The organism is Aliidiomarina celeris, assembly GCF_003316875.1.
Classification (GTDB): Bacteria; Pseudomonadota; Gammaproteobacteria; order Enterobacterales; family Alteromonadaceae; genus Aliidiomarina; species Aliidiomarina celeris.
This window is the reverse complement of sequence record NZ_QMIL01000002.1, coordinates 288,034-345,704: the sequence shown is the minus strand read 5'-3', so window position 1 is coordinate 345,704 and position 57,671 is coordinate 288,034. Positions and strand designations below refer to the sequence as shown.

56 protein-coding genes and 1 pseudogene (2 of these 57 only partly in view) are annotated in these 57,671 nt (G+C 48.4%); 25 read left to right on the top strand and 32 right to left on the bottom strand.

What is annotated here, in order from left to right:
- A protein-coding gene (gene ftsY, locus DQW12_RS05840; protein WP_232819898.1) for a signal recognition particle-docking protein FtsY crosses the window boundary here: on the bottom strand, positions 1-989 show its 5' portion. Its footprint begins 190 nt before the window's first position; only the first 989 of its 1,179 coding nucleotides appear in the window; its start codon is at positions 987-989; the stop codon falls past the left edge of the window.
- Between the two features lie 178 nt (positions 990-1,167).
- Between ftsY and rsmD the strand changes: the two genes are divergently transcribed.
- Complete coding sequence (rsmD, locus tag DQW12_RS05835; RefSeq protein WP_198683912.1) at positions 1,168-1,758, top strand: 16S rRNA (guanine(966)-N(2))-methyltransferase RsmD; 591 nt, start codon at positions 1,168-1,170, stop codon at positions 1,756-1,758.
- A gap of 16 nt (positions 1,759-1,774) precedes the next feature.
- Here rsmD and DQW12_RS05830 read toward each other — a convergent pair whose 3' ends face one another.
- Both DQW12_RS05830 and DQW12_RS05825 read right to left on the bottom strand, forming a co-directional pair.
- Entirely contained in the window at positions 1,775-2,371 is a 597-nt protein-coding gene (locus DQW12_RS05830) for a DUF416 family protein (protein ID WP_113906906.1), read from the bottom strand.
- Entirely contained in the window at positions 2,371-2,967 is a 597-nt protein-coding gene (locus DQW12_RS05825; RefSeq protein WP_113906905.1) for a YhgN family NAAT transporter, read from the bottom strand. Before DQW12_RS05825 ends, DQW12_RS05830 begins: the two co-directional genes overlap by 1 nt.
- Before the next feature lie 134 nt (positions 2,968-3,101).
- Between DQW12_RS05825 and DQW12_RS05820 the strand changes: the two genes are divergently transcribed.
- Together DQW12_RS05820 and DQW12_RS05815 are read left to right on the top strand one after the other, a co-directional pair.
- On the top strand, positions 3,102-4,088 hold the full coding sequence (locus DQW12_RS05820; protein ID WP_113906904.1) for a threonine ammonia-lyase: 987 nt from the start codon (positions 3,102-3,104) through the stop codon (positions 4,086-4,088).
- On the top strand, positions 4,078-5,175 hold the full coding sequence (locus DQW12_RS05815; protein ID WP_113906903.1) for an alanine racemase: 1,098 nt from the start codon (positions 4,078-4,080) through the stop codon (positions 5,173-5,175). Before DQW12_RS05820 ends, DQW12_RS05815 begins: the two co-directional genes overlap by 11 nt.
- Before the next feature lie 43 nt (positions 5,176-5,218).
- Here the strand turns inward: DQW12_RS05815 and DQW12_RS05810 are convergent, their stop codons facing one another.
- Genes DQW12_RS05810 through DQW12_RS05800 form a run of 3 tightly spaced genes read right to left on the bottom strand, consistent with a single transcriptional unit; the run spans position 5,219 to position 7,807 of the window.
- Positions 5,219-5,638 carry a VOC family protein gene (locus DQW12_RS05810; RefSeq protein ID WP_113906902.1) on the bottom strand — a complete coding sequence of 140 codons (420 nt, stop codon included), beginning with the start codon at positions 5,636-5,638 and terminating at the stop codon, positions 5,219-5,221.
- A gap of 16 nt (positions 5,639-5,654) precedes the next feature.
- Entirely contained in the window at positions 5,655-6,827 is a 1,173-nt protein-coding gene (locus DQW12_RS05805) for a trans-sulfuration enzyme family protein (protein WP_113906901.1), read from the bottom strand.
- Between the two features lie 11 nt (positions 6,828-6,838).
- A complete protein-coding gene (locus DQW12_RS05800; protein ID WP_113906900.1) occupies positions 6,839-7,807 on the bottom strand; it encodes a PLP-dependent cysteine synthase family protein in 969 nt (322 codons plus the stop codon).
- Positions 7,808-7,972: 165 nt separating this feature from the next.
- On the opposite strand from DQW12_RS05800, the gene DQW12_RS05795 reads away from it, so the two are divergent.
- Positions 7,973-8,599, top strand: coding sequence for a hypothetical protein (locus DQW12_RS05795; protein ID WP_232819897.1), 627 nt, complete (start codon positions 7,973-7,975; stop codon positions 8,597-8,599).
- Here DQW12_RS05795 and DQW12_RS05790 read toward each other — a convergent pair.
- Both DQW12_RS05790 and DQW12_RS05785 read right to left on the bottom strand, forming a co-directional pair.
- Positions 8,596-9,228, bottom strand: a complete 633-nt coding sequence (locus tag DQW12_RS05790; protein WP_113906899.1) for a hypothetical protein — start codon at positions 9,226-9,228, stop codon at positions 8,596-8,598. The two genes, DQW12_RS05795 and DQW12_RS05790, sit on opposite strands and share 4 nt — an antisense overlap.
- Before the next feature lie 242 nt (positions 9,229-9,470).
- Positions 9,471-11,027, bottom strand: a complete 1,557-nt coding sequence (locus DQW12_RS05785) for a YifB family Mg chelatase-like AAA ATPase (RefSeq protein WP_269800926.1) — start codon at positions 11,025-11,027, stop codon at positions 9,471-9,473.
- A gap of 390 nt (positions 11,028-11,417) precedes the next feature.
- On the opposite strand from DQW12_RS05785, the gene DQW12_RS05780 reads away from it, so the two are divergent.
- On the top strand, positions 11,418-12,164 hold the full coding sequence (locus DQW12_RS05780; RefSeq protein WP_113906898.1) for a hypothetical protein: 747 nt from the start codon (positions 11,418-11,420) through the stop codon (positions 12,162-12,164).
- Positions 12,165-12,402: 238 nt separating this feature from the next.
- On the opposite strand, the gene DQW12_RS05775 is transcribed toward DQW12_RS05780, so the two are convergent.
- The 3 genes from DQW12_RS05775 to DQW12_RS13455 are packed head-to-tail and all read right to left on the bottom strand — an operon-like array spanning position 12,403 to position 13,262.
- Positions 12,403-12,705 carry a helix-turn-helix domain-containing protein gene (locus DQW12_RS05775; RefSeq protein WP_113906897.1) on the bottom strand — a complete coding sequence of 101 codons (303 nt, stop codon included), beginning with the start codon at positions 12,703-12,705 and terminating at the stop codon, positions 12,403-12,405.
- A 5-nt stretch (positions 12,706-12,710) separates the two neighbouring features.
- Positions 12,711-13,061, bottom strand: a complete 351-nt coding sequence (locus DQW12_RS05770) for a type II toxin-antitoxin system RelE/ParE family toxin (protein ID WP_113906896.1) — start codon at positions 13,059-13,061, stop codon at positions 12,711-12,713.
- Positions 13,062-13,112: 51 nt separating this feature from the next.
- On the bottom strand, positions 13,113-13,262 hold the full coding sequence (locus tag DQW12_RS13455) for a hypothetical protein (RefSeq protein ID WP_157957859.1): 150 nt from the start codon (positions 13,260-13,262) through the stop codon (positions 13,113-13,115).
- 310 nt (positions 13,263-13,572) lie between these two features.
- Between DQW12_RS13455 and DQW12_RS05765 the strand changes: the two genes are divergently transcribed.
- The 11 genes and pseudogenes from DQW12_RS05765 (at position 13,573) to DQW12_RS05720 (ending at position 22,735) form a co-directional block, all read left to right on the top strand.
- Positions 13,573-13,926: a TonB family protein gene (locus DQW12_RS05765; protein ID WP_113906895.1), complete on the top strand. Its 354-nt coding sequence runs from the start codon at positions 13,573-13,575 to the stop codon at positions 13,924-13,926.
- Positions 13,913-14,278 carry a putative signal transducing protein gene (locus DQW12_RS05760; protein WP_157957858.1) on the top strand — a complete coding sequence of 122 codons (366 nt, stop codon included), beginning with the start codon at positions 13,913-13,915 and terminating at the stop codon, positions 14,276-14,278. The genes DQW12_RS05765 and DQW12_RS05760 overlap by 14 nt, the downstream gene beginning before the upstream one ends.
- 207 nt (positions 14,279-14,485) lie before the next feature.
- Entirely contained in the window at positions 14,486-15,715 is a 1,230-nt protein-coding gene (locus tag DQW12_RS05755; RefSeq protein ID WP_113906893.1) for an alginate export family protein, read from the top strand.
- A gap of 69 nt (positions 15,716-15,784) precedes the next feature.
- Positions 15,785-17,749: a proton-conducting transporter transmembrane domain-containing protein gene (locus tag DQW12_RS05750; protein ID WP_113906892.1), complete on the top strand. Its 1,965-nt coding sequence runs from the start codon at positions 15,785-15,787 to the stop codon at positions 17,747-17,749.
- Positions 17,750-17,751: 2 nt separating this feature from the next.
- A pseudogene (locus tag DQW12_RS13690) lies at positions 17,752-18,657 on the top strand (proton-conducting transporter transmembrane domain-containing protein); the annotation flags it as partial.
- Positions 18,658-18,682: 25 nt separating this feature from the next.
- Positions 18,683-19,273, top strand: coding sequence for a proton-conducting transporter transmembrane domain-containing protein (locus DQW12_RS13685; RefSeq protein WP_269800925.1), 591 nt, complete (start codon positions 18,683-18,685; stop codon positions 19,271-19,273).
- Complete coding sequence (locus tag DQW12_RS05740; protein WP_113906891.1) at positions 19,260-19,769, top strand: Na+/H+ antiporter subunit E; 510 nt, start codon at positions 19,260-19,262, stop codon at positions 19,767-19,769. Before DQW12_RS13685 ends, DQW12_RS05740 begins: the two co-directional genes overlap by 14 nt.
- Entirely contained in the window at positions 19,763-20,032 is a 270-nt protein-coding gene (locus DQW12_RS05735; RefSeq protein WP_113906890.1) for a K+/H+ antiporter subunit F, read from the top strand. Before DQW12_RS05740 ends, DQW12_RS05735 begins: the two co-directional genes overlap by 7 nt.
- A 6-nt stretch (positions 20,033-20,038) precedes the next feature.
- Positions 20,039-20,365, top strand: a complete 327-nt coding sequence (locus DQW12_RS05730) for a Na+/H+ antiporter subunit G (protein WP_113906889.1) — start codon at positions 20,039-20,041, stop codon at positions 20,363-20,365.
- Between the two features lie 146 nt (positions 20,366-20,511).
- On the top strand, positions 20,512-22,101 hold the full coding sequence (locus DQW12_RS05725) for a thiamine pyrophosphate-binding protein (protein WP_113906888.1): 1,590 nt from the start codon (positions 20,512-20,514) through the stop codon (positions 22,099-22,101).
- Between the two features lie 67 nt (positions 22,102-22,168).
- Positions 22,169-22,735 (top strand): YIP1 family protein, encoded by a 567-nt coding sequence (locus DQW12_RS05720; RefSeq protein WP_113906887.1) that lies wholly within the window; start codon positions 22,169-22,171, stop codon positions 22,733-22,735.
- Here the strand turns inward: DQW12_RS05720 and ytfE are convergent, their stop codons facing one another.
- Positions 22,736-23,398, bottom strand: a complete 663-nt coding sequence (ytfE, locus tag DQW12_RS05715; RefSeq protein WP_113906886.1) for an iron-sulfur cluster repair protein YtfE — start codon at positions 23,396-23,398, stop codon at positions 22,736-22,738.
- A gap of 175 nt (positions 23,399-23,573) precedes the next feature.
- Here ytfE and norR point away from each other — a divergent pair, with 175 nt between their 5' ends.
- The gene (gene norR / locus DQW12_RS05710; protein WP_113906885.1) at positions 23,574-25,103 is read left to right on the top strand and encodes a nitric oxide reductase transcriptional regulator NorR; all 1,530 of its coding nucleotides are present in this window, start codon (positions 23,574-23,576) and stop codon (positions 25,101-25,103) included.
- Between the two features lie 10 nt (positions 25,104-25,113).
- On the top strand, positions 25,114-25,869 hold the full coding sequence (locus tag DQW12_RS05705) for a HesA/MoeB/ThiF family protein (RefSeq protein ID WP_113906884.1): 756 nt from the start codon (positions 25,114-25,116) through the stop codon (positions 25,867-25,869).
- A gap of 1 nt (position 25,870) precedes the next feature.
- On the opposite strand, the gene DQW12_RS05700 is transcribed toward DQW12_RS05705, so the two are convergent.
- The 5 genes from DQW12_RS05700 to ubiU all read right to left on the bottom strand — a co-directional run bounded on the left by DQW12_RS05700 (position 25,871) and on the right by ubiU (position 30,060).
- Positions 25,871-26,272 carry a putative zinc-binding protein gene (locus tag DQW12_RS05700; protein ID WP_113906883.1) on the bottom strand — a complete coding sequence of 134 codons (402 nt, stop codon included), beginning with the start codon at positions 26,270-26,272 and terminating at the stop codon, positions 25,871-25,873.
- 98 nt (positions 26,273-26,370) lie between these two features.
- Positions 26,371-27,549 (bottom strand): NnrS family protein, encoded by a 1,179-nt coding sequence (locus tag DQW12_RS05695; protein ID WP_113906882.1) that lies wholly within the window; start codon positions 27,547-27,549, stop codon positions 26,371-26,373.
- Positions 27,550-27,558: 9 nt separating this feature from the next.
- Positions 27,559-28,089, bottom strand: coding sequence for a molybdopterin adenylyltransferase (mog, locus tag DQW12_RS05690; RefSeq protein WP_113906881.1), 531 nt, complete (start codon positions 28,087-28,089; stop codon positions 27,559-27,561).
- A gap of 71 nt (positions 28,090-28,160) precedes the next feature.
- Positions 28,161-29,036 (bottom strand): U32 family peptidase, encoded by an 876-nt coding sequence (locus tag DQW12_RS05685; RefSeq protein WP_113906880.1) that lies wholly within the window; start codon positions 29,034-29,036, stop codon positions 28,161-28,163.
- A 31-nt stretch (positions 29,037-29,067) separates the two neighbouring features.
- Positions 29,068-30,060, bottom strand: coding sequence for a ubiquinone anaerobic biosynthesis protein UbiU (gene ubiU, locus DQW12_RS05680; RefSeq protein ID WP_113906879.1), 993 nt, complete (start codon positions 30,058-30,060; stop codon positions 29,068-29,070).
- Between the two features lie 72 nt (positions 30,061-30,132).
- Between ubiU and ubiT the strand changes: the two genes are divergently transcribed.
- Entirely contained in the window at positions 30,133-30,636 is a 504-nt protein-coding gene (gene ubiT, locus DQW12_RS05675) for a ubiquinone anaerobic biosynthesis accessory factor UbiT (protein WP_113906878.1), read from the top strand.
- Positions 30,637-30,680: 44 nt separating this feature from the next.
- Here the strand turns inward: ubiT and DQW12_RS05670 are convergent, their stop codons facing one another.
- The 7 genes from DQW12_RS05670 to DQW12_RS05640 form a co-directional block, all read right to left on the bottom strand.
- Positions 30,681-31,085: a ribonucleotide reductase subunit alpha gene (locus DQW12_RS05670; protein WP_113906877.1), complete on the bottom strand. Its 405-nt coding sequence runs from the start codon at positions 31,083-31,085 to the stop codon at positions 30,681-30,683.
- Between the two features lie 112 nt (positions 31,086-31,197).
- Entirely contained in the window at positions 31,198-33,003 is a 1,806-nt protein-coding gene (gene nrdD / locus DQW12_RS05665) for an anaerobic ribonucleoside-triphosphate reductase (protein WP_113906876.1), read from the bottom strand.
- Positions 32,984-33,475, bottom strand: a complete 492-nt coding sequence (nrdG, locus tag DQW12_RS05660; RefSeq protein WP_113906875.1) for an anaerobic ribonucleoside-triphosphate reductase activating protein — start codon at positions 33,473-33,475, stop codon at positions 32,984-32,986. Before nrdG ends, nrdD begins: the two co-directional genes overlap by 20 nt.
- 223 nt (positions 33,476-33,698) lie before the next feature.
- Positions 33,699-35,696, bottom strand: coding sequence for a methyl-accepting chemotaxis protein (locus DQW12_RS05655; protein WP_113906874.1), 1,998 nt, complete (start codon positions 35,694-35,696; stop codon positions 33,699-33,701).
- Between the two features lie 106 nt (positions 35,697-35,802).
- Positions 35,803-37,416, bottom strand: a complete 1,614-nt coding sequence (locus DQW12_RS05650) for an MFS transporter (RefSeq protein WP_113906873.1) — start codon at positions 37,414-37,416, stop codon at positions 35,803-35,805.
- 265 nt (positions 37,417-37,681) lie between these two features.
- Complete coding sequence (locus DQW12_RS05645) at positions 37,682-39,196, bottom strand: MFS transporter (RefSeq protein ID WP_113906872.1); 1,515 nt, start codon at positions 39,194-39,196, stop codon at positions 37,682-37,684.
- An 11-nt stretch (positions 39,197-39,207) separates the two neighbouring features.
- On the bottom strand, positions 39,208-40,473 hold the full coding sequence (locus DQW12_RS05640) for an MFS transporter (RefSeq protein WP_113906871.1): 1,266 nt from the start codon (positions 40,471-40,473) through the stop codon (positions 39,208-39,210).
- A 280-nt stretch (positions 40,474-40,753) separates the two neighbouring features.
- Here DQW12_RS05640 and DQW12_RS05635 point away from each other — a divergent pair, with 280 nt between their 5' ends.
- Entirely contained in the window at positions 40,754-42,232 is a 1,479-nt protein-coding gene (locus DQW12_RS05635) for a NarK family nitrate/nitrite MFS transporter (protein ID WP_113906870.1), read from the top strand.
- A gap of 9 nt (positions 42,233-42,241) precedes the next feature.
- Entirely contained in the window at positions 42,242-43,984 is a 1,743-nt protein-coding gene (locus tag DQW12_RS05630; protein WP_113906869.1) for a bifunctional protein-serine/threonine kinase/phosphatase, read from the top strand.
- Between the two features lie 55 nt (positions 43,985-44,039).
- On the opposite strand, the gene DQW12_RS05625 is transcribed toward DQW12_RS05630, so the two are convergent.
- The 5 genes from DQW12_RS05625 to DQW12_RS05605 form a co-directional block, all read right to left on the bottom strand.
- Entirely contained in the window at positions 44,040-44,807 is a 768-nt protein-coding gene (locus tag DQW12_RS05625; RefSeq protein WP_113906868.1) for a peptidylprolyl isomerase, read from the bottom strand.
- Between the two features lie 100 nt (positions 44,808-44,907).
- Entirely contained in the window at positions 44,908-45,603 is a 696-nt protein-coding gene (gene narI / locus DQW12_RS05620) for a respiratory nitrate reductase subunit gamma (RefSeq protein ID WP_113906867.1), read from the bottom strand.
- A gap of 2 nt (positions 45,604-45,605) precedes the next feature.
- Positions 45,606-46,343, bottom strand: a complete 738-nt coding sequence (narJ, locus tag DQW12_RS05615; RefSeq protein ID WP_113906866.1) for a nitrate reductase molybdenum cofactor assembly chaperone — start codon at positions 46,341-46,343, stop codon at positions 45,606-45,608.
- A 12-nt stretch (positions 46,344-46,355) separates the two neighbouring features.
- Positions 46,356-47,888, bottom strand: coding sequence for a nitrate reductase subunit beta (gene narH / locus DQW12_RS05610; RefSeq protein ID WP_113906865.1), 1,533 nt, complete (start codon positions 47,886-47,888; stop codon positions 46,356-46,358).
- A 19-nt stretch (positions 47,889-47,907) separates the two neighbouring features.
- Positions 47,908-51,630 carry a nitrate reductase subunit alpha gene (locus DQW12_RS05605; protein WP_113907227.1) on the bottom strand — a complete coding sequence of 1,241 codons (3,723 nt, stop codon included), beginning with the start codon at positions 51,628-51,630 and terminating at the stop codon, positions 47,908-47,910.
- Positions 51,631-51,950: 320 nt separating this feature from the next.
- On the opposite strand from DQW12_RS05605, the gene DQW12_RS05600 reads away from it, so the two are divergent.
- The 3 genes from DQW12_RS05600 (at position 51,951) to moeA (ending at position 55,896) form a co-directional block, all read left to right on the top strand.
- Positions 51,951-53,777 carry an ATP-binding protein gene (locus DQW12_RS05600; protein WP_198683911.1) on the top strand — a complete coding sequence of 609 codons (1,827 nt, stop codon included), beginning with the start codon at positions 51,951-51,953 and terminating at the stop codon, positions 53,775-53,777.
- A gap of 237 nt (positions 53,778-54,014) precedes the next feature.
- Positions 54,015-54,656: a two-component system response regulator NarL gene (gene narL / locus DQW12_RS05595; protein ID WP_113906864.1), complete on the top strand. Its 642-nt coding sequence runs from the start codon at positions 54,015-54,017 to the stop codon at positions 54,654-54,656.
- A 1-nt stretch (position 54,657) separates the two neighbouring features.
- Positions 54,658-55,896 carry a molybdopterin molybdotransferase MoeA gene (gene moeA, locus DQW12_RS05590; RefSeq protein WP_232819896.1) on the top strand — a complete coding sequence of 413 codons (1,239 nt, stop codon included), beginning with the start codon at positions 54,658-54,660 and terminating at the stop codon, positions 55,894-55,896.
- 87 nt (positions 55,897-55,983) lie between these two features.
- On the opposite strand, the gene DQW12_RS05585 is transcribed toward moeA, so the two are convergent.
- Positions 55,984-56,355: a YbaN family protein gene (locus tag DQW12_RS05585; protein WP_113906863.1), complete on the bottom strand. Its 372-nt coding sequence runs from the start codon at positions 56,353-56,355 to the stop codon at positions 55,984-55,986.
- A gap of 12 nt (positions 56,356-56,367) precedes the next feature.
- On the bottom strand, positions 56,368-56,589 hold the full coding sequence (locus tag DQW12_RS05580) for a hypothetical protein (RefSeq protein ID WP_113906862.1): 222 nt from the start codon (positions 56,587-56,589) through the stop codon (positions 56,368-56,370).
- 82 nt (positions 56,590-56,671) lie between these two features.
- On the opposite strand from DQW12_RS05580, the gene DQW12_RS05575 reads away from it, so the two are divergent.
- The gene (locus DQW12_RS05575) at positions 56,672-57,106 is read left to right on the top strand and encodes an RrF2 family transcriptional regulator (protein WP_113906861.1); all 435 of its coding nucleotides are present in this window, start codon (positions 56,672-56,674) and stop codon (positions 57,104-57,106) included.
- 27 nt (positions 57,107-57,133) lie between these two features.
- Here the strand turns inward: DQW12_RS05575 and DQW12_RS05570 are convergent, their stop codons facing one another.
- Positions 57,134-57,671, bottom strand: the 3' portion of a protein-coding gene (locus DQW12_RS05570; RefSeq protein WP_113906860.1) for a molybdenum ABC transporter ATP-binding protein. 500 nt of this gene lie beyond the right edge of the window; only the last 538 of its 1,038 coding nucleotides appear in the window; its start codon lies beyond the right edge, outside the window; its stop codon occupies positions 57,134-57,136.

The following is a 57,671-nucleotide window of genomic DNA, read 5'->3' as shown; positions in this document are numbered from 1 at the left end:
GAAAGCTGCACTGCCTCGTTAAATATTTTCGCTTGGCTTATGGCATTCTGCCCTGTGCCGGCGTCGAGGGTCAACATCACTTCATGCGGCATATTTTCGTCGAGCTTTTTCATTACCCGAACAATCTTTTTCAACTCTTCCATAAGGTTGGCTTTGTTCTGCAATCGACCCGCCGTATCTGCAATAAGCACATCAACGCCACGCGATTTCGCCGCCGCAACTGCGTCGTAAATTACCGACGCACTATCGGCTCCTGTATGCTGCGCAATAACGGGGATGTTGTTACGTTCCCCCCAAACCTGTAATTGCTCTACGGCGGCAGCGCGGAATGTGTCTCCCGCGGCTAACATGACCGACTTGCCTTCCGCTTTAAATTGACGCGCTAACTTACCAATGGTAGTGGTTTTGCCCACCCCATTCACACCGACCATTAGAATAACAAAGGGCCCACTGTGGTTTTCCGGGATCGACAAAGGCACGCTCACCGGCGCCAATAATTGAGTCATTTCTTGCTTTAAACGTTCATAAAGTGCCTCGGCGTCTTGAAGGTCTTTGCGCGAGGCATGTTCGGTTAATTCGGTAATAATACGCGACGTAGTTTCCACCCCTACATCGGCCATTAACAGCTGCGTTTCAAGATCTTCGAAAAGCTCGTCATCAATCTTTTTGCCGCGAAATAAAGAGCTAAGCCCAGTACCCAAGTTACCCGACGTTTTTTTGAGTCCTTCGCGTAAACGCTGCAGCCACGACTTTCGTTCCGGCCGTTTGGCTGTATTCGCCGCTGACTCGGCTTTCGCTGTGGCACAATCGTCTACCGCCGACGGCAGCGATGGCTCTGGCGTATTCTGTTGCGTGCTTTCTTCTTGGGCGCTCTCTTCTGGGCTACTTACTTCTGGGCTGCTTTCGTCTTGGGCGCGCTCTTCAACAGGCGTTTGCTCCGTGGTGGTCGAATTGTTGCGTTTATTACGCTTAAAAATACTTGAAAACAATGAGCCACTCTCCACGTTTTAAGGTTTAGAAATAAAAACAGGTTAAATAGTACCACTTACCGACCAGCACGGAAACGCAGCCCGTTACTTTTTCCTTAGCGGGCTCTGTGCTTCTCCTGTCCTCACAAAGTGCGTTAAACTAAGTCTCTTGGTTGTTTGATCTAGAGGACAAGGTGCCATGCGGCAAAGCCGAACTAAAAAGAAGATGCAAAGCCAAGCGGGGCACATTCGCGTTATAGGTGGCCAATGGCGTGGGCGAAAGTTACCGGTGCTTGACCTAGAGGGTTTACGCCCCACCACCGATAGGCTTAAAGAAACCGTGTTCAATTGGTTGCAGTTTGAGCTGCCTAACGCCAATGTGCTCGACGTATTTGCGGGTACAGGAAGTTTAGGTATTGAAGCACTTTCACGCGGTGCGGCACGCGCCCAATTTCTTGAGCAGGCACCCGCCGCCGCAGCGCAACTGCGCGACAACCTCACACGGCTTGCGGCAGACACGGCGCACGTCGAGGTGACTGACGCCCTTGTTTGGTTACAAAAACCGGCTACTGCCGTTCACCCATACAACGTGGTTTTTCTTGACCCACCCTTTGCAAAAGCACTGCTTCAACCGAGTATCGACCACTTACCGCCTTGGTTAGCGCCAAATGCTTGGATTTACATCGAAACGGAGCGCAACGCCAACTACCAAGTACCCAACAACTGGCATTTACACCGAGAAAAACAAACAAACCAAGTGAGTGCGCGGCTTTTTCAGGTGTTGGCCTAACCTTGCTACTACACGGTTAATCGGCACTTAAACCGAGGTTTGAGTGACCTTCGTCACGGGCAATACGCCGCACGTCGCGCACCAACTCTTTCGTTACCTTGCTTTGCGACTCCAAGAATTCCAGCATGGCCTCTTGTGTCGCTAATTCGTACGCCATTAAGTCGTGCGCCTCAATACGATTTAACCGCTCTCCAGCATCGTCGATATTGGCAAACTCACCCAATTCCAGAAAGTGCGACACACTGCCTTGCGATATTTTAGCCACGTCTAACAAGGGCGCTGTTTCTCGGTCTGCAATGCCTTGCACTAGGCTACTAATGGCAGTGCATGCCGCAATTGCTGGAAAAACGCCCAACACATCATGTTCGGCAGGATCTGGCGTTACCGCTTCGAGTTTTTCTTGCCAACGCTCCCAGTCACTTCCTTTGCCAACACTGAGTTTGTCCCACACAGCATTCAGTACCCCACGCAGTACCTTGCTTTCACCCACGGAAAAATGCTCCGCAAATAGCTCATAGTTCGGTAGTAAGCGCTCACATAGGTAGGCAGCCATAACCGCCTGTAGGCCTGCGTCGAGTGCGCGAATACGTTGAAAAAGCGTTTTGCGCGCCATTACACAACTCCTAATTCAACGTATTTCATAATGCCGTCGAGGAACATTTGCACCGAAATCATAATAAGGATCATCCCCATTAAGCGTTCAATTGCGTTCAAACCGCGCTGCCCTAGTGCGCGCAAGAAAACACTACTGAACATAAGTACGGTAGACGAAATTACCCACGCCGCCACTGCGGCAATTGTCCAGTCGACCATACGGTCTGGCGCTTGGTTTGCCAATAGAATTAAAGACGCTAAGAGCGACGGGCCGGAAATCAGTGGAATAGCCAAAGGCACAATAAAAGGCTCTTCACCGGCCGGCAAGCCCAGTACACCGCCGGGCTGAGGGAATATCATACGGAGCGCGATAATAAACAAAATAATACCGCCCGCAATGCCCACAGCTTCTTGTTTTAAACCTAAGCTAGAAAGCAGGCTACTGCCCAAAAACAGAAATATAAGCATGAAAATGAGTGCAAATATTAGCTCCCGCGCTAACACCACTTTACGCCGTTTGGGCTCAACATGACGTAATACAGAGATAAAAATCGGCAAATTTCCGAGCGGGTTCATAATAAGCAGCAAGGTAATTGAGGCCGTCCAAATATCCATTCGTGTTTCCTTTAGTAGGCTGGGTTAAGTAGAGTGGGTTAACTAGCGTAATTATAGCCACATAGTGTACTCTTTCACGAACAAAGCAACCAGCGAATTCAAGGCTGCTTTTTCGATCCTGGAGGTTCGTATTTATGACCGCGTGGCAACAAGTTGCAGGCCAACACGCACTCAATCTCGACACCATACAAAAAGCCGACAAACAAATAGCACCTTACAGCGTGCATACCCCGGTTTTACAAAGCGACGCGCTGAACAAACACTGTGGCGCATCGCTCTGGTTTAAGTGTGAAAACTTGCAACGCACCGGTGCTTTTAAGTTTCGTGGCGCTTGTTATGCGCTACTACAACTCACTGAGCGGGAGCGCGAAGCGGGTGTATTTACAGTGTCGTCGGGCAACCATGGTGCAGCGCTCGCCTGTGCGGGGCAAATGCTAGGCATTGCCGTGCACGTTGGTGTGCCTCGAACAGCACCGCAAATTAAAAAGCAGAACATAGCCCAGTATGGCGCGCGTATAACCGAATTAGAGCCAGGCATGGCCGCGCGAGAAGCCTTTACGGCAGAGCAACAAACAACCAGCTTAGCCATGTTTATTCCGCCCTACGACCACCCTTGGATTATTGCGGGGCAAGGCACGGCGGCTCTGGAGCTGATTAAACACCAACCCAATCTCGACTGCTTAATTGCGCCGGTTGGCGGCGGTGGCTTGCTGTCTGGAACCTGCATGGTAGGTCAAAGCCAAGAGTTGGCTGTGTATGGCGCAGAACCCGAAACCGTGAACGATGCATGGGAGAGCCTCCGCAACGGCAAGGTTGCACCTGCAAAAGGGCCACTGAGCATTTGTGACGGCTTACTCACGCAGCTTGGCGAACATACTTTTTCGATTATTCGCAGCCATGTACAAGACATTTTGCTGGTCAGCGAAGCTGAAATCATTTCGGCAATGGGCTTATTGTGGCAGCAACTTAAAATTATTGTAGAGCCCTCGTCGGCTACGGTTATGGCCGCTGTATTGAAATATCCAGGGCTATTTGAAGGGCGCAACGTCGGCCTTATTTTAAGCGGTGGAAATGTAGACATTTCACGCCTTGGCTTAAGGAGCTTATTTGATGAAGCTTAATTGGTCTACCCTAACGCGCCCTTCGGTTTTGGTTGATCGCAGTAAGGCGCAACGTAATATCAACACCATGCAAGCAAAGGCTGCGCAGGCTCGGGTTGCTTTGCGCCCACATTTTAAAACCCACCAGTCTATCGAAATTGGGCAATGGTTTGGTACGCCCGCACACACGCCAATTGCAGTGTCTTCTGTTACTATGGCACAGCAATTTGCTGAACACGGTTGGCGTAACATTCACATTGCTATTCCACTGAATCCACGCGAATTACCCGCGCTTAATAGTTTAGCCAGCTACTGTGAACTCACCCTCACCATAGAACATGAGGATACACTGGCAACGTTACAACGCTTGCGCCACCCGGTGCATGTGGTGGTAGAAATAGACACCGGCTACGGGCGCACTGGTTTGGACTGGCAACAACACCCACGCATTCGTTCGCTATTAAATGCTCTTGCCGCGATACCGCAAGTTCATCAGCGTGGTGTAATGGTACACAGTGGCCACAGTTACGGCGCAGAAGGCGAAGCCGGTATTCAACGCGTACATAACGAAAGCTCCGCGCGGCTTATGGAACTACTGCAAATGTTGCCCAAGCCTGAGGCGGCCGATGAACAACGCGGTTTTCGTGTTTCTGTGGGCGACACCCCAACCTGCAGCCGCATGAGCTCTTTTCCCGGTGCGACGGAAATACGCCCCGGCAACTATGTGTTTTATGACCTACAACAAAAATATATTGGCGCTTGTGAATGGAGCGATATTGCTCTGGCCGTGGCCTGCCCGGTGATCGCTCGGTACCCTGAACGCAATGAAGTGGTGGTGCACGGCGGTGCCGTGCATTTCAGTAAAGACGCGGTTGAAACCCCAGAGGGGCGCATTTTCGGCCAAGTGATGCACCGCACCGAGCACGGTTGGGGAGCGCCATTGGGCGAAGCTCAGGTAATAGGGCTTTCGCAAGAGCATGGCAAAATTCGCATGCCTGCCAGTATGGTGCGCAGCCTCAAACTCGGTGACTTACTGGTGATTGTGCCCGCTCATTCTTGCCTAACCATGGCCGCTATGGGCGACTTTACCGCGTTCGACTCGATGTAAAAAAAGCCCTGCACTGCAGGGCTTCATTTTTCGGCTCATTGATTTACGAAGCGAACAGCTGGCCTATGTCAGCAAAGGCTTTGAACTCGAGCGCATTGCCTGACTTATCGTAGAAGAACATGGTGGCTTGCTCTCCGGGTTGGCCTTTAAAACGAATGTAGGGTTCGATCACAAAGGCCACACCCGCCTCTTCCACTCGGTCCGCAAGTGCTTGCCAACTGTCCATGGTGAGCACCACTCCAAAATGCGGTAAGGGTACGCTGTGCCCATCAACCGCATTGTGCGCTGGAGGTAAGACTCGATCGGGAGCAACGTGCGTGACTAACTGGTGACCGAAAAAATTCCAGTCAATCCAGTGATCAGAAGACCTGCCTTGCTCGCAGCCGAGAATGTCGCCGTAAAACGCCCGCGCATTCTCAAGGTTGTCGACCGGAATAGCCAAGTGAAAAGGTTGAATGCTCATCGCTTCCCTTGTCCTATCACATCGCCGCTAAGGCTTGTTCAAGATCGGCAATAAGGTCGGCCGTGTCTTCAATACCTACGGAAATACGCACAAAGTTGTCGTGAATACCAAGCTTCTCACGGTTTTCCTTTGGAATAGACGCATGAGTCATAATGGCTGGGTGCTCAATTAAGCTTTCTACCCCGCCCAAACTCTCTGCCAGCGCAAAAATTTCCACAGCTTCAAGGAATTTACGCGCACTCTCTAAATCGCCTTCTAGGAAGATGGAAATCATGCCACCGAAACCCGACATCTGTTTTTTCGCGAGCTCATGTTGCGGATGACTGGCAAGCCCCGGATGAACCACTTTACGAACCCGCGGGTGCTGCTCCAGCCACTGGGCAATCTCGAGCGCGGCTTCATTATGTTGACGCATACGCAACGCAAGGGTTTTTACGCCACGCAAGGCTAAGTAGCTGTCGAACGGACCGGCAATTGCCCCCACCGCGTTCTGCAGGAAGGTCATTTGCTCAATCAACTCTTCGCGTTCACCCACCACCGCAATACCCCCTACCATGTCGGAGTGGCCGTTCAGGTATTTGGTCGCAGAGTGCATCACAATATCGGCACCGAGTTCCAGCGGACGTTGGTTGTATGGCGTGGCAAATGTGTTGTCGACGACAATAATCATGTCGTCACGATGGGCACGACCGAGTTTCACCAAGGCTTCAATGTCCACAAGCTTCAACATCGGATTACTGGGTGTTTCAATCCAGATCATGCGAGTTTTTTCGGTAAAAGAACTTTTTACTGAATCCAAATCGGCGAGGTCGACATAACTGAACTCAAGACCAGCTGAGCGCTCGCGCACCTTATCGAACAAGCGAAAGCTACCGCCATAGAGATCGTCCATAGCAACCACATGATCACCACTGTCGAGCAACTCAAGAATAGTTGAGGTTGCTGCCATACCCGAACCAAAGGCGTAGCCGTTGCGACCACCTTCAAGGTTTGCCACAGCACGCTCCCAGGCAAAACGCGTTGGGTTATGTGAGCGCGAGTATTCAAAGCCCGCATGCACGCCCGGGCTCTGCTGAATGTAAGTTGAGCTGGTTACAATTGGCGGCATCACGGCGCCGGTAACTGGCTCCGGCGCCTGTCCGCCGTGAATGGTGCGCGTTGCAAAACCTAACTTTGATGTATCACGCATATTAAAAATCCTTACTTTGAAAAGTCTTGAGCGGCCATCCACTCATCATTAAATAGCTTCGACAGATAGCGAGCCCCCGTGTCACAAGCCAGCGTAACGACACGCTTTGGCTCTGTTTGTTCGCGGCAGTACTGCAACGCAGCCGCAATTAAAGTGCCACTCGACGAGCCCACCATCACGCCTTCTTTTAAAAGCACTTCACGGGCCGTTTCAAAGCTTTCTTGATCGGAAATTGCGTAGGCTTTACCAGCAAGAGCGATCTCACAGATCACAGGAATGAAGTCTTCACCAATACCTTCCACGCGCCAGCTGCCAGCTTCCACTTCTTTGCCTTCATTAATTAACGGCTCAAGAATAGAGCCTTTCGGATCGGCCAGAACTAAATCAACGTCGCTGCGCTGCTCACGCAAATACCGCCCCACGCCGGTCAAGGTGCCGCCAGAGCCAACGCCGCAAACAAACGCGTCGAGCTTGCCTTCCATTTGCTGCCAAATTTCAGGCCCTGTTGTTTCGTAGTGTGCCTGCACATTCGCTGGGTTTTCAAACTGGTTGATATAGAACGCCCCGCGCTCTTTTGCTAAACGCTCGGCTAAATCTTGGTAATACTCCGGGTGCCCTTTTTGCACGTCTGAGCGCGTTTCAATCACCTCAGCACCCAAGGCTTTCAGGTTATAGAGTTTTTCGCGGCTCATTTTGTCAGGCAGCACAATAATCAGCTTGTAGCCTTTTTGCGCCGCTACAATCGCCAACCCCAAACCCGTGTTGCCCGCCGTACCTTCAATTAAGGTATCGCCCGGTTTGATATGCCCCGCTTTTTCTGCGGCGTCAATCATATATACCGCAATGCGGTCTTTAATCGACATGCCTGGATTCAAGGTTTCCAGCTTTAAATAGAGCTCACAAGGGCCGGTGTCGATATGGTTTACTTTGACCATCGGGGTGTTCCCGATCATCTCTAATACATTGCCAAAAACCTTCATAGGTATTCCTTCGTTTGCACTGCTCAAAAATATGCCGATATCATACAAGATTGCATACCGAGGTGCCATTCCAGAGCGTTCTATACTAGAGCAAAGGGTTATTACACCTTTTCGCTTCAAACTAAAATGGTTACCATGGCGTTTGTTTAACCTAAGGGAGCTCTCTTGAAACGAACGCAATATATAATGGTTAGCGCCGTGGCGGTCATTGCCGCAAGCACAATGGTGGCTTGTACGCCGGCAGCTGAAGACCCAAATGACGCCTTTTTTAACACCCTCGCTGCGCATTGCGGAAACGCTTATGAAGGCAAAGTAACTGTAGGCGATCAAGCCGTAGACGCAGACTGGATTGCTGCGCGTATCGTGATTGAAGTGAAAGAATGCACCGACGACCGTATTCGCGTACCCCTGCATGTGGGTAACGACCACTCACGCACTTGGGTGTTCACTCGCACTCAACAAGGGCTGCAATTGAAGCATGATCACCGCCATAACGACGGCAGCCATGATCAACTGACATGGTATGGTGGTACCGCATTCACCGCCGGCACCGCAACCGAGCAATCGTTCCCAGCCGACGATTACAGTAAACAGCTCTTTTCCGAGCATGGTAACCCTGCGTCGATCAACAATACTTGGATCGTGTCTTTCCCCGACGCAAATACCCTGCGCTATCGCTTAATGCGGGAAAACCGAGACTTCCAAGTTGAAGTTGACCTCAGCACACCCGTTGAAACACCGCCTGCACCTTGGGGTTGGGAAGACAACTACCAATACAGCTTTGACAATTAGTTAGACAACGCGAAGGGTGAGGGCCGAGGCGACTCGCCGCGCAAACATTGGCGATGGAGGCTGTCGAGGTCGAGTGCTACCGCATGCAGTACTCGCCCTTCATTGGTAAAGTCAACGTTTAAGGTGTAGTTCTCGGTTTCACTCAAAGCGAAGCTTACATCGTCGCCGCCCATAAACTGGTCGATATGAATAACCCGCTGATGAATGAGGCTTTGATCACAGCTCATAACAATCAAAAAGCGGGGCTCGTCCATCATGCCCTGCACCTCAATTGCGCGTACATCGAACCGTTCATGGTGGTATTCTGCCGCCATGCGTTGCTCGCCAATGCTATACATCCAAACGCTAAAGCCCACGAAAAGCGTTACCATAAAAATCCAAACACCCAAACCAATGCGAAGCAGCGGCCACTGCGGCCAATCTCCTGCACCTTTGCGAAAGAAAAAATAACCGGCAACCGCTGCCACCAGAAAGCTCACCGATACTAAACTCTCAGCGGTCATTTGAAACTCAGTCCAACGCCAGAAGAATAATCGATCACCCGGCGCTAACACCGCGTCGAACCATATCGGTAAGGTTAACGCCAATGCCGCCAGTCCGATCCATACAATACGTTGTTGTACCTTCATGCTTGCCCCATCTTTGTTCATTAGCAATTGGCTGATTAGATGACCTGAAATTAAAAGTAGAAGTCACGCGTTAGAGGGCACAATGCTAACACAAGGCGTTAGTATTCAATAAATTTCTCCATCAACTTATCCGCGTCGATCACCGACATAATCCTAACCAACACCTGATCTCAAACATCAGGCTGTACTGCACCGATAAAAACTGCTGTCTATTTTTCCACGGTAAGGTTTGAGTAAGAGAATCAAAGTTCTCGAAGCTGGTTTAAAAGCACATCAAGGGCACGATAGCTCATGGCCTCAGCAAGGTGGGCGCGACTTATGTGCTCGGCCTCTGCTAAATCGGCAATAGTGCGAGCGAGCTTTAGGGTGCGGTGATAGGCGCGATGCGATAGTTTGAGCTTCTCCATGGCGGCGACTAAAAAATCATGATCGGCCTCCTTGAGTGCACAAAAGCGTTTAATCTGCGCCACCGACAGAGCACTATTTAAACATCCTTGTCGCTCCAACTGGGCCTGTTGCGCCTCAGCAACTAAGGGCGCAATAGCGGTACTGCGCTCTTCGTCGGGTACCTGTTCATCCTGCGCTTGAAACTTAAGCGCTTCCGGTTGACGCGGCACCTCAACTTGTAAATCAATGCGATCCAGAAAAGGCCCAGAAATGCGTGCTAGGTAGTTAATGATCTGATCCGGCGTCGAGCGCGCAGAACTGAGAGTTCCATCAAACTGGCCACAAGGCGAAGGATTCAATGCACACACCAGCTGAAAACATGCAGGAAAGGTGGTCTGTTGCTTTGCTCGGCTAATATGCACTTCGCCCGACTCGAGCGGCTCGCGCAACACATCCAGCACATGGCGCGGCATTTCGGTCAGTTCATCGAGGAATAAAATCCCCCTATGCGCCAAAGTTATTTCGCCCGGTTTTGGGATCGAGCCCCCACCCACCAAAGCGGTCGCAGAGCAAGAATGATGCGGGCTACGGAAGGGCCGTTGTCGCCACTGTTGCAAATCAAAGGGTATGCCGGTAATCGACTGAATTGCCGCCACATCGAGGGCTTGTTGCTCACTCAGCGGAGGCATAATGCTGAGCATGCGTTTCGCCAACATGGTTTTCCCCGTGCCTGGTGGCCCCACAAACAGAATATGGTGGCCGCCACTGGCCGCTATCACCAATGCGCGCTTTGCTAATTGCTGCCCTCTCACATCAGCCATATCGCCAGCTAAATGCGGCCGATGCAGCAAGGTCGCTGGAGTTATAGCGGGCAGCGGCTCTCGACGCTCTAAATGGCGCACGGCTGCCGCGAGCGTGGTTGCTCCTGCCGCAATAGAAGTACGCAACAACGACGCTTCACTCGCATTTTCAATCGACACTAACGCCTGCCGACCGCAGCGTTGGGTTTGTAAGAGTGACGGCAACATACCCGGCACCGCACGAACCTTGCCGTCTAACGTGAGTTCCCCATAACACTCAAGGTCGTTCAGCGCGGTTAACGGCAATTGGTCATTGGCCGCTAAAATACCGAGGGCGATAGCAAGGTCAAAACGTGCGCCTTGTTTGGGTAGCTCTGCCGGCGACAGGTTCACGGTAATCCGCGCCGTGGGAAACTCTAAACCTGAATTAATGAGCGCGGTGCGAACCCGATCCTTCGCCTCACGCACCGTGGTTTCCGGCATGCCAATGATTTGAAAAGCAGGCAAGCCTTTACCCAAGTTTACTTCCACTTTCACTTCCGGTGCATCCATACCCAGCTGTGCCCGACTCAGCACTACCGCATAGCCTGTCACTTTGTCCTTCCCACCCACAGTCGCCTCCCTGCGCTAAACCTGAGCTAGCACTATAGAAAAGCGTTATCCAACGCGCTAGTGGGCAATCGCGGAATTTAACCAGAAGATCTCGTTGGTGGCGGGGTCATATTGTTGGGGAGAGAGGTCATTCGTTTTGGTTTAACGGAATTTTCTAGTTATAACTGCTCCGATTTTTCGGGGGGATTACAATTGAAACTCGTCCTTGATTTACATTATTTAAGCACATGTTATAAAAATATTGAGCAAAGTCGACTTTTTAGTGAAAGCCGAACCGTCCTCCCTCTAAAGAGCTAGATACAAAAGTTGACTTTTTAAAACATCAAACCATGCTAAATGCAGATTTTTGTCATATACAGATGTTGCCAACTTACAAAAGGGAAATCATTCATGCATCAAACAAGACAACTCCTAGCAGTCACCTTCATCAGCTTATTATTATCTGGCTGCGGCAATAGCTCCAAAGAATCTCAAGAAGAGGTTCAACTCCCCGAACTTTCACTCCCAGCTTGGTTAAGTAACGCACAAGTAGAGATGATCTTTGTAGAACAGTCCTTTGACTTGCAGTGGCAAGCCTTCGGTTACTTCAGTAATACGGAAGAAGCATCTTCATTCTCCTTCGACTATGGCCCTACACCGACTCATGACAGTAACATAGAGGTTCAGTGGAATTTGGCATGGGTCAATGGCGAAGACGGAGCAGGATACGCGAGCCCTTTTATTATTCATAAAGTCGAGGGTTTAACACCGGGTGAATCATATGCACCCATCGCTATGGCTCAAGTTGAGAGTAATATCTCCTTAGAGTCGTTTGATGGTGGCATGGGGCCTGAATTTGTCATTGGCGCCTTTTCCTCCGCCCCCTCTTTGGTTGAAGAGGAGGGAACCGGACAATATGTTCTACAAGTCGAAGGAAGCACTATTAACCGCAGTGCTGATACAGCAACTATGGGCTATGTCGATATTCCTGAGGAATTTCTGCACGGAGAGTATGTCACAAATAGAGTTATAAACGATGCCAACTCGCTAATAGTGACTGCGAACGACAGCGGCGAGATTTGGATTCTGCTCGCTATTTATTCTGGCCATTTTGGGCAAAATTTAGTACACCTCCAACGGGTTGCTTTTGATTGGTGATCAAGATTGGAAGCTTGACGTAGGTTGTGAAACCTTGAAGTAAATATCTCTACTCTTACTCGAAAATAAGGACTTCGTTTATGAAACTATTTTTAATTATGTTAATGCTCTTTGCTTCTACTTCCTGGGCTACTCCACAAGAAATGAATATAGAACAAAGGAGGTGGGAACAAAAATGCCACGGCTGGTTAGCCATGACATTTAAAAGATTTAAGTTGTCACGTTGCAGCAACTATGACTACAACACAAAGCCATGATGCTTTCCATTGGGCAGCTCGATGTCGAGCCGTACCTTCCCGCCCCCAGCCTCGACGTATCGCTTCAGGCTGGAGAGCTTCACGTCTTGCCCAGCCTTCTCCATACCAGCGACGGTTGGTTGCTTGATGCCGAGGGCTTCAGCCATATCTGCTTGCGTCTTTTCCATTAGGGAGCGGATTTCCCCTAGGTGGATGTTCAGCAAAATCTGATTAGCCTTGGTTCTGGCGTTTGCCACTACTTCTGGCTTTTCGGTATCCAGGATCTGCTCAAATGTTCTAGCCATTTCACTCACCTCTTATGGAGTGCGTCCAGATGAGCCGAAAACTCTTTGTCGGCCACCGGAATCATCTCCTCATAAAAACGCTTTTCTTTTCCAGTTTTCTCACCAGCACAGAGCAGAATCGCAGCCCTGTTTGGATCAAAGGCAAAGAAAGCTCGTATTGGGCTTCCTTTGCTTTGCACCCTGAGTTCTTTCATGTTTTTGTGTGCCGAACTATTCACCGTATCAGCGTAGGGGCGCGACAGCATCGGTCCCTTCTGTTCCAACACCATCATAGCCGCAATCACATTTTCTCGGTCGGTGTCGTCCAGCGCATCGAACCAAGCATCAAAAGTGTCTGTAGTCCTTATTTCCCACATGATTCACACCGTGAATTATAGGTTGCATCCTATGTTTATAGTAGGCTATTGTCAAGGCATGACAATAATTTGAAAGGCAGGCAAGCCCTTACCCAAGTTCACTTCCATTTCCACTTCCACTTTCACTTCCGGCGCGTCCATACCCAGCTGCGCTCGGCTCAGCACTACCGCATACCCCGTCACATTTCCATTTGCACCCATATTACGCCTCCCTGCGCTAAACCTGAGCTAGCACTATAGAAAAGCGATACCCAATGCGCTAGTGGGCAATGGCGGAATTTAACCAGAAGATCTCGTTGATGGTCGGCCTTTATTGTTGAGGAAGCAGTCAAGCTCATCGTTGCAACTTGCGATCTCTGATGATTACCCAGTGGAACACAACGACAAACTAGCCTTCTCGCGGGTGACACTGGTGTTGATTTATTTTACTCTTCTGCATTCAACAAATATTTAATAACTCAATGGTTAAAGAGTTGAGGGAATGGTCACTCACCAATAAGGAGATAACACCATGATCAAATACGCACTTGTTTCCAGTTTGATGGTAAGCCTCGGCCTTGCATGGCATGCGCCAGCTGCAGCTGTTTCGAGTGGTGAAACTGCCGAAAGCGAAGCGCCTCCTGTGCTGGTTCGAGTGGCGCCAAATTATCCTCGCCGCGCCGTGCAACGAAGAATTGAAGGCTATGTGGAGTTGGCGTTTGATATCGATAACAGAGTTCGCCCCACCAACATTGAAGTCGTCGCTTCCGAGCCTAAGGGTGTTTTTGACCGAGAAGTCGTTAAAGCAGTCCGCCAATGGCGCTATGAACCCATCGTATACCAAGGCGCGACCCTTCGCATGGACATGAACTTTGGCGATAACTAGAATGAACATGGCCCATGATCCGGAGCCCACCTGGGCAGAACCTTCTTGGGTTGAAGTTTATTCCGCCGCCAATGCTATTGAAGCACAAATGCTGGTTGGGCTCCTGCAAGCAAATGGCTTGCAGGCAGGGCTTAGAGGATTGGGTATGGGTGGGGCTATCGGCGAAGTGCCTATCGACGCCCTCGCAACCCCGATCTATGCACCACCGGAGCAAAAGGCCCGCGCCCACGATATTATTATGCGCTACGAAGCCAGCAGTGAAACACCTTGGACCTGCCCTCACTGCCAAGAAGAAAACGGCGGTCAGTTTGAGTTTTGTTGGCAGTGCAACGCGCCTAACTCATTTAGCTAGTCTTCCCTAATCAAAACCTTCAGGATAGGTATATTGCACTACCCCCAGAGGTGTAACGCCTTATATTTCCCCGTTCATAAGCACAACCCAGTAAACTCCTCAAGGTCAAAAACATTCTATAAGAAGCGGCATTAATCGTTGTATTAACTCAGATCATAGGCATACGAATGATCAGTGCTTAAAATCATCCGGTATTAAGGATTAATTATGACTACTTCGCACGTTCAAACTTTAAACTTCAAAAGACATGTACCATTGGGGTTGGCTGCTTGCGCTATCACCTTATTCAGTCAACCTACCTTTGCAACAGAGCCTGCAGTTCTAACCGACGATGATATTCAGGTAACCTTACGTTATCGCATCGAACACGTTGACCAAGATAATGTTCTTGAAAATGCCTTAGCGAGCACGTTAAGAACTAGAGTGACTGCTACGAAGTATTTGCGAGCACGATGGAGCGCGCTGCTTGAAGTCGATCACGTTGAACTGATTGGTAATGACAACTATAACTCTACAGCTAATGCCAAAGTTAATTACTCGGTTGTTGCTGATCCTAGAGGGACGGATATCAACCAAGCTGCTCTTCGTTTTAAAGATGAGAATAACGGTACGGAAATCAGCCTTGGCCGCTTTCGTATGAATCATTTGAACCAACGATTCATTGGCGGTGTCGGTTGGCGACAAAACGAGCAAACCTATGATGGCGCGCGCGTTCAGCAACAAATAGGCGAGGAGCTCAGCCTAGATGTTGCGGCCATTCATAATGTTAATCGTATCTTTGGACCGAAAGGTCCCCAAGCTAATCAGCGTGGTAATTTCTATAGTGCGGTATTAAATTGGCAGATCAACGACCAACAACGCCTCAATATTTTTAACTACGACTTTGATTTTCAAGACTGGCACGCCCAAAGCAGCCGAACTTATGGCGCAGACTATCACCTGAATATACCATTGGCCGAGCATGCTCCTCTAGCATTACAAGTAACAGTAGCGCGACAAAACGATGCACATACGAATCCTCAAATGTATCAACATCACTATCACCGCTTGTCAGCCCAGTGGCGTTATAACAATAAAAACGTTGAATTTGGCACAGAGAGGCTCTCTGGCAATGGGTCGACAGCCTTTCAAACACCATTTGCAACCTTGCACGCCTTTCAAGGTTTTACCGACCTCTTTCTAACCACGCCTAACGATGGTGTGCGTGACCATTTTGCAAAGATCGCCTTCCCTTTGGTTTCTGCTCACATCACGGTCAGTTACCACTACTTTGAGTCTGACTTTAACCGGCGAACCTACGGTAAGGAGTGGAATATTGCGGCTACGCAAACCATGAGCAATGGTATCTCCTTACTTTTTAAATTTGCTGACTATCAAGCCAAAACTTTTGCAGTAGATACGCGCAAAGCATGGTTCATGTTGAGTTATCGGCTTTAACGTGAAGGGGTCTTTTACTTCTTTCGCATTGCAGTTATCCAGTAGACACTTATTTAGCGAATAGATTAGTTGAAAGGCCTCATTAATAAATATATAAAAGATGACGTAGCGCTGAACCATGTTAATACTCATTTTATGCCCCTGCTGTTTTTGCCGGGTACGCTCTTGCTGCGTCACGCACCGCGGTGGTCTGTTGGGTTTGCGAGTTTACCGCCGCTTATTGCTTTTATTCTCCTGCTCCAGTTGTTGCCCACTGTCATGCAAGGGCAAGTGCTGCTCTATCAATTTAACTGGATTCCTGAACTTAGGCTTGCTGTCGCGTTAAGACTCGATGCACTGTCCGCTCTATTTGCTTTATTGATTACCGGCATAGGCGTCACTGTGATGTACTACGCCCATCATTACTTCGCTGGCAAACCTGAAGCCGCGCGTTTTCACACCCTCATTCTTGCGTTTATGGCCGCCATGCTTGGCATCGTGCTCGCCGAAAACTTGATATTCATGCTCATTTTTTGGGAGCTGACTAGCCTTATTTCCTTTTTGCTTATCGGCTTTTATGGCAATAAACAAATTTCTCGGCGCGGCGCACGGCTGTCATTATTCATCACTGGAGGTGGTGGTTTAGCGCTATTGGGCGGGATTATTTTAATTGGCCAAGTGGTCGGTAGTTACCAACTGACCGACATTCTGGCAGCCCGCGAGCTGATCCAAGCTGACTCGCGTTTCCCTTGGATTCTCGGCCTTATCTTACTTGGTGCATTGACTAAATCGGCGCAGTTTCCGTTTCACTTATGGCTACCACATGCCATGTCAGCGCCCACCCCCGTTTCGGCTTATCTCCACTCGGCTACCATGGTGAAAGCTGGGATTTTCCTCCTGATTCGTTTATTCCCTATTTTCAGCGGTCACGAAGCATGGTTCTACTGGGTCGCCGGTATTGGTGTCATCACCTTATTAGTCGGCTCGTTTGTTGCGATTTTCATGCACGACATCAAAGGGTTGCTGGCCTACTCGACCATTAGTCACTTGGGCTTAATTACTCTGCTGATTGGTTTTGGTACCCACGGTGCGTTAACCGTCGCACTCTTCCACTTAGTCAATCATGCATTATTTAAGGCACCATTGTTCATGATGGCGGGCGTGGTCGATAAAGCTGCAGGTACACGAGATTTAAGGCAAATAAATGGCATGGCGAAACACTTCCCCATGTTAATGCTGCTCAGCTTCATTCCTACCGCTGCAATGGCCGGCTTGCCTTACTTAAACGGCTATTTCAGCAAGAAACTATTCATTGTCGAAAGCCTTAACGGTCCGCATGCTGGTGTAATCGCGACGCTTATTCCTATTTTGGCAATTCTCGGTGCCGCTTTCTCAGTCGGCTATGCCCTGCGATTGTTTCATAACACATTCTTTAATGGCAAACCGGTCGAATTACCAAACTGGCCGCCGAAAAAGCCGAGTCCCTGGACCTATGCACCACTATTCTTCTTTGCCGTCACCTGTATTTTTCTTGGTTTATGGCCAGAACTTATGCTTCATGGACTCATTGCGGCTGCAGCGAACGTCGGCTCAGACCTTCTCATTCCGGCAACTAGCGCCCCACATGTTGTGAGCTATGATCTCTCCGTGATTCAGGATCATCCATGGCTATCACTGATTTCAGCCGTGACCTTCCTCGGGGGACTTGCGATGTATAGCGCGCGGACAACCCTTTTTGCTTGGCATGCGAAATTACCGAATTTAAATGCCAAAGATCATTTTGAAAAACTGATGCAAAAGCTAATTGGCTGGTCTCAACACGCTGTGCACATGGTTGAGAACGGCTCCCTGCAGCGCTATGTTTTGTATGTGCTCGTCACCGCTTTGATTTTCACTGGCTGGCCACTCATTGGCCTCGATGTTTGGCAAGGTGACCTTGAGTTGATGCCGGTCGACGCCATGACCGCTTTTGTCGTCGTTCTTGCCTTGCGATCGGTACTCGAGTTGAAAAACGACCATGTCGATGGCGTCGATAAAAATGAGGAGCCGATTTAACCATGCACCTCATGATTCTTCCCATCCTAATTCCATTATTTTTTGGTGCTATGCTGACGGTGTTGCATGGGCTTAGCATAAAAGACCAGCGTGGTCTTAGTTTATTAGCGGCGAGTGCCCAAGTGGTCGTGGCGATTATTTTGCTGCAGCAAGCGAGCAGCGGCGACTATAGCGTTTATCAACTCGGAAATTGGCAAGCACCATTCGGCATTGTGCTGGTACTAGACCAATTAAGCGCGCTGATGTTAGTGATGATTTCGACGCTCAGCGTTTTTTGTATTGCCTACGCAACCACTGGCCGCAAACAAAATCACGACCAGGCCGGCGCACATTTTCACGCACTCATTCAGTTTCAATTACTTGGCTTGAACGGCGCAGTACTCACCGGCGACCTATTCAACTTATTCGTCTTTTTCGAAATCCTGCTCATCGCATCCTATGCGCTGTTATTGCATGGCGGCGGCCGTGCCCGCAGTCGTGCTGGCCTGCGCTATGTCATTATTAACCTTGTTGGGTCCGCACTGTTCCTTATTGCGCTTAGCGTCCTCTATGGCATTACCGGCACCCTCAACATGGCCGACATGGTGCTCCGCATTAACGCACTACCCGCTAGTGAGTTGCCGTTTGTACATGCTGCCGGTGCATTGCTGTTGATTGTCTTTGGGATTAAAGCCGCGCTGCTACCCTTATTGTTCTGGCTACCGCGTGCATACGCAGCGGCTGCAGCGCCTATTGCAGCACTGTTTGCGATTATGACCAAAGTTGGCATTTACGCCATTATTCGCGTGTTCTATCTCGTGTTTCACGGAGACGCGGGCCTCAACGAGCAGATATTCCAGTGGCTTTGGCCACTGGCGCTCGCCACACTTGCCTTTGGCGCCGTCGGCGCACTGGGTGCTTGGAGCTTGCGTGGACTAACCGCATGGATGGTCATTGTGTCAGTCGGCACTTTGCTGGCGAGCATTTGCCAAGTATTCACAACCGAGCCTTGCCGCAGCGCTTTTTTACCTGCTGCATACAACCTTACTCACCGCGGTGTTCTTTTTACTCGCCGATATCTTTCACCATTACCGACCTGGCCCTCGCGATTACTTTGTCACAGGGCCTCGCAGTCAAGATCGCGTATTACTCGGCGGCCTATTCTTCACCGCTGCAGTCGCATTTGCGGGGTTACCACCCTTGTCCGGTTTTATCAGTAAGTTTTGGATACTGCAGAGCACCACTGCGCCATGGGCCTATGCGTTATTTTGGCCGATCCTGTTAATTTCCAGTTTAATCATCATTATTGCGCTAAGCCGTGGCGGCAGCGCTTTGTTATGGCGGCAAAATAAACAACCAGCCACCACTGAGCGAGCGCCAATACTAGCCACAGGAATTGTCCTCACCATGCTCTTTGGCAGTCTACTTCTGAGCATTTTCGCTCAGCCGATTATGGACTACACACAGAATACTGCTGCGCAAATACTCGCACCTGAACGATATATTCATGCCGTATTAGGAGGTCTTGCCGATGCAAACCACTAAGCGTCACCCCAAAAAGCTCCTGCCACATCCACGTTTTAGTATTTTCCTGTTGGTTTTATGGCTCTTGATGAACGAAAGCCTCGCATTCGCACACGTTGTGCTGGGGTTGGGGCTGGCGTGGGTCATTCCGTTTAGCTCGCAACAATTTTGGCTCGAGCCATCAAGCCTCCATCACCCCACTAAAATATTGAGTTATGCGACTCGCTTAGCCGTCGATATTGCGCGCTCCAACGTCGCCGTTGCGATTCGCATTTTGCGCGGAGCTAAAGGCCTACAGCCGGCATTTATTGACTACCCGTTGACCATTCAACATGACTTTGCCATCACAATTTTAGCGAGCACCATTTCGCTAACGCCGGGCACTGTGTCCGCACACATCAGTAAAGACAAAAAGCATTTACTCTTTCATGTCTTGCACCTCGAAGACGAAGAGCAATTACGCAGCGATATCTTTGAGCGTTACGAACAACCACTAAAGGAGATCTTCGCATGCTAGCTTACGCCGTGACGATTGCGTTGGCGCTATTCTCCCTCGCAATTCTATTTACGCTGTACCGCTTAATTGTCGGTCCCGACGTCGTCGACCGAATTTTAGCGCTGGACACTATGGCCATTAACTTGATTGCGGTTATAGTCCTGACAGGGATTCGAATGGGCACCAACATTCTCTTTGAAGCCGCGCTGCTGATCGCTTTAATGGGCTTTGTCAGCACCGTGGCACTAACGCGCTATCTTATGCGCGGCGACTTAATTGAGTAGGTCTTTATGGTTATATTAGAAGTGAGCATTAGTTTGTTCTTAGTCATCGGTGCCTTAATTGCGCTGATCGGCACGATAGGTCTCGCTCGCCTACCGGACATTTACACCCGCTTACATGGCCCTGCGAAGGCGAGCACCTTAGGCGTTGGTGCCACGCTATTCGGCTCGTTTCTATACTTCACCTTCTTTACCGAGGGGGTAAGTATGCAAGAAGCGCTTATCACCGCATTTCTCTTTGTTACCGCGCCAGTGAGTGCCAACATGATCGCCAAAGCCGCCCTGCATCGCGGATTAAAGTGCGTCAGCAACACCAAAAACAAACCTTGGCAATAGGGATATACTGCCGAAACATCACGCCAGCTTAAAATGCTTTCCAGACCGCACGAAAAATAACAACAAAGAGATACCTCGATATATCACTATGCTTTTGCCACCACGCTCCTATCATGGGCTGATAGAAATTATGAAGGTCAAAAAGCATGCAGCTAGTCGAATGTTTCGTTCAGGAATGTGAGCAATTTGGGGTAACTGAGCTATTCGGAATCCCCGGTGATTTTGTCTTGCCATTTTTTCAAGCGTTAGAGCAGAACGGGAACCTGCCTCTGCATTACCTGAGCCATGAGCCTGCTGCGGTTTTTGCCGCAGACGGTGCGGCTCGTATTACTAATAAACCGAGTGTTGTTATTCTTACCTATGGTGCGGGTGCGCTCAACGCAGTGAATGCGGTTGCACAAGCCTATGTCGAGCATGTGCCCGTCGTGGTGGTTGCCGGTTACCCAAGCGCACAGGAGATAGAACGTGGTTTGCAAATTCATCACCAAGCCAAGCATGTGGATTCTCAACGCTCAATTTTCAAAGAAATTACCGCCACGCAAGTGCGTATTGATCAGCCTGAAACTGCTGCTGAGAAAATACGGGAAGCGTTTCAAACCGCGAAAGAAAGAAGTCGTCCTGTGCTGATTGAACTTCCGCGAAACGCCACAGAATTTCAAGTAAAAGCGGTCGAGAATTACCAACCTAACCCTCCCAATATGCAACATCTGGAGCACATCGTTGCCCCAGTGATCACCGCACTACAAAAGGCAAAGCGTCCGGTTATACTGGCGGGTGTCGACGTTCGTCGCTTTAATGCTACGGCTGAATTGGAACATCTTGCCACTCGGCTTAACATTCCGATGCTGAGCACCTTTATGGGGAGAGCCAGTATTAATCAGCACCACCCCATGTATTGTGGCATTTTCCTCGACAAATCCGATCAACACGCAACACAGTTGCTCTCGGAAGCCGATTGCATTTTACAAGTCGGAGTTATTCGAACCGACAGTAATTTTGCCGCCAATATGGCTCTTTTTCCTGATAATAAGGTTTTCGACCTACAACAACATGGTCCTGAGCTTTCTCTTCGCACTCAACTTCGCGAGCTGGGCGAAGCGCTGCCTTCAGCTTTTACAGCGGAAAACATGAGCATATGCCGTAGTCGGAATAGTGTTGAGACCGAGGTTTTTTGCGCATCTCGAGTCGCACAGGTGGTTGAGCAGATTATGAGTAAAAGAGACCACACTTTCCCCGTTGTGAGCGACGTGGGTGATTGCTTGTTTGCCTCACTTAATGCGTACCCGACTTTGCTCCTCGCCCCAGCATTTTACGCATCTATGGGTTATGCAATTCCTGCTGCTTATGGCGTTATGGCCGCCACGGGTATGCGCCCACTGATATTCGTGGGTGACGGTGCATTTCTCATGACAGGGCTCGAACTTGGGCACTTTACCAGAGCAGGCTACGCGCCCATTATTGTGCTCTTTAATAATAAAAAGTGGGACATGATCGAAGCTTTTTCACCCGGCTTAGGTTGCACCAAGCTCGAACACTGGAACTACGTTCAACTTGCCGAAGCCATGGGCGGCAAAGGCGTTTCGGTTTCGAATGAAGATGAATTGGCACAAGCATTCGATAACGCTTTAATGGATACGACTCGCTTCACACTGATTGAAGCTCAGTTAGCTCCCAATAGCAGAACGGCAAAGTTACAAGGTTTTGCTGACGGGTTTCTTGCTGCGGGACGATGTTAAACATATTTGACAAACGAGTATTTCCACATCATGCTATTTATATCATGTATTGATATAAAGGCGATTTATGATTCGGTTACGAGAAGTTCTAAGTTTACCTTTCAGTGCAAAGGCCGGTTGGCCAACACTGATTCAAGTAAGTCCGTCCATTCCTACCTTGGCTTGGTTACTTGTGCTACCGATGGCGTTACTTCCTCCGGTGCTGCTTTACTATGCAGGTACCCATTACGGCGACGAGTTTATTCAAGGTTTTCACGACAGAAATTGGCGGTTCTTTACCACCACGCTGTTTATGGCGCAGCTGCTTACCTTCTTCGTTATGGGCTGGCTCATTCAGGCTGTAAGCGAATCTCATAAGCTTGGCTTCCAATACGCGCAAAGCTACCTTATTGCCGCCCTCGCGCCATTACCTCTATGGTTGTCTTCCCTTGTACTTTTGATTCCGATTATTTGGGTGAATGCTTTTGTCGGCTTGGCAGGTTTCTTACTTTCATCAGGCATGGTTTTCAATGGTATTCGTGCTATGACGCATGAGAAAGGCAAAGACACAGAGGCCATGTCAACGGCTATCATTGTGATCAGCGCCTCCCTCATCGCGTGGATACTCTTGCTGGTATTGATATGGGCCTTCTAGCTAGTTTTGAGGTTGTTGAAAGAGTACATAATTCTCGAGGTGAATATGGTCCATGATGTCGCGCTTGAACTCACGTAAGCCCACGTAGAGTGCGGTCCATGTATTGCAAGCTCCGATAGGGAGCTCAATACCATTAGTCAGACGATCAATTTCATCCAAGGCTTCACCATGATGCACATGCTCTTCTTCCATCACCATGATAGGTCCCGAAGGGTAAGCGCCTTGAGCAATCATGGGGAAGAGAATTTGTTCTTCTTTCGCCATATGGCTTTCAAGTTCATGAAATACGTCTTCTAAATGATCAGCTAAACCGACTGGACAAGCTTCACGATCGCCATGTACCAGCTCAACTCGGCGCGCTAAACGAATCAGCTCGGTTAGCTGTTCACGGTGACGCTCGTGGTAGCGCACGAGAATATGGTCAATTAGCGCTTTTGGCTCCGCGTCTCGCCACTTTTGTGCATTCGACTGCTGAGCGGTGTTTTGTACTAATGCAGTTAACTTTTCAACCACCGGGCTGCCATCAATCGACTTCCGTGCCAGCGCATCCGCCAGTGAGCGCTGGCCGTTGCAGCAAAAATCGAGTCCATAGCGATGGAAAACTTCCGTAGCCCCTGGAATTTCTGTAGCAAGCTCACCCAACGATTGCTCTAAATAATTCATAACCGACTCCTAAAATTATTCTTGATAAGATAGTGTTTTCACATGCTTTCCTTAGCTTAACTATCAAGAATCGCGCCATGAGTACCTCCTTTGATTTCTATAGGTTTTCTGTGTGCTATGGTATTTTTTACCTTTGATTAGACGGGTTATTTCTACCCTAAAAGGTAAAACCACCATGCTCTGGGCTTCACTGATTACCGACCTGACCACATCCGTGAACGCGGAAACACGACTGCAACGGGCGATCAACGCATTACAAACCGAATTTAATTGCGACGCGGTGGTACTGTTGCAGCAAAAAAATGAAGGGCTTTATGTACGCGCTAGTGTGGGATTGGTTGCCGACGCAAATGGCCGCTGTTTTGAGCCAGAACGGCACCCTCGGTTAGCCGCTATACTAGCAGAACGAGAGCCGGTTCATTTTGCCCCCGGAAACGCACTTCCCGATCCGTACGATGGGTTACTCAGCACCATGAGCACCGAAGACTTAGAGGTGCACGATTGTTTAGGTATCAGCCTTTATATTGACGGCAACCTTTGGGGAGCCCTGACACTTGACGCCCGCGAAGCGGGTAGTTTTTCGACCCACACTATTCAACAACTGCGCATGATGGCGCTAGCACTCGAAGCGTTGCTGCGGGTTAATCAATTGGAGTATGACTATTACCGACTCAGGGTGGCGCCAACACGCACACCACGAAGTTTTCAAGGTGAAACCACGCTGATTGGCAGCGCCGCTAATTTCAAAGCGACCTTAGCCGAAGCCGAGCTCGTGGCCAGTTCCGATTTAACCGTACTTATTCAAGGCGAAACAGGAACCGGGAAAGAGCTCATTGCTCAGTATATTCATGAACACTCAAACCGCCATCATCTGGACATGGTATACGTGAACTGTGCAGCCCTTCCCGACTCACTTGCAGAAAGTGAATTGTTTGGACACATGAAAGGTGCCTTTTCGGGGGCGATTAAGCAAAGACCCGGACGATTTGAGCAAGCGAATGGCAGTACGCTATTTTTAGACGAGGTAGGCGAGCTTAGCCTGACCGTGCAGGCGAAGTTGCTTCGCGTTTTACAAAGCGGTGAATTACAGCGGCTAGGTAGTGATCAAGCCCATAAAGTCGATGTACGTATTGTCGCGGCTACAAATCGTAACCTGTCAGAGCAAGTGAAATTAAGTGAGTTTCGTGCTGATTTGTATCACCGTCTTTCGGTTTACCCTATTCTACTGAGCCCTCTTCGCGAGCGTGGACTCGACATTCTCGAATTAGCCGGGCACTTCCTCGAACAAAATAGAGTACGCATTGGTTTACGTGCGATTCGTCTGGCTCCAGATGCTGAGCAAGCACTGCTGCACTATCACTGGCCGGGCAATGTACGCGAATTAGAGCATGTTATCTCTCGAGCATGCATCCGCTTATTAGCGATAGCCAACAAAGGCAAGACCATAGCCACCATTGACAAGGACATGCTGGGTGATTTAATACTGAGTCAAACCGATGAGTTAGACCCAATCAAGAATACGACCAATGAGCCTCCGTCTCACTTCACCTTACCATTAAAAGCGCAATTGGCTTTGGCCCAGCGAGCAGCGATTAAGCATGCGTTAGACGCTCACAATGGCGTTTGGGCTGCAGCGGCAAAAGCGCTCGATATCGACCCTAGCAACTTGCATAAACTCGCTAAAAAGTCAGGTTTAAAACATTAGGAAATACACCATGCGCGATATTACAGAGCTGACTCACTCCCAATCCATGCGTTACAGCCGCCATGTAATGCTGCCGCAGCTGAGTTTTGAGGGGCAGGAACGTATTCTAGCGAGCAAGGTTGTAGTGATTGGTGCTGGGGGCTTAGGCTGTGCAGCCCTGCCGTATTTGGCGAGTAGCGGCGTTGGGCATCTTGTCGTTGCGGATCACGACCATATTGAGACCCATAATTTGCAACGCCAAACCTTATTTACCGAAGCCGATGTAGGTCGTTTCAAAGCAGTAGCCGCACAAGAGCGACTACAAGCACTCAACCCTGAACCCCACATTGACGCTTTTACCTGTAAAGTCGACCCGCTATGGCTTGAGCAGCATTTACAAGACGCAGATGCGGTGCTTGACTGCACCGACAACTTAGCAACTCGCTTGCTGATCAATAGCGCGTGCGTGCGTCACCGCGTGCCGCTGATTTCGGGTGCTGCCATTCGTTTTGAAGGACAAGTGATAAGCTTTTTGAACACCGCAGAAAGCCCATGTTATGGCTGTATGAGTCGCTATTTCGGGGAGCAAGAACTAAGTTGCATGGAAGCCGGAATATTTGCTCCGCTGGTGGCTATTATTGGTAATTTGCAAGCACTCGACGCCCTAAAGCTCATTGCAGGACTCCCTGTAGAATCAGGACAACTCACTCTTTTTGACGGTTTGAGTTCTGAATGGCAACAGTTAAAGGTTCCGAAGCACCCCGCTTGTGACATTTGCCGCGCCTGAACTACCCCGTAGAGTTGAGCATGGGGGAGAAATCAATTTCCTCTCCGACAATACGCTGTATATGTTTAATCGCTTGATAGCTATCGGCTAAGGTGCATGCTTCTTCATCACGTTTTTTCAAGCCACAATCGGTCAATTGAATGTGCCAAGTCGGCTCCACATTGTGCTGAGCAAGGGACTGGCGTACGCAATTGAGCGGGCAACCGTCAATGGCAATGATTTTACGGCCGGATGTCGCCACCCGGACTAACTGTTTTACATTTCCACCCACACCGGCAATACAGGACATTTCGGCTTTCTGTTCGTTGCGCATCCAAACGGCCAAATCATTAGCCAACTGCGCGACATTTGAGCACCCTGAACAAGAATAAACCAGTGGCTTTTCGGTAACTTGATGAGTCATTTCCCCACCTCCATTGCTGCTATGGCTAGATGTTTACATTAACAGCCTGGTTGAAAAGCCACCTTGACTTATATCAACTTTTGATACAAAAATTGGTTTTATCCGGGTCGCCCGTCAGCCCGAGGTGTTGTTAAAACTCGCCAATACAAGGCGACAAAAAGTAAAAAGCCGAAGAACCAACTTACAACTCCAATATTAAGCCAAAGCATTGCCCCACTCGGTAATAACCATCCGGTGGTAAGCCTTATCACCCCAGCAACCCAAACAAGCAGGAAGCCGACACTAATAAGCCGATGCGGTATCAAAGGGCGCCCACTGTGCCCTAGAGCCACTCGTGCCATCATAGCAATGATCATCATACCCATAGCACCCGCAGTAAGTGCGTGAATAGCCGCGGTTTGTGGAATTTGGGAACCCCCGACAGAAATGCCTGCGTACCGTAGAGCGAAAAGCGCAAACCCAATTGGGATAAACAGAGCGGCTAAATGCAAAGACCAAAGCAAGGGCGTTTTTATAGTAATCCATATTTTGAGCCGAAGGATTCGCCAGCCGTTAGTCAGTGCGGCTAATGCGAACAACAAGGCAAGTAGCCTATGGTCTATAGCAAGGTTAAAAAGTGTAACCACAGCAATTAACCAGACACTACCCATTGCAACCCAGTCGAGCCCTATTATTGGCGATACGCGTGGGGTTTTCGTGCCGTTCGCGGTAAACATGGGGAGCACACGGCCTGAAATTACGGTCATGATCAAAGTAATAACGAATACCGCCGAAATTGCACCTTGTTGTTGCCAAGTAAACTGTTGCAGCAAAACGCCGAGGTGCATGATCAGATTACACACCCAAAGCAACAGCAATACACCAATGAGAAACAGATTCCGTTTGTTGCCGGCACGAATAACCAACTGAGCAAAGAAAAGTGTAGCCAGTGGAATAAAAGCGAGGTCAATAACTGCAATGCTCCACAATGGTATGGCCTGCGGCAACAACATAGCAATCCGTCCAAGCACCCACACCAAGGTAAGCACGAACAACGACCGCCCATGTATTGCGCGTAAACCCGTCCAGTTCTGAACTGCGGTTAGCAAAAAGCCAACAATAATCGCAGCAACAAATCCAAATAGCATTTCATGCTGATGCCAGAATAATGCATGGCCATAAAACGACAGGCTCAACTGGCCATTCAGCGCCAGCCCCCACAATCCAATCGCCAAAGCCGCAAAGAATGCACCAAACAAGAAAAAAGGTCGAAAGGCTTGTCCCCAAATCGCGTTCATTGCTCGCTCCTATTTTGCTTTGGGCCGAAAGGCTTTGATGACAGCTTCGTTACACTCGAGGTACGGGCCGTCCATTAAATCTAAACAATAAGGAATGGCGGGAAACACCGCGTCTAAGCATTGTCGAATTGCTTTGGGTTTACCCGGTAGATTCACAATGAGCGCATTGCCACGTAAGCCCGCGGTTTGCCGTGACAAAATAGCTGTTGGAACATACTTCAACGATTCCATTCTCATCAACTCACCAAAGCCTGGCATCATTCGTTCGCAAACAGCTTCCGTAGCCTCTGGCGTTACGTCACGCTTGGCGGGACCCGTGCCACCCGTAGTCACCACCAATTGGCATCCGTCGTGGTCTACTAATTGTTTCAACGCCCCCTCGATCAGCTCTTGCTCGTCTTCCACAAGCCGATAAACAGGCTCCCACGACGAAGTTAAGTAATCATTTAAGGTACTCTCAATGGCCGGACCCGAAAGGTCTTCGTATTGGCCGCGGCTGGCGCGGTCGCTAACAGTGAGTATTCCTATCCGTGCGATCATAGTATCTCTCGATTGTTTTCAATATATGAGGCCGCGCGATGTTGCGGCAATGGCAAGAACGCGCAGTCTAATTAGGCGCTGCGTACCATGCCGGCTAAATTCAACCAGTAACCATTGCAATCACCATGCTCCAGCTTGAGCGGTGCAGCGCCCGCCTGGTTCGCAATAAACTTTTGGAGCCATTCAACAGTCCCCTCAGCTTGCGGGCTTAATCTTACAATATCAACCAGCTTGCTGATTTGTGGTAACTGGTTCACGAGGTTGTAACGTTCACCGGACTGCGTTTGAATACCATTCAATACAAACACTTCTTTTTGATCTTGGCTACGAACCACGCGGCCACTTGGGTACTTAATGCAGCATAGTTCACACTGATCCTTAGAGCGGTTTTCTGAGCGGGCAGTGAAGCAACGGGCTGACCACGCCAGAGGCATATGACCAAAAGCAAACAGCTCCACTTCAAAGCTGTCGCGAATATCTTCCACTACAGGCTGACTTAACAGCTCTCTGAGCCATTGTTCAGAAAGCTCTACAGGCGGCACCCACCGATTCATGCCCATTTGCACAAGACGTCGCAAGCTATGGTGGTTATATACACTCATGGCGGCACCCACTGTGAACGGCAAGCCCTGCTGCACAAGCATATTGATCGCTCCAGCGTCATTGGCTTCCACTTGAAACTCACCATTCTCGCAGTACTTACGCAATTCTCTCAGTTCCGACGGGGCTTCAAGTAAGGTCATGGTGGAAAGCGTGACTCGCTTACCCGCTTCACGCAACATGTGTGCAAGTGACATAAAATCTTGGAATTTTAACTCTCGCCGTTTTGAGCATACAGTTTCGCCGAGATACACCATATCCACTGGGGATTCTGCCACTTCCTCGTAAAAGGCGATCATTTTTTCTTTTGGCCAATAATACTGCACAGGCCCAAAGGAAAATTTCATTATTCTGCTCCTCTATTGAATCCGACGCCTGCTATTTCCAACTTCGGTGATATGCACCGAGTGTGGTCTGGCTGCCTTCTGAAAGCTGCGCCAAAGTATGTTGCCAATGGTGTGCAACCTGAAAATGCACAGGATCAGCAATGACACGATCAATCGCCTCCCTCCATACTTTAGTGATTTTGGCAACATAGGCGGGGCTCCGCTGCCGGCCTTCAATTTTAAGCGAGCGAATACCCTCGGCATGGAGCTGTGGTAAAAGATCTAGGGTGTTAAGACTCGTGGGCTCTTCTAATGGATGATAAAGCTGATTGTCGACCTCAAAACGCCCCTTACACAAAGTTGGGTACCCGGCAGTTTCGTGACCAGCAAAGCGGTCAATGACTACATCATTTAACCGAGATTCTAAAACTCCGTTTTTTTCCTCCCAGCGCACATAGGCTGGGGGCGAACAAGCGCCCGCTGTATTGGGCGATTCTCCGGTCATATAGGAGCTTAAATAGCAGCGTCCTTCAGCCATGATACACAGTGAACCGAATGCAAAGACCTCGAGGTCAATGTCGGTCGTGCGCGCAAGCGCCCGCACCTGCTGCATAGACAGTACCCGAGGCAATACGACGCGAGAAATCCCAAATTGCTGATAGAAATTAACCGCCGCGCTATTCGTTGCCGACGCTTGCACCGATAAGTGACGCTCAACTTGCGGATACTGTTCTGCCGCATAACCCAGCACCGCTATGTCGGCGGCGATGATTACGTCTGCTCCCGCCATCACTGCCGAGTCGACAGAGTTTTGCCAATAGTCCCAAGTATTCGGGTGAGCAAAGGTATTTATAGCTACATGAAGTTTGCGACCATGTTTATGTACATAGTCAGCGGCTTCTCTAAGTTTTTCGGGAGTGAAATTTAAGCCCGCGAAATGGCGTGCGTTGGTGCGATCTTTCAAACCGACATAAACAGCATCGGCACCATTCTCAATAGCTGCTTTTAGGGCCGGAGGACTACCCGCTGGGCATAAAAGTTCCATAACAAAACACTCTTGATTAAAAGCATTAAACTGCCTATAGTCTACTCCATCCTAAGCAACGGAAGTCATTGAATGATAAATAAAAATAGAGTTACTCACGAGTTGGTACAGGGCTTTCCAAAAGGGATAGGAGTGCTGTTAAAAATCACCCCACAATGGATTACATTTAACAGTATCGAGCGTGCCCTGAATCTATTTTTTAAACCTGAATGTACAGCCGGTGATCTCGACTTCATAACCAATCAAGCCGTACGTATCGAGGTCTCTGATCTCAACCTACAATTTGTTGTCGCCCTACAGGCGCAAAAACTAAAAGTACACTCGGCTCATTTTGCCCATGCAGCAACCTTTCGTGGAAATAGTCAGGATTTACTCTTACTCATGACCCAGCATGTCGACCCGGATACACTATTTTTTAGGCGTCGGCTCAGCATTCAAGGAGACACAGAGTTAGCCTTGGAGTTGAAAAATTTGCTCGACACCATTGAATTAGAGTCGCGTTTGCCAAAACGGCTTGTGCACATGACAAAAGTAATCGCTAATACCATTGAAACCCACACAAGCATGGCAAGCTGAGCCTACTCGCACAAACCGCCATCAATTAAGAGCTGCTTCTTAAGTTATGCAAGCTGAATCGCGTGGCCTTCGCGATCAAGAGTTACATAATTCGCTACTATGCCGGCCTTTATTTGCTCGACCATCATTTGTAGTGGTTGCTCGGCTTGCTCAGGCTGCGGCGCCTCACCTGCGTAACCCGACATGGCGGCAATGAATACAACGTCCCAGTCGACCCCAGTTTGCTCTGACTCTTTTACAAAGCTTTCGAAGCTTTCTACCTCGCTCGGCAGCTTGTCTACACACAAAACAGGTGCTAAGTAGCCACCTTCTTTATTGCGGAAACGCGCTTTTTGTTCGTCGGTAGCTTCTTCGGGGAGCTCCGCTTTCGCAAGAACAAACAGCAGGCGTTGCGGCTCTGGCTGCACTTTACTAATCGAGATTAAATCGGAATAGGTGTGTATATGCATAAGGCTTTGGTACTCAGTTAAAGATTACAAAGTTAAGTGTACCAAAGCCTTAAAGGTTTCTGACTACGCCTAAGGAGGAGAACCGCCTATTACCTTAGAGGTAGGCGACTTGTTAGGCCACTTCCTTCTTTTTTACGGGCTGTTGTTCTCTATGATAGTGACGCAGCGCATGCTCTTTACGCCGCCCAGCACTAAAGGCCGAGACACGTTTTAAGTAGCCGATAACCCGAGTACCGTAATCAATGTCCTCAGAGCCGCATGTTACGCAGGCATGTAAGGTTCGCTTATCAATGGCTTCACATTGGTTACAAATTGTAATTCGTACATTTACGCAAAAATAATTGCAACCTGTGGTTGCTGCCACATTCAGCAATTTAAAATAGCCGTCGCTGTCGAGCTTCTCGTCCAGATTTAAATGGAGCGCTGAGCCGCCATCGAGGTATTCAACCAACTCTTTGCCGTGCAGTACAAACTTATCCAGCGCATTGCAGCTGTCGTCTTCTACCACATAAAAATAGGAGTTATAGCAGTCACGATTCACCTTATAACCGTCTTTCCGATCCCAGCGTGCATTCTTAATACCGAGGTTTTCCGCCGGCACAAACTCAGTATTAAACATGTAGCCATAGGTTTGTTTAGCTACTTTATTGGCATCGTAAATGATCTTGAGATGACTTTTCACAAAGTTCTTATATGCCGCATTATTGCCGGCTGTAATACCTTGCGACTCTGCAGCCTCGACCATACCGTTAATACCAATCGTGAGAAATTGTTTGTCTAGCGAAATGAAACCGGCGTCGTAAACGGTCAATAAACCTGCAGCACGGTATTCTTCCATGAGTTTACGGTATGCCACTTGGTACTTATGAATCTTGTCGATTTCCGTTGCCAAGTCTCGGCCGTCTTGCACCAAGCGATTCATGTTCACCGTAATTACATTGATGGAGCCCGTTGCTACACCGCCAGCACCGAGGGTGTACGAGAAAGTGTTGTCGCTAATTTCGCTGCGCAAACGGCAACAAGAAGCCAGAGAGTCTGCGCTGTCGGATTGATAGACAAAGAACGAATTACCCTGTGCCAGTTCGCTCGCAATTTTGCGTGCAAACTCGCTGTCTTTGCATTGCCCTTCACCAGTAAGCATAGCAACTGTTACAACAGGGAAGGTCAAAACGGTCTTGTTTCGCTCGCCATTAAACCAAGTCAAAAAGAACTCTTGCAACGCAGAAACAGAATTCCAAACCGGCTTACTCATGTCTGGAAATACAAATTCACCAAACATACTGTCGAAATAAAATTTGTCATATATCGAAATATTCCAAAAAACACTTTGATAGCCACGCGCGGCTGCCGGTTGATTCAGCGCATACACCACATGCTGCAAATGGTTTTCGATTGCATGGCGATGTGTCGTTAGGTAATCGTCACCGTAGTCTTTACGAGCGAAATAGTCGAAGTAGGTCAGAAACTCGACCGTGGCAACGGCCCCGGCGAACTGCGAGCTTACCGCAAAAACGAAATTCACAAAGGTACCGCAGAACGACTCTAGGTGCTTGGGTGCTTGCGACTCGCCGCCCAGCTTAGTTAAGCCATCTAACAGAAACGGATACATGGTAACGGACACGCAGTACGGCTTGAGGCTGGTTTCGTCGTGTACGTATATTTCGTGATCTTCAATCTGGCGAACGTACTCCTTTGCCAAGTCTTCACTAAAGATCTCGCGAATTTTGTCGCTAACTTGAGCACGGTTCACCTGAATAAAGAAGTCCTTCATCAGCTCCGACTCTAGGGTAGCAATATTCTTATGCGTTACGTTCGCATTCGCGTCGAGCTTTGAGCCGTCCGCTGGGTTCTGTGCAGCGAGATAGTCGGCGATAAAATATTGTTTCTGTTTAACTTGATCAGCGCTCAGTTGTAGCATGAGAGTGCTCCTTTGTGGTTATAGTGGATTGCTGAAATTTATGGTTCAAACAGGCTCCTGTGCGGAGGTCGTAGAACCGTTGGTTGGTGGTTAGGCTATTTAAACCCCCAAGCTCGGGCCGCCATGGACCAAGCTTTAAATAAGTCAGCTGTGTTTTTATGCTCGGATGAATGTCGTGGTAACCACTGTACAAACACGTCGTTAAATGTCGCTGTCTGGCACGTTTAAGTAACTCAATTAACCGTTCTGGGTGCCATTCCCCGCCAAGAAACAACACACAGCTAATCAAGCCCTGATAGTCCGTTAAGCGCTGCTCGAAGTGAGACACAGTTAACGGCTGCCCTTTTTCCGCCGACCACGTGTCGGCACTATGGCAACCTTTGCAACCGACAGGGCAGCCTGTGATCACATAGCCCAGGGATATTTCACCTGGAACTTCCTGAAAACAAACCTGTTCAGAACTGAAACGCATAAAACACCATATATTGTGTTATCTAATTAAATTACCACTACATATTGTGCCTGCTTTCGATTTCTCACAAGTGCAAATATTGATCTAGATCAAAGAATTCAGAGGGGGGATGAAGCGAGTCGTCTGTAAGGTGCAGTCGTTAAGGATGTGTTACCCCGTCAGGAGTAGGGTGAAAAATCCTAAAAAAAAAGAGCCGAAGCTCCTTTTTCAACTCCTACAACCTTTAGGAAGTTTTGAACTCCATGGCTAAGTCTTGAAGTAAACGCGCTAACTTAGCTTGCTCGTCCGTCACGGCGGTAATTTCTTGTGAGCCAGTGAGGGTCAACAACGCCGCCTCGTTCACATGCTCCATGTTTTTTGCGATGTCGCGTGTCACCGCCACTTGCTCCTCAGAAGCTGTCGCAATTTGGGTAGCCATCCCAGCAATGTTTGACACATCGCGGTCAATCGAGTCGAATGCGCCTTTAAGTTCATCCATATGTTCTTGAGTTGCTTCCGCCACTGCTTGGCTCTCTTTAATTGACTTAAAGGCATTCGCAGCAAGCCCTTGAAAAGCGGACAGCATTTCTTCAATTTCGTTCGTTGAATTGTGGGTCTGCGACGCAAGTTTTCTTACTTCGTCGGCAACCACCGCGAAGCCGCGGCCATGCTCACCCGCTCTCGCCGCTTCAATCGCAGCATTCAAGGCAAGCAAGTTGGTTTGTTCCGCTACATTTTTAATGACTTCAATTACGCTGGTAATCGAACCACTGCGCTCTTCCAATTGATTAATAACACTACCCACACGGGCCACAGAGCTCGATAATGCTTCGACACTCGTTGCACTCTCACGCACTGCGGCAAGGCCCTTGTCTTTATTTCGAGTGGCATTGTCGGCTGCCTCTGCTACTTCTTGCGTATTGCGAGAAATATCTTCAGAGGTTGTGGTCATTTCTTCCGTCGCAGTCGCTACTTGCTCGACTTGCTTCTGTTGTCGTTCAGTTTGGCTTGCATTTTGTTTTGCTGTGGAGCTTGTTTCTTCCGTTGCAGAAGCCAACTGTACACTGGTTTGATCAATCTTTTTCAATGCCGTCGAGAACGACTTAAACAGCCGGTTCATAGCAAGCCCAATGCGTCCAATTTCATCCGTTGAGGTTACTGGCACTTCGCGACTTAAGTCCTTATTCGTCATGGCAAAATCGATCGTGCTCATTAAGTCACTGACTTGCTGGCTGATGACGCGGATAATAAACCACGTCGTGACCACAACAAAGCTGATAATCACGACAGAGATCAGTAACACAATCCACAAATCTCGACGCGCTTGACCCGCGATGCCTTGCGCTTCAGCACTCACCATAGCGACGATGGAATGATTCACCTCATTCATTACGGTAATACGCGCGGTGGTCTGTTGGAACCAGGAGGCACTCGCAATGGACGTCCCTTGCTGCCCTGCCTGGAGAATCTGACTGCGAGAATCTAACGCCGCGCGACTTTGTTCATGGCTGTCAATGCCCTGAATTGAGCGTGCAAGATCACCATCTACAAGGCTTAGGGCTTTAGCAAGAGAAGCTTCCTGGCTTCCCACCAGCGTCGCAAGCTGACGATAAAGGTCAAAGTCAAAGCTGTTCAGACCGAGCAACACCGCTCCAGTCGCCCGTTCTCTTCCGGCCATTTCCGCAGCGTCGGTAACAAGGTAAAACGCAGTTAAGTTATTGGCTAGGTTAGCATTTGTCGACTCGCGTATGACCAACGGCGTAAAACGAATGAGACTTGCGATAGTGTCCGTAAAAAACGTCAACATTTCCGCCCGCGCCAAACGCCCTTGATCAACCCGATTGCGGGCATCCGTCAGTTGCGTGGACAATGAACGATACTCTCGAAGTAAACGCTGCATATCGGTGGTTAACACATCCGTATCTAGGGTATTGATGTGTACCATGAGTTCGGAGATGACTCGGTCGGAGTCCCCGCGTTGACGCCGCAAGTTCTGCACCGCCTCACCGCTTAAATTGTTTGCAATGGCGACTGCGCTTAAACCTCGCTCGCGCTGCAGGTTTTCAATCGCTGGGTTTAGCTGTAAAGCGAAGTTAGCGAGGGAGTAGAGCTCATTTGCTGCTCTACTTTCCCGCACATTTTCGAGCACCGCGGTAACACTGAACCACAGCACCACAACAAGTGCCGGTACCACCAGCACCAACAGCTTATTGCGCATCGATAAATTTTGTAGCAGCTTCACAGGCTTCTCCCTTTAGCTATTCCTATATTTCAGCGTCTCACTCTACACAACAAGAATCTGCGCGCGGCCTCCTTGCTGCACGCAAACCCACGCCTGTAGCCTTCCACTATGGATTTTTCACATACGCATTTTTGCGTAGATAAAACCACCAATTAATCACTAAGCAAATGGCATAAAAAACTGCAAACCCGTACATCGCATTTTCTGGTGTTCCCGCACTAATTTGTTCCCCCATAACGCGGGGAGCAATAAAGGCGCCATACGCAGCTACCGCTGAAGTCCAGCCTAATACAGGGCCTTTTTGCTGACGATCAAAGATTACACCGATACTACGGAAAGTAGAGCCATTCCCAATACCGCTTGCTGCAAAAAGGACCACAAATAGAATAATAAACATCGCAAAATAGGCGTTTGGATCGGCTGAATTATAGGCCTGCATCATCACATACCCAACAGCTACCGACGCGAAGACCATCACAACTGAAATTACTTGGGTAACCACCGAGCCGCCGAATTTATCTGAAATCCACCCACCTACTGGGCGAATTAGCGCTCCCACGAAAGGCCCAATCCATGCCCATGTTAATGCACTCGGTGCCTCGGGGTTTGCAACTCGAGTGATAGTTCCGTCGGCAGCCACTTCCGTAAGCGACCCAAAAATGACAGTGATCGACAATGGTAAAGCTGCCGAGAAACCAATAAAGGAGCCAAAGGTAAGAATATAAAGAATCGTCATTGACCAAGTATGACGATTCGAGAAAATTGCATATTGCTTTTTAATACTCGAACCGATGCCGCCGGGAAGAATCATCATAAGCCCAACGGTTAAAAGAATAACCAGTGGAAGCGCAACCCACATACTGAGTAAACCAATGCCTAAGGGCGCTGGCATAAACAAGTACAAACCGATAGCAGCGGCTACAAAGCCAATTCCATATAAGCCGAGTAACTTACCAAACGCACTGAAAGGATGACCCGGTTCTGGGGTAATGCTACGAATATTGTTCATCCCAAACCACCCCATGAAGGCCAGAGGAATGAGGAAAACCAACCAAATAAAACCAGCATTCTGAATCCAAGTGTCGGTACCCGCTTCAATCCGGCCTATCAAGGTTCCGCTGGCTTGAGTAAGCTGCATCGGGTCGCCAGCAAGCACACCAAAAACACCCACGGTCATCACCAATGGAATGAGAATTTGCATGCTAGTAACACCGAAATTACCAAGGCCAGCGTTCATGCCTAAGGCATAGCCTTGTTTTTCCTTCGGATAGAAAGAGGAAATGTTACTCATCGAGCACGCGAAGTTACCGCCACCAATGCCCGACAAGAACGCCATTAATTGGAAGAACCAGAGCGGTGTGTCTTGGCTCATCAACGCATAGCCAGTTCCGGCCGCTGGAATGATAAGTAATGCGGTAGTGAAAAAAATGGTATTTCGACCACCTGCGATTCTAATCATGAATGAGGCTGGAATACGCAATGTCGCCCCCGTTAAACCAGCTATTGCGGTTAACGAGAACAGCTCCGCTTGGCTAAATGGAAAACCGAGGTTAAGCATTTGTACCGTGATCATGCCCCACATCAGCCAAATGGCAAACCCCATCAACAGGCTTGGGATTGAAATCCACAAGTTTCTACTTGCAATGGCTTGCCCTGTGGTTTGCCAAAATGTTTTATCTTCTACGTTCCACTCATGAAGGTCTTGATTTCTCTTTCCCATGGTTTCCTCATTAACTTCCAGCGAAGTGTTGGGCCAAAATCTAGCGTTAAAATACGTCTTCCATGGCAAAAAGGAAATGCTCAAAAAACCACCTAAAATCCTGGTGATACCCATGAAGGGGTAAGCAGATGCTTGTCGTAAACAACTGATTTTTAATGAAATTAAAGGTCACGAGCCAAGGTAAATTCTTGATATTTTACCGCCCCTCTCAAAGGGGGTACCTCAAGGTTCCTTACCCGACACCTATGTCGCAAATAAAGAACGCTTACGGATTGTAGTGTTCTGAGTTCTTATCGAGGTAGAAAAAGCGGTCTAACGCCATGCAGGCGAAATAGAATAATGCGAAGCCGATAAAGGCTGACGCAGGAGTATTTGATTGCAAGCTCTCGCCGAGCACCAAAGGAACGTAGAATGCCCCGCAGGCGCCGATAGCGGATACCCAGCCAATCACAGCTTGTCGCTGCGGCTTAGGAAAAAGCGACGTAAGTGTTCGATAGGAGGAGCCATTTGCTAGTCCACTGCCAATAAATAGCGCCATGCACGACAATAAGAAGGGTACGAAAACCACCTCCGGTGACGTCTCTTGCAAGGCTGTCGCAATCGTCTCTCCCATCCACAGGGACGCTGCACCCATAAAGGCGGCACACCAAAATGTGACCCGCGCACCGCCGTACCTATCACCTAACCATCCTCCTAACGGCCGACTCGCAATGGCGAGCAATGGGCCAAACCACCAATACATAATCATACTAGGATGATTGGGGTTCATCTGGGTAAATGCCTCGACGGCTGTCACATCGTGACTGAACCCAAAAACATAATGGGTTAGCAAAGGAAATGCACTAGAAAAGCCAATAAAGGTACCAAAACTCATCACATACATTATCGCCATGAGCCAAGTATGCTTATTGTTGAAGATTCTAAATTGTTGGCCTTTGTCTCGGTTCAGGCTCAATATCAATTTTATGAACCAAAGCGCAATCAGCAAGGCCCCAACGAGAACCCATTCCTTGGTGAGGTGTAAGCCTGCCCCATTTGCACTTTCCGAGAGAATTAAATACATCGCCAACGCTACAATTACAGCGGTTGCCAACAGCACTACAGTTAAGCTAAAAATGAGCTGAACGCGCTTTCGAAAAGGAAGCGTTAACTTTTCGGGACGCAGGTGAATGAGTCGCCGAAACAATAGTGCAAGGACGAGAAAGTTAAACACAACTACGAAGAAGTTAAACCGCAGTAGCCCTAAGGTAATCAAGATCGGAAGTGCTACTTGCGCCGCTACGATACCAAGGTTACCGATACCCGCGTGCAGTCCGAGCGCTAAACCCTGCTGTCGGTGAGGAAATACCTCACTTACGTTCGCCATACTGACAGAGAATACAGCCGCCCCCAAACCTGAAAGTAACGCTAAAAGTTGAAAAGTTAATAAGCTTGAGGAAGGCGTTTGCAAGGCATGAGCAGTGCCAAGAACCGGTACTAAGAGCAAGTAGACGATTAAAATAAAGCTGTATCGACTGCTCAATGAAAGGCTAAAAAAACTAGCAGGGATACGAAACAATGCACCACTTAATCCAGCGATAGCAAGCAAGCTAAAGAGCTGCTCCAAGGAAAAGGTGAAGCCAAGCACCGGCATATAAACGACCCAGACACTCCACTGCAACCACACGGCGAATCCGCAAGCCAGTATGCCACTGGCTGACCATAAGTACTGATAGGCGAGCGTGTTACTTGCCTGCCAATGTTTGGCATTGTCTGGGTTCCAATCAGGCGGTAGTGCCATAGTGTTCCCTTTTAAGACTCATAAAAGTCATTGCTGAGCGCCTGTTGTAGCGCTTTTTGATACCGCTCTTTTCGAATCGCTAAAAACATGAGAATCATGCACAACGCGAGTACCGCATAGAGCACCATAAAGGCACCGCTTGCTATGCCAAGTAGGTCTTGTATCAAACCGAATGCGAGCGGCAAGGTGCAACCGCCAAGTGCCCCAACAAATGCGACCCAGCCGCCAATTCGCCCCATATCACTAGGGTAGTGGTCATAGAGCGAACGCAGAACACTGGCTCGCCCTAGTCCTTGAGCTAAACCAATGACAAAAATCAAAAGCGTAAACAGCCAAATATTAACTTCAACCCTTAGATGCACATCCTGCTCTAAACCATGAATGGTCATGGTCGTAGGTGGATAGCTGAGGAAGAACAGGCACACCAAACACACCCAAAAAACACTCCAGTTCACTGCGCGAGCGCCATAGCGATCAGCGAACCAACCACCGAGCGCGCGCACCATGCTCGAAGTAATTACAAAAAATAGGGTGAAGCCCATGGCTTCATTAATGTCGAGGTTGTACACCTGCATATAATATTGAGGAAGCCATAAGATAAGTGCGAGAAAGCTGCCAAATACGAAGTAGTAATAAAGGCTATAGCGCCACACCGTGTTTTGCTTAAGAAATCCGAATCCGTTGTTAACGCCTTTTGTTTTCGCAGTGGGTTGATAAGCGCCTTTCGGGGCGCCTAATGTAAACAATAAAATCGCGGGCAACATGGCTATGGCATATAGCGGTCCGGTCCATTGCCATCCAAACTGAGCCGCCAAAAGTGGAATGATTATAAAGGAAATAGCGGCTCCGGCATTCCCTACACCAAACACGCCCAGCGCGAAACCTTGTTGTGCGCTACCAAACCAATCGGTTACATAGCGCACTCCAAGCGTAAAAGAAGCACCACTAATACCAAACCAAAGACCCACCCATACAAAGCCCCAGAAGCTGTCGATCCACGGCAAGATCGCGAGTGGAGGAAGTTGCAACCACATTAATGCGATCCAGAGGCGCCGAGGGCTTATTCGCTCAGACAGTATCCCTAAAGGAACGCGTAAAACCGCACCGGAAACGATAGGTGACGACAACAACACACCGAGCTCCAACGCCGACAAGGAGAGCTTGGCTTGAATGTCGATAGCGAGCACTGCATAAATTGTCCAGATTGAAAAATTTGCCGCAAAGGCAAGGGTTGCAACCAACAATGCGCGCCACGCTAGTCGATGAGTCGAATCCACGGTAAAACCTCACTAAACGTGCATGAATAAACTCCATGCTAGCGCAGTTTTTTCGACCGAGCCTCCTGTCTTAATGGGCTACCCACAAATACTTATCCACCCACTTCACGGGTTACCGCTACCCACCATGGGATAGGACAGTCCAAAAACATTGACATGCCGGACACATAACACATACCTCTTTCAGCTCTAGCCCTTTAATAACCTGAGATAGAGGCAATTCAGCAGCAGTAGAAATCAAGTAAAGTATGCACAATTCCATAGAATCACAGAGGTTCATATGTCATCTGCATCACTCAATGTTCTGAATTTTAAAGAGCCGAAAATTCGCCTTCTTCACTTGTCGTGGTTTGCGTTTTTTCTTACGTTTGTTGTGTGGTTTGCTCACGCACCTTTGCTTACATCCATCCAAGCAAGCCTTGACCTTACCGACGCTCAAGTAAGGGCACTGCTCATTCTAAATGTCGCGGTAACCATTCCGGCTCGAATTGTTGTGGGCGTGCTAGTGGACCGATTTGGGCCGCGCATTATTTACTCTTGGCTACTCATTATTTCGGCAGCCCTTTGTATCGGCTTTGCCTTTGCCAACAGTTATAACAGCCTTGCTATTTTCCGCTTTTTACTTGGCTTCGTAGGTGCTGGATTCGTTATTGGTATACGCCTAGTCAGTGAATGGTTTCCCGCGCATCAGGTGGGCACTGCAGAGGGAATCTATGGTGGCTGGGGTAATTTTGGTTCTGCTGCTGCAGCAATGACCCTACCGGCTATTGCGATAGCCTTTGGCGGCGATGACGGTTGGCGCTATGCCATCACTCTGGTTGGCGTGATTTGCGCTATCTATGGTTTGATTTTCTACAAATTTGCTCGCAACACACCGAAAGGGTCTATTTATTTTAAACCGAAAAAAACTGGAGCCATGGAAGTCACCAGCTGGAAAGATTTATGGGTGTTGATGATCATGACGGTGCCCATGTACATTGCCTTAGCAATTTTAGCGTGGAGACTGGCATCTCCTAGTATTGCTTTATTTTCAGTAACCACCATGTGGATCTTCATGGCCATACTCGTGGTCATGATGATATTTAACTTGCAGCAAATCTGGCATGTTAACGCAGAGCACCTGCGTGAAGGCGTTCCAGAAATCCAAAAGTATCCCTTCAAGCAAGTTGCTATTTTAAACATTGCCTACTTTGCGACTTTCGGTTCTGAATTAGCCGTTGTATCCATGCTCCCCCTGTATTTTTTACAAACCTTTGAAGGCTTAACTCCCGTCACAGCTGGATTATTTGCTTCTGGTTTCGCCTTTATGAACCTGGTTTCACGTCCTGCTGGAGGCTGGTTCTCAGACCGTTACGGACGAAGAAAAACACTGCTGATCATGATCTCAGGCTTAGCCGTAGGTTACTTCTTCATGGGTCTTATCGATAGCAATTGGTGGATCCTGATGGCTGTTCTCATTACCATGGCCTGCTCCTTCTTTGTGCAAGCAGGTGAAGGTGCGGTATTTGCCATGATTCCGCTGATTAAGCGCAGCATGACGGGTCAAATCGCAGGTATGGCGGGTGCTTACGGTAACGTAGGCGCAGTTATCTATCTGACTGTACTGAGCTTTGTGACCTACAGCACATTCTTTTATGTCATCGCTGTGTCGGCAGCTTTAGGTTTGATCGCCATCTACTTTATGGAAGATCCAAAGGGCCATATTGCTGAAGTCATGCCCGACGGCACAGTGCACACTATTAAGGTCGGCACTGAGTAGCGAGGAATCATGAACGAAAGCTTACCTAAGCTCGAGCACGAACTTCAGGTGCATGTACTTTGCCGCGCTGGCGGTAAAGAGAGCAATGAGGATTTTGCCGACTCATTTATACCCGACGATGAACACATAGCCCACTATAAAGGCTATGTGTTTGCCGTTGCTGATGGGGTAAGCAGTGCTGAAGCCGGTCAGCAAGCCAGCGAAACCGCCGTGACCCATTTTATTCACGAATACCCCAAAACGCCTGACACGTGGTCCGTAAGTCACGCTGCTGAGCAGCTGCTTTCTACGATCAACTCCAAGCTCTATCGTCACAGTCATGCATTTAGTAACGAGCTGAAGGGGCATTTGTGTACTTTCAGTAGTCTTATTTTAAAGTCCCGTACCGCACACCTCTTTCATGTTGGCGACAGCCGCATTTATCGCTTGCGAGACCAGTCGCTCGAACAACTCACACAAGATCACAAAGCCCAACTCAGCCGCGAACGCGCCTTTTTAGCGCGCGCTTTAGGAATGGATAACCGGCTACAACTCGACTACCGAAGTGTTAGTTGCCGAGAAAAGGATATTTTTCTTCTTTGTAGCGATGGAATTCATGACTTTCTCTCTGAGGAAGAAATCACCACTATTCTTTGCACTGAACAACCTCCTGAAAGCCATACCGAGTCACTCTATGCCGCCGCCATGCAGCGCGGTTGCGACGACAATATTAGTGTGATTGTTCTACAGATACAGAGCTTACCCGCTGAGAATATTGATGATTACAGCGAGCGTCTTACTCAATTGCCTTTCCCCCCCCCCTTAACACCTGGGCAAAAAATTGATGGCTATGAGGTGCTTAAACAGCTCTTCATGAGTAGTCGCAGCCATCTTTATTTAGTTAAGGAGCCAGAGAGCAATCAAAACTTAGTAATGAAGACTCCGTCTCCGAATTACAGCGATGACCCACTTTATATTGAGCGCTTTATTCGTGAAGAGTGGATTGGACTACGTATCGAAAATGAAAGTGTGGTGAAAATGATCAGGCCGCGTAGGCCGAAAACCTTTTTGTACTATCTAATGGAGTTCATTGAAGGGGAAAGCCTTGAAGCGCTCATAGAACAATCGGCCCCCTTAAAACCTGGGCGCGTATTGAAGCTAATCGATGACATTTATATGGGTTTAGAAGCGCTTCATAGCCACGAAACCATTCATCAAGACCTTAAACCTGGAAACATTATCGTCACTCAAGATGGCCGAGCTAAAATTATCGACTTTGGCTCCGTGTATGTTGCCGGGCTCGCCGAAATCTATTCCCCCGTAAAGGATGATCATCCCCTAGGTACCGCTGAATATTCAGATCCGCTCTACCTAATGGGCAAAAACTCAGGGATTCAAGGTGACGTATATGCACTCGCAACTATTGCCTATGAACTCTTCACTGGCAAGCTTCCGTATGGCGAAGCGATTGCTGAATGCAGGGTGCCTCGGGATTATGAGCGATTACGCTATATTTCTGCCCGTGAGGTGAACCCCAAAATCCCTCTATGGCTCGATAGAGCGTTAGAAAAAGGTGTGAAATTTGACCTACAAGAGCGTTACACAACGCTGGCAGCACTATTGCGGGATATCCGCAAGCCAAATCCTGAGTTTCTCAAAGATGAAGTGAAAAAAGAAACCCAGAAAAGCAGCTTGTTATTTTGGCAGCTTCTTTCTGGGTTTTGGTTCGTTACACTATTATTGGTAATTTACCTGTTTGTGCTAAGCCGATAGTCCCTGAGATTGGTATGTTGTCACTAAGACTTTCGCAAGTACCCATCGCAAATCATCACTGCATAAGCGGTGAGCCATCCACACCGAACTGATAGCCTTTAATTTCAGCATCTGCGATGAGAGTTTGAATGTACTGTGCGATAGCTTTATTGCGAACTTTAGTATTTAAGTATTCCTCAATTCGCTGCTCAACGGCTTCAAAAGGAAGTTGCTCACCTGGCACATGACGGTCTACACGAACTACATGAAAACCATAGCGTGTTTCTATTGGGGCGGGCATTAAGCCCTCCTGTGCCCGAAAAATATGACGTTCAAATTCCGGCACCGTTTGCCCCTTACTAATTTGCCCAAGGTTTCCGCCGGTACTGGCCGACGGGCAGCGCGAATATTTCTGCGCTAACTCACTGAACGATTCACCGCTTTGTAACTGCTTGAGCAACTCCTCCGCAATAGTTTGCGCTTCCACCCGCTCTTGATCGTCATCAGGTGCTGCAGCTACCAAAATATGACATATTTCAAGTAAAGGGGCGCTCATAAAGCGCTCTAGGTTACCCTCGTAATACTGTCGGCATGCAGCTTCGTCGGCAACGGGAATATGAACTTCGCGCTCAATTAACTGCTCCAAGTAGTCGTCGTCGCCCGCACGATCGGTTTCCGCCTGAACTGAAATACCTAATGCTTGCGCACGTTGTTTAAACAGCTCGCCAATAATTAGAGCTTCGCTCGCTTTTGCTAATGCTTCTTCTTGCGACCCTGCCGGATGATATTGAGCCTCCGCAAACAGTGTACTTTCGGCAATAACAGCGTCATTCACTTCTATCATATCAACCCCATTTCGAGCGGCTGAAAACCAGGTTTTCAGCCGACTTTGCTTTATAGGTTACTCGCCTTATTCTGTTCCTTTACATGCTTAACGTGCATGCTTATACCGCACGCTTAAAGCGACGGCGGACAATTTGGTAGCTACGTGCAAAATATTCAATTGGAACGCTCCAAATGTGCACTAAGCGGCTGAACGGGAACAACAAGAACAAGGTAATTCCCCAGAACACGTGTGCTTTGTAAATCCAATGCATGTCAGAGAGGAAGCTTACCGCTTCTGCTGGACGGAAGGTCAATAGATTTCGACTCCAGCTCATCAGGTCTTTCATCACATAACCATCCATGTGGCCTGTCGACACGGCAATAGTGATAAGACCCAAAATGAGCTGCCAATAGATGAGCAACAAAATAAGAGTGTCCATCACTGAACTACTGGCACGTACTCTTGGGTTAAAGAGTCGGCGAAATACCAACATGGTTAAGCCCACAAAGCAGATCACACCAAAAAAGCCACCTACACCAAGTGCAATAAGTTGCTTTTGAGCCAGCGTAATACCGAAAAAGTCCCAAACTTCATACGGAACAACCAAACCGCCAAAATGACCGATAAAGATCATAATGATCCCAATATGAAATAAGTTACTCGCAATACGAAAGCCTTTCTTGCTCAGCATCTGGCTCGATTGTGCTTTCCAGGTGTATTGCTCTCGGTCATAACGTATCGCGCAACCGAGGAAAAACACCACCGATACAATGTACGGATAAATTCCATACAGCAGCATATCCACAAAATTCATGGTCAAACTCCTCGTGTTGCTGTGGGCTTGGATGCGTCTGACGCGTTTGCCCAGTTAATAGGTACATGATCTTGGCGGCTTTGCTCTGGTGTAGGCTTACTCACACCAGAGCTACAACCGTCACCACTGCTGTCCGGGCCGAAAGTTACCATTTCCTCTTCCCAAACTTTGTCCATGGCTTCTTTACTGTCGTCGCGCTTTTCGCTCTTAATTTGCTCATGCACTGCAGCCATATCAATCTCTGCAGTAGACAACTCAATTAAGCCTTTAAAAAGCACAGCGTAGTTACTATCGCGACGCTCAAGCCGCGCACATAAAACAGCTAATATATGTGCAACATCGGCCAAGCCTATCTGCAGGTTTTCGTTCCCTTGGGTGCTCAAGAACTCTAAGTAAAGTGGAATATAATCGGGGAGTTCGCGAACACCAATGTCTAGACCCGCAGCTCGGTATTCTGCCATCAGGTCGACCATGGCTTGACCACGATCACGTGACTCACCATGCACATGCTCGAACAGCAGCAGAGACAAAGCTCTGCCGCGCTCAAACAAACTATCGTAGTCTTGCTGCCATTCCATAAGGTCGCCACTACAGCGCTTTTCAATAAATTGCAGCATTTCCCCGCGCGTGGTTTCGCTTAAAGGGGCTGGTTTTACCAACGCTTTTAAGTCTTCTTTAGCCGCCACTAACTCGTCTGTCGGATAGTCTAGAAGCAGCGATATTACTCTTACAACGTCCATTATCGACTCCTTCTAGTATTTCACTTCAACAGGAATTACCTGCCGAACACCTTTGGTTTTTCCACCAAAAATATTAAATTTGCTGTCGCCTCCGCTGCAACCGTTACCAAAGCTGAAACCGCATTCCCCTTTTAGGTCGTAGGCATTTTCAGCATAAGCACGCGCGCTAGTCGGAATAACAAAACGGTCTTCGTAATTCGCCAAAGCCATGTAGCGGTACATTTCTTCAACTTGATTCGGTGTTAAACCAACCTGTTTTAATACTTCTACGTCTTCTACACCGTCAACCTGCTGTGAGCGCTTGAAGGCACGCATTGCTATCATTCGCTCGAGTGCACGCACAACCGGTGCCTCGTCACCTGCAGTTAACATGTTGGCTAAATAACGGAGCGGAATCCGAAGTGACTTCAGATCAGGAATTTCACCATTCATACCTACATGGCCCGCTTCTACTGCAGTTTGAATAGGCGACAATGGCGGCACGTACCAAACCATCGGTAAGGTGCGATACTCTGGGTGTAACGGTAGTGCAACCTTCCATTCCATCGCCATCATGTAGACTGGTGAGCGTTGCGCCGCTTTGAGCCAGTTTTCTGCAATCCCTTCTTTGCGCGCTGCTTCCTGAACTTCTGGATCAAACGGGTCGAGGAAAATATCCAACTGAGCTTGATACAAATCTTTCTCATTTGGGGTGCTCGCCGCCGCTTGGATCTTATCCGCGTCATAAAGCAAAACGCCGAGGTAACGAATACGGCCTACGCAGGTTTCGGAACAGGTTGTTGGTTGACCTGCTTCAATGCGCGGGTAACAGAACGTACATTTCTCAGACTTACCACTTTTCCAGTTGTAGTAAATTTTCTTGTAAGGACAGCCGGACACACACATGCGCCAACCGCGACACTTGTCTTGATCGATCAAGACAATACCGTCTTCTTCACGTTTGTAAATTGCGCCCGATGGGCACGACGCCACACAAGTGGGATTCAAGCAATGTTCACACAAACGGGGCAAATACATCATGAAGGTCTTTTCAAACTGACCATAAATGTCTTTTTGCACTACTTCGTCAAAGTTTTTGTCTTTCTTACGCTTTTCAAACTCAGTCCCGAGAATTTCTTCCCAGTTTGGGCCCCACTCAATCTTCTCCATGCGCTGACCACTAATCAGCGACCGCGGGCGGGCGGTAGGTTGGTGCTTCGAATCTTTTGCGGTATGCAAATACTGATAGTCGAAGTCGAAAGGCTCGTAATAATCGTCAATTTCCGGCATTTCGGGGTTGGCAAATAAGTTTGCGAAAACTCGTAACTTACCACCAATACGAGGCTTCAGTTTGCCGTTCTTCAACTGCCATCCGCCCTTCCATTTCTCTTGGTTTTCCCACTCTTTCGGAAAGCCAATGCCGGGTTTCGTTTCAACGTTATTAAACCATGCGTATTCTACTCCTTCGCGAGAGGTCCAAACGTTCTTACAGGTGATGGAGCAAGTATGGCAACCAATACACTTGTCCAGGTTCAACACCATGCCTATTTGAGCTCTTACTTTCATTGTGTTTACCTCACTCCACTTATTCGGTGTCTAACCAGTCGACTTTGTCCATTTTGCGAACAATGACGAACTCGTCTCGGTTACAACCTACGGTACCGTAATAGTTAAACCCGTAAGACTGTTGCGCATAGCCACCAATCATGTGGGTTGGTTTCATCACCGCACGGGTGACTGAGTTGTGAATGCCACCACGCGTACCTGTCATTTCAGAACCGGGGGTATTTACTATTTTCTCTTGCGCGTGATACATCATGCTCATACCTTCTGGAACACGTTGTGACACAACGGCTCGGGCCGCAATGGAGCCATTTACGTTAAACACTTCAATCCAGTCGTTGTCGACAATGCCCGCTGCTTTTGCGTCGGTTTCACTCATCCACACAATAGGGCCGCCTCTCGACAAAGTGAGCATGAGCAAGTTGTCTGAATAGGTGCTGTGAATCCCCCATTTTTGGTGCGGTGTGAGGAAGTTCAACACAATTTCTTTGTTGCCATTCGACTTGGTGTTCAACACCGGCTCAACCGTTTTTAGATTAATCGGCGGTTTATAAACACAGAGTTGCTCACCAAAATCGCGCATCCATTCATGATCCTGATAGAACTGTTGACGACCGGTAATGGTGCGCCACGGAATCAACTCATGCACGTTGGTATAGCCCGCGTTGTAAGACACATGTTCGTCTTCTAAGCCCGACCAAGTAGGACTCGAAATAATCTTGCGCGGCTGTGCAACAATGTCATTAAAGCGAATTTTCTCGTCTTCCTTCGGTTTCGCAAGGTGGGTATGGTCGCGTCCGGTAATTTTGCCCAGCGCTTCCCATGCCTTCACTGCAACATGCCCGTTCGTTTCTGGCGCAAGTGACAAAATAACTTCACAAGCATCTACCGCTGACTCAATTTTAGGCCGCCCTTTATGCGGACCTTCTTCGGTATGACGACGATTTAAATTACCGAGTAACGCTACTTCGTCTTTGGTGTCCCAACCAATTCCTTTGCCGCCATTACCAAGTTCGTCCATAAGAGGTCCGAGGGAGGTAAAACGGTTGTAGGTGTTAGGATAATCGCGTTCTACCACCACTAAATTAGGCATGGTTTTTCCGGGAATAGGGTCACATTCGCCTTTGAACCAAGCTTTTACTTCGTACGGCTGAGCGAGCTCACCCGGGGTGTCATGCTGCATCGGAATCGTTACGAGGTCTTGTTCCACACCTAGGTGCCCTACCGACACACGTGAGAACTCCTTGGCGATACCTTTAAAAATTTCCCAGTCACTGCGTGCTTCCCAAACAGGGTCTATAGCGGCCGTTAGTGGGTGAATAAACGGATGCATATCCGAAGTATTCATATCGTCTTTTTCGTACCAAGTCGCCGTAGGAAGCACGATATCTGAGTACAAACAGGTTGTGGACATACGGAAGTCAAGTGTAACCCACAGATCTACCTTTCCTTCTGCGGCATCATCTTGCCATTCCACATCTTCTGGCTTGTCACCACCAAAGGTTCCGAGGTCTTTACCGAGCAACCCATTTTTCGTGCCGAGTAAATGCTTCAACATGTACTCGTGGCCTTTGCCCGAGGAGCCAAGCAAATTCGAGCGCCAAACAAACATATTGCGTGGGAAGTTCTGTGGGTTGTCCGGCTGTTCACAAGCAAACTTTAGCGAACCTTCCTTCAGCTGCTGAACAACGTAGTCCTTCACCTCCATACCCGCAGCCTCAGCGGCTTTTACTAACCCGAGTGGGTTTGTTCCTAACTGCGGCGCCGAAGGCAGCCAGCCCATGCGTTCAGCTCGTGCGTTATAGTCAATAATCGAACTCTTCCACTTGTTCTTGTCGATTAATGGCGACACAATTTCACTCATCGTTAATTTCTCATAACGCCACTGACTCGAGTGATTGTAGAAAAACGAAGTACCATTCATGTGACGTGGTGGACGCTGCCAATCCAAGCCGAAAGCAAGTGGCTGCCAACCTGTTTGTGGGCGTAGCTTTTCCTGCCCAACATAGTGCGCCCAACCACCGCCTGTTTGACCAATACAGCCACACATCATGAGCATATTGATTAACCCACGATAATTCATATCCATGTGGTACCAATGGTTCAATGCGGCTCCGACAATGATCATTGAACGCCCTTTGGTTTTATCGGCATTACGCCCAAACTCAGTGGCCACACGAATCACATCGGCACGACGAACGCCGGTAATTTTTTCCTGCCAAGCAGGTGTGTAAGGAATGTCGTCATCGTAACTCGTGGCACGATTCGGATCATTTACACCATTTTCAACGCCGTAGTTCGCCATCATGAGGTCGTGAACGGTTGCTACCCATGCGCTTTCGCCATTGGCGAGCTCAACCTTTTTCGCTGGAATTTTACGCAACTGAATTTCGTCGTGATGGGTGTGTTGGAAATATTCATATTCATGAGGTGCGCCGCCAAAATACGGGAACGCCACCTCAACAACTTCGTCGTTGTGCTCATTCAACGACAGTAACAAATTAAGGTCACCGCTTTTGTCTTTCTGCTCAAGGTTCCACTTAGCATCGCGTTCACCCCAACGGTAACCTATAGCGCCATTCGGGCTCGTTAAACGACCATCGGCTTCATTTACCGCAATCGTTTTCCAGTCGGGGTTGTTTTCTTCACCCAAATTGTCAACGAGGTCTGCAGCACGCAGGAAACGGCCTTGCGTTAAGTGCGTACCATTGCTTTCCAACATAACGAGCATCGGCATATCGGTATATCGACGCACATAGTCATTAAAATATTGGCTTTGCTGGTTCACATAAAATTCTTTCAGAATAACGTGACCAAACGCCATTGCTAGCGCGGCGTCTGTACCTTGGCGTGGCGACAACCAAGTATCACCAAATTTAGATGCTTCTGAATAATCAGAAGTAATTACACAGGTTTTTGTACCTTTGTAACGAACTTCTGTCAGAAAGTGGGCGTCTGGAGTACGCGTTTGAGGTACGTTTGATCCCCACACAATAATGTAGTTCGAGTTATACCAGTCCGCAGACTCTGGCACGTCGGTTTGTTCGCCCCACACCTGCGGTGAAGCCGGAGGTAAATCACAATACCAGTCGTAGAAGCTAAGGCAATTACCACCAATCAGCGAAAGGTAGCGAGAGCCCGCAGCATAAGAGACCATCGACATCGCTGGAATAGGAGAAAACCCAGAAATACGGTCTGGACCAAAGGTTTTTGCCGTGTACACATTTGACGCGGCAATAAGTTCATTTACTTCCTGCCAAGATGCACGCACGAAACCACCTAAGCCACGGCGCTGTTTGTAGCTTCTTGCCTTAGCAGGATCGCTCACAATCGATTCCCACGCTTTTACCGGGTCGCTGTGCTCAGCTTTGGCTTCGCGCCACAGTTTCATTAACTGACCACGCATTTTAGGATATTTAAGGCGGTTTGCGCTGTAGATATACCAAGAATAGCTCGCCCCACGAGGGCACCCTCTAGGCTCATGGTTTGGAAGGTCTGGACGCGTACGCGGATAGTCTGTCTGTTGCGTTTCCCATGTTACCAGGCCGTCTTTCACGTAAATTTTCCAGCTACAGGAGCCTGTACAGTTAACGCCATGCGTAGAACGAACCACTTTGTCGTGTTGCCAACGCTGCCGGTAACCTTGCTCCCAAGCGCGGTTTTCTTCAGTTGTTACGCCATGCCCGTCCGAGAACTTTTCTCGATAGGAGGTGAAATAACGTAACTTGTCGAGTAAATGACTCATCGTGTAACTCCCCAGTAAATTTTCGCTGCTCTCTAGTTCTGGCAACGAACGCATAGAACATAGGTGAACTATGCGCGATCTCGAGTCCACACGAAATAGCGGGCTTTATCAACAAAGAACGCTAGACGCCCCGAATACCCCCTAGGGAGTACCACTGGCTCTTTTCTTAACTTGTTGTTTTTTATGTTTTTTGACTTTATTGCCTTGACAGATGATTGGTCTAAACTAATACTAAAAGTTAAAAGAGGTAGCCCTTATTTTAAGGCAATGAACTAAGGCTCTACATGCAACATAAGATACATTAGAAATAAGGGAATATTTTGGACTATCGGAAACAGCCAAAAAAGAGCTTGTCCTTGTTCGGAAAACTCATTCTAACCCTGTCACTCATACTCGGTTTGGGCTTTGTTAGCATGATGGCCGCCTACCTTATTTCTGACTATGCCAAGGAAGATCCGCAAGCAATAAATAAAGCAGGTACCTTGCGCATGCTCACGTACAAAGTTACGTTAAGCAGCCTCGCACAAACCAATCTCCATACCCGACTAGAAATCGCCGATAGCATTGACGAACTCTGGCGAGACGACAAGTTTTATCGCTTTCACCAAAACCAGAATGGTATTGGCCAATCTTTTAATAGTGCACACAATGAATGGCGCGCATTCAGAACTGCGCTGCTCAATGAAACAACCCCTCTAAATGAACTTGAGCAACGAGCGAATAACTTAGTGAACCTGATCGACATTTTTGTGGTTGATCTTGAAAGTCGCGCTATGGACAAAATGCAGCTTCTTCGTATTGTCGTAGTAGTCTCGCTACTTATAACGCTGCTGCTCACTGGGCTAATTCTGTATTGGTTAAAAACCCGCTTCGAGGAACCGCTGTTCGCACTCACTCAGCAAGCACGACAACTTTCTCAAGGTGACTTCACAGCGCGCACGTATTTTGAACGCAACGACGAGATTGGTATTTTAGGAAAAACACTCAATAAAATGAGTGACACGATCAGCAGCATGTACGGGGATTTAGAAAGTCGTGTCGACCACCAAACTCAGCAACTCCAGCATGGTCATAAAACGCTGCAATTGCTTTACGATATTTCGCGCAATATCAACGAAAAATCGCTCGCATACCACGACTACACAGACATTATTGAACGCTTAAAGACGTTATTGAACGTTCGCGACATCGAACTCTGTTTACTCACAGAAGAAGGCAAACGACCCTACTTGCAATTGCAACCCGAAGACATGAGAGATGCGGCCTGTGCGAGCAACAACTGTGCGAGCTGTATTCAACCGGAAAATTGTATTAGCTTTGAAAATGAGCAACACATATACCGCTATCCGCTTTCGCGCGATCAAAAACACTATGGCGTACTCACAGCGCGCTGTGCTCCCTCAGAACAGTTAGTCGATTGGCAACAGCAATTATTGCGCTCTGTTGCTGAACAGCTTTCTTTGGCGCTGAACCTTAAATCGGAAGAAGAAAACGTACGACGCTTAGCGCTCATGAAGGAACGAACAGTAATTGCACGAGAACTTCATGACTCTCTCGCGCAAGCACTTTCTTATTTGAAAATTCAAGTTGTTCGCTTGTCGAAGGCCTCTGAACAGAACAAACAAGAAGTAATTCAGGAAGTCACGGTAGAATTAAGAGAAGGCTTGAACTCCGCATACCGGCAATTACGTGAGCTGTTAACTACATTCCGACTAAAAGTTGACGGTGGTGGCTTGAGGAACGCCTTACTGACAACCGTACAACAACTCGAAGACCGTTCAGAAATGGCAATACGGCTGCATTACGACGTACAAGATATTCCATTGGCTCCTCATGAAGAGGTTCATTTACTACAAATTATTCGCGAAGCTTCACAAAATGCGATTCATCATAGCCAAGGCACCGAGCTTAACATTCGAGTAGAGCAAGAAAACGACTCGATCCATCTCACTATCGAAGACAATGGCATTGGAATTCCAGAAAAAGCCGAAAAATTAAACCATTACGGACTCGCCATTATGCAGGAACGAAGCCGACACCTCGACGGTGTTATTCACATTCAAGCATTACAACAAGGCGGTACAGGCGTCTATTTCTCGTTTGCGCCTGAGTATTTACTCAGAACCGAGAAACAAGAAGCATCTTAAGAAGATACTGCCTTTATATTATGCAGTATCAAAATGTTCGTAAGAGGTACTCACTAATAAGTAACTACAAGCAAAGATATATTTTTTCCCTATTAAAATCATGCGGTTGTATTTTATCCGGATTAAGACTTCTATTATAAATAGACCCGCAACGATTCGTTATCGTCGGTATAATTCGGTATCATTCGCGAAGTTGAATAAGCATTACAAATCTAGCAAAGCATGCTAGGGGGGTTTATGTCAGATAAAGCACGGATAATGTTAGTGGACGATCACCCACTACTCATAAAAGGCCTTCGTCAGCTTCTTGAGTTAGAAGAAAGCCTAGAAGTGGTTTGTGAAGTCAATAATGGCGCTGACGCTATAGAGATTGCCAAAGACTTAAACCCTGACTTGATTATGCTCGACCTCAATATGCAAGGAATGGACGGCTTAGAAACTCTGCGTGGGCTTCGCGCAGTTGTTCAATCTGCTATTGTAATGCTCACCGTTTCCGACGCTGACGAAGATGTTGTGCAAGCCATTAGTGGCGGCGCCAACGGTTATTTGTTGAAAGACATGGACCCGGAGCAGCTATTACAGCAAGTTAAAAAAGCACTTACAGGTAAAATGGTTCTGAGTGAGAGTGTAACGGAAGTACTCGCCTCTGCCATCCGTAAACCGGTGTCTCGTGACCAAGCAAATTTGAACAGTTTGACCAATCGGGAATACGAGATTTTGAGTCTCATTGCAAAAGGCATGAGCAACAAAGTTATCGCTCGAGAGCTCGACATCTCTGATGGTACGGTAAAAGTCCATGTGAAGCATCTCCTAAAGAAACTCGGTCTTCGCTCTCGCGTTGAAGCCGCCGTATGGATGGTCAACCAGAAGGGGGGCTAGAATGCCCGTGTCAAGCAGTTCCATGATTAGCGTGGCAGACGCGCTTGCCCAAATGCGCGAGAGCATATCTCCCGTGACACAGTTTGAGCCCGTCCCCCTTGCTGCACTCGTTGACCGGGTCAGTGCTGAGCCTATTCAAGCCAGCACTGACATTCCAGCCTACACCAACTCCGCGATGGACGGCTACGCATACTTGAGCTCAGGGCTCCCAAAGCAAGACGGTCCCGTTACCCTTAAAATTGTGGGAGTGTCTCAGGCGGGGCATCCATTTCAAGGCAATTTGACCGCTGGCCAATGTATCCGTATTTTAACTGGAGCCAAAGTTCCTTCCTGCGTTGATACAGTGATTGCACAAGAGCAGGTCAAACTTAACGATGCCAACCAAATTACCCTACTGGAACCCTTGCCAGCGGGCTCAAATATTCGCCGCCAAGGAGAAGAGCTAACTGCCGGGCAAACCGTGTACCAGCCTGGCCGTCGATTTAACCCCGTTGATATCGGTCTACTCGCATCTTTTGGATACGCTTCGGTGAAGGTAAAACGAAAACTCAAAGTTGCACTATTTTCTACGGGCGACGAACTCGTTACTCCCGGTGAAGCATTGCAGGAAGGCCAGCTCTACGACAGCAACCGCTATGCACTGCATGCCTTATTGGAGCGCGCAGGCTACGATGTTATTAACCTCGGTTTAATTCCTGACCATTACGACACCATTGCAGATAGGTTCGAGAAGGCAAGTCGTACTGCCGATGCCATTGTATGTAGTGGCGGGGTTTCAGTTGGCGACTTCGATTTTACTAAGCAAGTTCTCGACAGCTATGGCTCAGTTGGCTTTTGGAAGGTTGCGATGAAGCCAGGTAAACCCTTTGCTTTTGGAAAAGTGAATAACGCTTATTTCTTTGGTTTACCAGGTAACCCCGTGTCGGCACTGGTAACCTTTGATCAACTTGCCGCCCCCGCCCTCGCTACCCTACAGGGCGAGCATTGGCAATCACGGCAGCGTCTGTGCTTGAGAGCTGGCGAAGTATTAAAGAAGCGCCCGGGCCGCGCCGATTTTCAGCGTGGGTGGTTACGAGAGCAGGATGGTGAAACCAAAGTGTTTAGTACCGGTCCACAAGGCTCCGCCATGCTAACCTCCCTAGCCGAAGCCGATGTATTTATTCGCCTTTGTGCGGAACAAGGACATGTGAACGCCGATGAGTGGGTTGAAGTCGAAATCATTAGCGCTCCCCTGCGCTAAAGACCAAGACTTATTTAAACTCTTTTGACTGCGCCCTTAGTTGTGACTGCGCCCTTAGTTGTGACTACTCGCTCAGGCGACCTGCGGTTACGCCGCAAATTTTGGCTCTCTACGAGTCCAAAGCCAAATCGCCACAGCAATTAGGAATAAAGCCAGTAGAGCTTTAAGCAAGGTGGGTGCAGCAGACACCAATAGCATCACCACGCTAAAAAGCATCATCGCTGAAGCTAGCCACTTTGCCGAACGAGGAATCGCACGCTCATGCCGCCAAGCAATAATAAGAGGTCCGTACTTCTCGTGCTGAAGCAGCCATTGTTCTAATTGAGGCCACCCTTTACCCGCTGACCAAGCCGCTAGAAGGATAAAGGGAACTGAAGGCACCCCAGGTACAATTACTCCAACGGCGGCCATTTTAACAGCAAGGAATGCAATAAAGCGCCAGCATAGCATTGCCATCATAATTACCGTTCCTTATCGTAATTGCTCACCAAGTTGAGACTGAGCGACGAGTCGCAATACATAAGCTAGCTTGAACAGGCCAGCTGTTACAATCTGGCCGATATGTAGAAAAGTAACAGCCATAAGAGGCAACTGTTTTTCTAAGCCCCAGGCCCCGTAAAATGACGCAGCAAAAGCCGCCAGAAAAAATATCATGCCACAGTTCGCAAAACGAAGTAGCTTGTGCCCCGACATAAAAGATACCTTTGTAATGCATGTTATAAGATGCATTATTAATGCATATACAGAATCTGTCAACCTGTGCGATAATTTGTTTATGCAAATAAAAAAGTATACGGATTACGGCTTGCGCACTTTGATCTACCTCGGTATTCGCAGCCCAGGTAGCGTAGTCACTATTAACGAAATTTGCGACGCCTACGATATTCCGCGAAATCACCTGAATAAGGTCATTCATCAACTCGGTAAAGAAGGGTTTATTCGCACGAAACGCGGGAAAAACGGTGGGTTTTCTCTTGCGGCGCCTCCCCATGAAATTCGCCTTGACCATGTAATCCGACGGCTAGAAGGCGACACGCCTTGGGTAAATTGTCACAGCCCGACGTGCACCATTGAGCCGGCCTGTGAATTGCAGCACATTCTGGCAGAAGGGAAGCGTGCGTTTTACCAATTTTTATCGAATTACACACTAGCCTCAATTATTGGCAATAAAGCACAGCTCGAGCGTATTTTTACAACCAACACCCTTTAAACCCATAAAATAAATGCACATTAATGACTAATGCAAGGCGGTTGCTTTCATCAACGCAAAGAGCTTTTGTCCAGTAAACAAACCCAAATGCTCTGCACTTTTTTGACTTACACTTGCCATTACGTGTTGCTGTTCGAGTTGCAACGTCACCCAAACTCTTTTTGCTGATGTCGCATCAAGCTCAAGTGAAACAACTTTGCATTCCAACTGATTACGAAAGCTGGTCGTTGGTAAAGGTTCGAGACTCAATGCGATATCATCGGCATAAATTAGCGCACGATTGTAGGTATTGGGCTGATTGAGCTCGAGGGGAGCCCCCTTTGGACCAAGTTTTCCCTCATGCAATTGCAATACACTCAAGCCACCGCTCAAGGTGCGCCCTAAAGCGCTTGCCAACACCTTTTGAACAGCGCCCGACTGTTGAATACATCCACCATCCATTAACAGTAGATTATCAGCCAAGTAGGCCACTTCTTCGATTTGATGACTCACGTAGATCATGGGCAGCGCCATTTCTTCGTGCACTGTGCGCAGCAATTTCAGAAAAATACTGCGCGCATTCTTG

What these genes read in the sequence shown, in the direction of transcription:
- narJ (WP_113906866.1), bottom strand. Translation starts at nt 46,343, where the DNA reads ATGGACGTTGTAAGAGTAATATCGCTGCTTCTAGACTATCCGACAGAC.
- DQW12_RS05820 (WP_113906904.1), top strand. Translation starts at nt 3,102, where the DNA reads ATGACCGCGTGGCAACAAGTTGCAGGCCAACACGCACTCAATCTCGAC.
- narI (WP_113906867.1), bottom strand. Translation starts at nt 45,603, where the DNA reads ATGAATTTTGTGGATATGCTGCTGTATGGAATTTATCCGTACATTGTA.
- DQW12_RS05575 (WP_113906861.1), top strand. Translation starts at nt 56,672, where the DNA reads ATGCAAATAAAAAAGTATACGGATTACGGCTTGCGCACTTTGATCTAC.
- DQW12_RS05815 (WP_113906903.1), top strand. Translation starts at nt 4,078, where the DNA reads ATGAAGCTTAATTGGTCTACCCTAACGCGCCCTTCGGTTTTGGTTGAT.
- DQW12_RS05725 (WP_113906888.1), top strand. Translation starts at nt 20,512, where the DNA reads ATGCAGCTAGTCGAATGTTTCGTTCAGGAATGTGAGCAATTTGGGGTA.
- rsmD (WP_198683912.1), top strand. Translation starts at nt 1,168, where the DNA reads ATGCGGCAAAGCCGAACTAAAAAGAAGATGCAAAGCCAAGCGGGGCAC.
- nrdG (WP_113906875.1), bottom strand. Translation starts at nt 33,475, where the DNA reads ATGCGTTTCAGTTCTGAACAGGTTTGTTTTCAGGAAGTTCCAGGTGAA.
- DQW12_RS05790 (WP_113906899.1), bottom strand. Translation starts at nt 9,228, where the DNA reads ATGAAGGTACAACAACGTATTGTATGGATCGGACTGGCGGCATTGGCG.
- DQW12_RS05730 (WP_113906889.1), top strand. Translation starts at nt 20,039, where the DNA reads ATGGTTATATTAGAAGTGAGCATTAGTTTGTTCTTAGTCATCGGTGCC.
- DQW12_RS05650 (WP_113906873.1), bottom strand. Translation starts at nt 37,416, where the DNA reads ATGGGAAAGAGAAATCAAGACCTTCATGAGTGGAACGTAGAAGATAAA.
- ubiU (WP_113906879.1), bottom strand. Translation starts at nt 30,060, where the DNA reads ATGGAACTTTTATGCCCAGCGGGTAGTCCTCCGGCCCTAAAAGCAGCT.
- DQW12_RS05825 (WP_113906905.1), bottom strand. Translation starts at nt 2,967, where the DNA reads ATGGATATTTGGACGGCCTCAATTACCTTGCTGCTTATTATGAACCCG.
- DQW12_RS05700 (WP_113906883.1), bottom strand. Translation starts at nt 26,272, where the DNA reads ATGACTCATCAAGTTACCGAAAAGCCACTGGTTTATTCTTGTTCAGGG.
- DQW12_RS05720 (WP_113906887.1), top strand. Translation starts at nt 22,169, where the DNA reads ATGATTCGGTTACGAGAAGTTCTAAGTTTACCTTTCAGTGCAAAGGCC.
- DQW12_RS05670 (WP_113906877.1), bottom strand. Translation starts at nt 31,085, where the DNA reads ATGCATATACACACCTATTCCGATTTAATCTCGATTAGTAAAGTGCAG.
- DQW12_RS05830 (WP_113906906.1), bottom strand. Translation starts at nt 2,371, where the DNA reads ATGGCGCGCAAAACGCTTTTTCAACGTATTCGCGCACTCGACGCAGGC.
- ubiT (WP_113906878.1), top strand. Translation starts at nt 30,133, where the DNA reads ATGATAAATAAAAATAGAGTTACTCACGAGTTGGTACAGGGCTTTCCA.
- nrdD (WP_113906876.1), bottom strand. Translation starts at nt 33,003, where the DNA reads ATGCTACAACTGAGCGCTGATCAAGTTAAACAGAAACAATATTTTATC.
- DQW12_RS05735 (WP_113906890.1), top strand. Translation starts at nt 19,763, where the DNA reads ATGCTAGCTTACGCCGTGACGATTGCGTTGGCGCTATTCTCCCTCGCA.
- DQW12_RS05685 (WP_113906880.1), bottom strand. Translation starts at nt 29,036, where the DNA reads ATGAAATTTTCCTTTGGGCCTGTGCAGTATTATTGGCCAAAAGAAAAA.
- DQW12_RS13455 (WP_157957859.1), bottom strand. Translation starts at nt 13,262, where the DNA reads ATGGGTGCAAATGGAAATGTGACGGGGTATGCGGTAGTGCTGAGCCGA.
- DQW12_RS05755 (WP_113906893.1), top strand. Translation starts at nt 14,486, where the DNA reads ATGACTACTTCGCACGTTCAAACTTTAAACTTCAAAAGACATGTACCA.
- DQW12_RS05800 (WP_113906900.1), bottom strand. Translation starts at nt 7,807, where the DNA reads ATGAAGGTTTTTGGCAATGTATTAGAGATGATCGGGAACACCCCGATG.
- DQW12_RS05625 (WP_113906868.1), bottom strand. Translation starts at nt 44,807, where the DNA reads ATGATAGAAGTGAATGACGCTGTTATTGCCGAAAGTACACTGTTTGCG.
- DQW12_RS05635 (WP_113906870.1), top strand. Translation starts at nt 40,754, where the DNA reads ATGTCATCTGCATCACTCAATGTTCTGAATTTTAAAGAGCCGAAAATT.
- narL (WP_113906864.1), top strand. Translation starts at nt 54,015, where the DNA reads ATGTCAGATAAAGCACGGATAATGTTAGTGGACGATCACCCACTACTC.
- DQW12_RS05770 (WP_113906896.1), bottom strand. Translation starts at nt 13,061, where the DNA reads ATGTGGGAAATAAGGACTACAGACACTTTTGATGCTTGGTTCGATGCG.
- norR (WP_113906885.1), top strand. Translation starts at nt 23,574, where the DNA reads ATGCTCTGGGCTTCACTGATTACCGACCTGACCACATCCGTGAACGCG.
- narH (WP_113906865.1), bottom strand. Translation starts at nt 47,888, where the DNA reads ATGAAAGTAAGAGCTCAAATAGGCATGGTGTTGAACCTGGACAAGTGT.
- DQW12_RS05775 (WP_113906897.1), bottom strand. Translation starts at nt 12,705, where the DNA reads ATGGCTAGAACATTTGAGCAGATCCTGGATACCGAAAAGCCAGAAGTA.
- DQW12_RS05695 (WP_113906882.1), bottom strand. Translation starts at nt 27,549, where the DNA reads ATGAACGCGATTTGGGGACAAGCCTTTCGACCTTTTTTCTTGTTTGGT.
- DQW12_RS05805 (WP_113906901.1), bottom strand. Translation starts at nt 6,827, where the DNA reads ATGCGTGATACATCAAAGTTAGGTTTTGCAACGCGCACCATTCACGGC.
- ytfE (WP_113906886.1), bottom strand. Translation starts at nt 23,398, where the DNA reads ATGAATTATTTAGAGCAATCGTTGGGTGAGCTTGCTACAGAAATTCCA.
- mog (WP_113906881.1), bottom strand. Translation starts at nt 28,089, where the DNA reads ATGATCGCACGGATAGGAATACTCACTGTTAGCGACCGCGCCAGCCGC.
- DQW12_RS05580 (WP_113906862.1), bottom strand. Translation starts at nt 56,589, where the DNA reads ATGTCGGGGCACAAGCTACTTCGTTTTGCGAACTGTGGCATGATATTT.
- moeA (WP_232819896.1), top strand. Translation starts at nt 54,658, where the DNA reads ATGCCCGTGTCAAGCAGTTCCATGATTAGCGTGGCAGACGCGCTTGCC.
- DQW12_RS05605 (WP_113907227.1), bottom strand. Translation starts at nt 51,630, where the DNA reads ATGAGTCATTTACTCGACAAGTTACGTTATTTCACCTCCTATCGAGAA.
- DQW12_RS05810 (WP_113906902.1), bottom strand. Translation starts at nt 5,638, where the DNA reads ATGAGCATTCAACCTTTTCACTTGGCTATTCCGGTCGACAACCTTGAG.
- DQW12_RS05645 (WP_113906872.1), bottom strand. Translation starts at nt 39,196, where the DNA reads ATGGCACTACCGCCTGATTGGAACCCAGACAATGCCAAACATTGGCAG.
- DQW12_RS05630 (WP_113906869.1), top strand. Translation starts at nt 42,242, where the DNA reads ATGAACGAAAGCTTACCTAAGCTCGAGCACGAACTTCAGGTGCATGTA.
- DQW12_RS05585 (WP_113906863.1), bottom strand. Translation starts at nt 56,355, where the DNA reads ATGATGGCAATGCTATGCTGGCGCTTTATTGCATTCCTTGCTGTTAAA.
- DQW12_RS05740 (WP_113906891.1), top strand. Translation starts at nt 19,260, where the DNA reads ATGCAAACCACTAAGCGTCACCCCAAAAAGCTCCTGCCACATCCACGT.
- DQW12_RS05780 (WP_113906898.1), top strand. Translation starts at nt 11,418, where the DNA reads ATGCATCAAACAAGACAACTCCTAGCAGTCACCTTCATCAGCTTATTA.
- DQW12_RS05765 (WP_113906895.1), top strand. Translation starts at nt 13,573, where the DNA reads ATGATCAAATACGCACTTGTTTCCAGTTTGATGGTAAGCCTCGGCCTT.
- DQW12_RS05705 (WP_113906884.1), top strand. Translation starts at nt 25,114, where the DNA reads ATGCGCGATATTACAGAGCTGACTCACTCCCAATCCATGCGTTACAGC.